The following is a 57,671-nucleotide window of genomic DNA, read 5'->3' as shown; positions in this document are numbered from 1 at the left end:
GCAGGGCCTTGCCCTCGTCCTTGGGCGACCCCACCGCGGGCCACTCGGCGAACCCCGTCACCGCCGGAACCCGCACACCGGCCGACCGCGCCATCGTCCCCGCTCCGGCCCGCCCGGCTTGCGCCGACCCCGGCTCGGCTCCCGTTCCCGTCGTCGCACCGACCTCGGTCACAGCGACCGCCTCCCCCGCACCCGTCCACGCACGAACATCAACTCGTGACGACGGTACAGCCGGTGGCCGAAACGCGTCAGACCCTGTGGACAACTCCGTGTCGCGCCTGTCCACGCCTGTGGAAAACCGGCGCCGCCCGCCTCTTCACTACTGTGCCGACCCCGCGCACGGCCAGTTCTGCGGCAGATGGACCAGGGCCCAGTCCTTGAGCTCCTTGAGCGCGGGTTCCAGCGCCGCCCCGGCCGCTGTCAGCCGGTAGGTGACACGCAGCGGCGGCCCTTCGTCGACCTCGCGCACCACCAGCCCCGCCGCGCCGAGCTCGCTGAGCCGGTCGGAGAGCATCCGTTCGCTGATCCCGGGGATCGCCCTGCGCAGATCGACGAAGTGCGCGGGATGCGGCATCAGCACGGCCACGATCGGCCCCGTCCACCGCTTGCCGAGCAGGGCGAACACCCGGGTGATGCCGTCGTCGACCTGTCGGCACGGCCCGGCGCCGTGGATGTCCCGCTGCTGCTCCGCCATGAGGCCAAGGGTACCGGCCCGTTCGTATGCGGATGAAAAAAAGTAAGTGACTGTGTTATCTGTAGTGGAGTACGAAAACGAAGCCACTTCTCTGGGAGTCACTCATGGCTACGCTGCTGCACCTCGACTCGTCCGTGTTCCCCGCCGCCGCCTCGACGTCGCGCGCGGTGACGGAGACCTTCCGCAAGGCCTGGGAAGAGCAGCATCCGGACGGCACGGTGATCTACCGCGACCTGCACGCCGATCCCGTCCCTCACCTGGGCGCCGACGCTCACACCGCCGGCTTCACCGACCCGGCCGCCCGCACCCCGGAACAGGCAGCGGCCTTCGCGGCGCGGGAGAAGCTCATCGTGGAGCTGGAGGAGGCGGACGCGATCCTCATCGGCGCACCCATGTACAACTTCTCGATCCCGTCCACCCTCAAGGCATGGCTGGACAACGTGCTCCTGATCGGCCGCACCGCCATGAACCCGGACTCGAGGACGAACGGAACCCCGGTCACGGTCGTCGCCAGCCGCGGCGGCTCCTACGCTCCCGGCACCCCGCGCGAGTCGATGGAGTACGTGCAGAACTACCTGACGGCTGTCCTCTCCGACACCCTCGGCCTGGACGTCGACTTCATCGTCCCGGAACTCACCATGGCCCCGCACAACCCCGCGATGAGCGAGCTGATCCCGCTCTCGGAGGCCTCCCGCGCCAAGGCTCTCGACGACGCGGTCGTCAAGGCCAAGAGCCTGGCCGACCGCCTCGCCGCCTAGGTATTCCCGGAGCACGCGAGGGCGGCCGCCCCGCCAGCGGAGCGGCCGCCCTTGCCGTCGAGCCTCCGGGTCCATCCGCGTCGCCCCACGCACATGGGGATCGCGTACGCGCCCGCCCGCGCCGTCAGGCCGCGTACGTGGCGTTCTGTGCCGTGGTCACCACCTTCTGGCCGTCGGCCTGGCTCAGCAGCCCGGCCGACACCCAGGAGCCGACGGTCGACTGCACCCGCGCCACCAACGCCGCCTTGTCGGCGAACGGCGCCCCGACCCAGATCTCGTCCAGCAGAGTCGTCCCGTCGGACTTAACCGGGTTGGCGACACCCGAGTCGGTGCCGCCGAGGACGACCTTCGGCTCGGAGCGCTTGACGTAGGCGTGGGTCGGATCCTCGCTCCCTTCGTGGAAGGGAGCGAATTCGGTGCCGTCCAGCGTGTAGTGCAGCGGCTTCCCGCTCACCGGCGCGAGGGAGGGCAGCAGATCACCGGAGAGTCCCGCGTTGCGGTACAGCCCGACCGACAGATAGCTCGTGGAACTGCTCCTGCCGACGAGGTTGACCGGTCCGTAGAACAGCGTCTGGAGCGACGGGTCGTCGAGCGCCTTCTCCACCCGCAGCCGGAACGGGATCGTCACCCGCACGACGTCCCCGGCGCGCCAGGTGCGCGAGGGGATCGTGAAGTAGCTCCCCGCGGCCGGCGTACCGCTCACCGCGTTGCCGTTGACGGTCACCCGGAATCCGGCGGTGGCCCAGGACGGCACCCGCAGCCGCAGTTCGAAGGCCGCGCTCCCGCCGCCGACGGTGATCGTGGAGCCCTGCTCCCGGGGGTAGTCGGTGCTCTGGGCGATCGTCACGCCCTTGGCGGACCAGTTCAGCGTGGCCGCGCTGTACAGGTTGACGTACAGCGCGCTGCCGTCGGCCTTGGCGAAGTACACCGAGTCCTGGTACTTGGTGGCGCTCTCCATGCCGGTGCCCTCGCAGCAGGTGGTGCCCTGCTTGGGGGTGTAGTCGCGCACATGGCCGGGCTTCAGGCCGATGAAGTACGTGACCAGCGGCTTCTCGGCGTCGGCCTTGTCCTGCTTGGAGCCGAGGACCTGGTTGAACAGGGCCCGCTCGTAGTAGTCCATGTACTTCGGGTCCTGCTCGTGGAAGAACAGGCTCCGGCTGAGCTTGAGCAGGTTGTACGCGCAGCAGGTCTCGGCGTTGGTGTCGCTGATCGTTCCCGAGATGACCCCGCGAGCCTTCCAGAACTCGGCCGTGCTGGTGCCGCCGATCCCGTACATGCGCTGCGGGATCACCATGCCCCAGAAGTTCTTCGCGGCGGTCAGGTAGCGCGTGTCGCCCGTCGCGTCGTACAGCCGGACGTAACCGGTCATGATCGGAATGTGCTGGTTGGCGTGGAGGCCGTCCAGGATGTCGGTGTCGGCGGCGCAGGCGTCGATGAGCCGGTCGAGGTCGAACAACTTGGCCAGGGCGAGGTGTTCGGCCTTGCCGGTGATCGTGTGCAGGTCGACGATCGCCTCGACGATGCCGCCGAACTCACCGCTGGAGAAGATGCCCCACATCCGCTGCAGCGTGGCGTCGGGCAACTTGGACAGCCGCGAGTACATCCAGTCGCACATGCCGGAGGCGAGGTCGAGCGCGCGGGCGTCGTCCGTGGCGAGGTAGGCGTCGAGCAGGCCCTTGAGGATCTTGTGTGCGGTGTAGTACGGCGCCCACACCTTGGTGTAGTCGGCGGTGGTCCGCGTCTCCAGGTCGATGAACTGCGTCTCCGGGTACGCCGCGAGGAAGCCGGGGTGGCTCGGCCCGCCCCAGGTGCGGCGCAGCGTGGCGGTCAGACCGCGTCCGGAGGCGTCGTCGAACGTGCCGCCGGAGGTCGCGAAGAAGTAGTACGACGCGAGGTTGCCGAGCCCCGCGGAGGACCTCTTGGCCTCGTTGGTCTGCAGCGAGGTGATCTCGGCCGTGGTCAGCGCCCTCGACCAGACGTTGAACTCGTCGAAGGCGCCCGCGAAGACCGGGTCGTCTGCGTAGTTCGAGCGGCCCAGCCAGTTGTTCGTCAGGGTGCCCAGGACGGACGGGTTGAGCGTCATCGAGGTGTTCTGGGCCACAGCGGTGCCGTTGACATACAGGGTGCCCGTGGTGCCGCTGATCGTGACGGCCAGGTGGCTCCACTGATGGAGCGGCAGGGCGGCGGTGCCGTTGAGGGCTTGCTCCCCGCCCGCACCGCTGTTGGTGATCGCGAAACGCGGCACCCCGCTGCCGTTGCGGGAGGCCAGGTACATGTACCGGGTCGTGTTGTTGCCGAAGTCGAAGATCCTCTGCCAGTTGGCGTTGTGGGTGGGCTTCACCCAGACCGACAGAGTGATCGACGAGGCACCGCCGAGGACTGCGGCCGGCAGGTCGACGTACTGGTACGAGCCCCGGACGTTCTCGTGCGCGCCACCCCATTTCCCGGTGACGGCGAGCATGCGGGGATCCTTGCGCAGCGCCTCACGCACCTCGGTGAGCGCATCGACCATGGTGCGGATCTTGTCGGCGTACACCTGCTCCCCGGTGCTCGCGTACGCCTGCGCCAGCATCGTCAGAAAATGCCCGGTGTAGTGGCCGCGGAGATTGCCGTTGGCCTCGCCGTCCAGGCCTTCCCAGCCGCCGGGGGCGACCGCGCCCTTGGTGGAGAGTCCCGCGTTGGCGCGGAAGACCTGCAACAGACGGTCGACGTCGTAGCCGCGGCCATGGTCGAGCATCAGCTGCCGTTTGGCGGCGAAAAGGCCCTGGCCGAGCCGCACGTCCTTGAGCTCGAAGGGCCGCACCGACCAGGCGGACGGCACCGGGATCGTGGCGGCGACCGCCCGGCTGCCTCCCGTCCCCAGGGAGACGCCGGGTACGGCCGCGGCGAGCATCGCGGACTGGAGGAGGAAACGTCTGGAGAGGGGCGGAGCCATGTGCGCCTCGTCTCTGGCAGGTGGGGTGGAGGACAAAGCGAGCATCATGTTCGAAATTGCGAACGTTGTGCGAATTCCCGACCAGAAGATAGGCAGGTGACAGGGGAGCGTCAACGGTACTGACGGGTTTCCTGAGGCCAACACCCCACACCGCGCGGACACTTGCATGCCCTCGGCACCGTTTCACGTGAAACATCATGCGTGCCCGCATCTACGACGATTCACGTGAGGCTGACTCCCCGGCATGCCCGACCGCGCACAGCGCGCGCGGCACGCCCCCATGCCGTCCCGCACCACCGGAAGCCGAAAGCCCTTACTGAATCTCCTGAGAGACTCCTCACACTCCAGAGCCCCGCACAGTCAGCCGACCTGCCCCTCCGCGCGCAGGTCCGACGACAAAAAGAAGCGGTCCCATCGTGATCACGATGGGACCGCTTCGCTGTGCGCGAGGGGGGAGTTGAACCCCCACGCCCTTGCGGGCACTGGAACCTGAATCCAGCGCGTCTGCCTATTCCGCCACCCGCGCATTGGGTGTGCCTTCAGGCCCCGTTCCTTGCGGTGTTGGCGCCTTCCGACATCGAGAAGATTAGCACGCTGGAGAGGGTGGCTTCACATCACTTGTCTCGCGGTCCGCCCCCTGCCGCACCGCCGGGACCGGCCGACCAGCACCGACCGAACACACGCCCCCTCCTGCCACGTATCAACGAGTGCTGGTTCACGTATCAACCTCGTACCGGTCCCGGCCATCTCCATGGGAGAGGGACGGGGCGCACAGTCCGGTGCGGGACACTGGTCTCGCGCCGCCTCTACGATCCTTGGCAGAGTTCGGCCGGGGGTAGTTCGAAGAGGAGCTCCGATGGGAATCCGGGAGAGGACCTCAGTGGGCGTCGAGGCCGGGTGACACCGGTCGACCGGGCCGACAGAGGGAACCAGCCGATTTCCCGGCGCGTGGATACGATCAGTAAGCAGTACCGATGCGGTACGCAGAGCGGTGACGACGGAGGAGGTGCCCCATGGGAGTCCTGAAGAAGTTCGAGCAACGTCTCGAAGGTCTGGTCAACGGCACCTTCGCCAAGGTGTTCAAGTCCGAGGTCCAGCCCGTGGAGATCGCGGGAGCACTCCAGCGGGAGTGCGACAACAACGCGACCATCTGGAACCGCGACCGTACGGTCGTCCCCAACGACTTCATCGTGGAACTGAGCACGCCCGACTTCGAGCGCCTCAGCCCCTACTCCGGCCAGCTCGGCGACGAGCTCGCCGGCATGGTGCGCGACTACGCCAAGCAGCAGCGCTACACCTTCATGGGACCCATCAAGGTCCATCTGGAGAAAGCCGACGACCTCGACACCGGTCTGTACCGGGTGCGCAGTCGGACGCTCGCCTCCTCCACCAACCAGCAGGCCCCCGCGGGCGCCCCGGCGAGCCCCGCCGCGGGCCGCCCCGGCGGTTACGGCTACCCGCCCGCCGCGGCACCCGCGGGCGCCCCGCCCATGCCGGCCACGCCGCCGCCCGGCGGCCGCCCCGCCCCGCTGGGCCAGCGGCCTCCCGCCGCGCCGGCGGGAGGGGGGCGCACGCGCTACTGGATCGAGATCAACGGCACCCGCCATCAGATCTCCCGCCCGACGCTGGTGCTGGGACGCAGCACCGAAGCCGACGTGCGGATCGACGACCCCGGCGTCTCCCGCCGGCACTGCGAGATCCGGACCGGAACGCCCTCGACGATCCAGGATCTCGGATCCACCAACGGCATCGTGGTGGACGGGCAGCACACCACCCGCGCTACGCTCCGCGACGGCTCGCGGATCGTCGTGGGCAGCAGCACCATCATTTACCGGCAAGCCGAAGGGTGAAGCGGGGGCAATGTCAGAGCTGACCCTCACGGTCATGCGGCTGGGTTTCCTGGCCGTACTGTGGCTGTTCGTGATCGTGGCCGTGCAGGTCATCCGCAGCGACCTGTTCGGTACGCGTGTCACCCAGCGGGGGTCGCGCCGGGAGAGCGCGCGGCCGCCTGCGGCCGCCCGCCAGGCCGCGCCCCCGCAGCAGCGCGGCCAGCAGCCCGCACCCCCCGCCGGCGGCGGGGGCGGCCGTCGTGGGCGCAACGCCCCGACCAAGCTCGTCGTGAGCGAGGGCACGCTCACGGGGACGACCGTGGCGCTCCAGGGTCAGACCATCACCCTGGGCCGCGCACACGATTCCACGATCGTGCTGGACGACGACTACGCCTCCAGCCGGCATGCCCGGATCTACCCGGACCGCGACGGCCAGTGGATCGTCGAGGACCTGGGGTCCACCAACGGCACGTATCTCGACCGGAACCGACTGACGACTCCCACGCCGATTCCGCTGGGCGCGCCGATCCGCATCGGCAAGACCGTCATCGAGCTGCGGAAGTAGTGCTACATCATGAATAGGCGCGAGCGGAGCGAGCACGCAGGGGCAGCCCCCACCAGGGCTCCCGGCGCGCTCCCGACCGGAGGGTGGGCACCGTGCGGATGTACCCGGAGCCGACGGGCGAGGTGCGCATGAGTCTGTCACTGCGCTTCGCCGCCGGATCGCACAAAGGCATGATCCGCGAGGGCAACGAGGACTCGGGCTACGCCGGTCCGCGGCTGCTCGCGATCGCCGACGGCATGGGCGGTCAGGCGGCCGGTGAGGTCGCCTCCTCCGAGGTGATCTCCACCCTCGTCACGCTCGACGACGACATCCCCGGCTCCGACATCCTCACCTCCCTCGGCACCGCCGTGCAGCGCGCCAACGACCAGCTGCGCTCGATGGTCGAGGAGGACCCCCAGCTGGAGGGCATGGGCACCACGCTCACCGCCCTGCTGTGGACCGGTCAGCGACTCGGCCTCGTCCACGTCGGCGACTCCCGCGCGTACCTCCTCAGGGACGGCGTCCTCACCCAGATCACCCAGGACCACACCTGGGTGCAGCGTCTGGTCGACGAGGGCCGCATCACGGAGGAGGAGGCCACCACCCACCCGCAGCGCTCCCTGCTGATGCGCGCGCTGGGCAGCGGCGACCACGTGGAGCCCGACCTCTCCATCCGCGAGGTCCGCGCCGGCGACCGGTACCTGATCTGCTCCGACGGTCTGTCCGGCGTGGTGTCCCACCAGACGATGGAGGACACCCTCGCCAGCTACCAGGGCCCGCAGGAGACCGTGCAGGAGCTGATCCAGCTCGCGCTGCGCGGTGGCGGCCCGGACAACATCACGGTCATCGTCGCCGACGTCCTCGACCTCGACACCGGAGACACCCTCGCCGGGCAGCTCTCCGACACCCCGGTCGTGGTCGGCGCGGTCGCCGAGAACCAGCTGCACCTCCAGGACAACGGCATCATGCAGACCCCCGCCGGCCGGGCCTCCGGTCTCGGCCGTCAGGGGCACGGACAGGGCGGCGGCGGTGAGTTCGGCCCGCCGGGCTCCGGCGACACCACCGGGTACATGCCCGCGGCGGGCAGCTTCGGCGACTACTCCGACGACGACTTCGTCAAGCCGCGCAAGAAGCGCAGGTGGCTGAAGAGATCCTTCTTCGGCATCCTCGCCCTCGCCGTGGTCGGCGGGGGCCTGTACGGCGGTTACCGCTGGACGCAGACGCAGTACTACGTCGGTTCCAAGGACGACCACGTGGCGCTGTACCGCGGCATCAGCCAGGACCTGGCCTGGATCTCGCTCTCGAAGGTCGAGAAGGACCACCCCGAGATCGAACTCAAGTACCTGCCGCCCTACCAGCAGAAGCTGGTCGAGGCCACGATCGCCGAGGGCGGTCTGAGCGACGCCCGGAAGAAGATCGAGGAGCTGTCCACCCAGGCGTCGGCGTGCAAGAAGAACGCCGAGCGCCGCGAGGCGGCGGACAGCAACGCCAAGACGGGTGAGGGCGAGGCCGGCGGCGTCACGGGAACCACGAAGACCTCCCTCACGTCCAAGGCCACACCGTCCCCGACGTCGTCACCGTCGACGTCCCCGACCCCGACCCAGACCCAGACCGCACCCACACCGTCGGCCGGCCCCACCCTCTCGGAGGAGGAGCAGGAGCTGGTCTCACGGTGCGGTGAGCAGTAGGCAAGCCGCGAGGGGCCCACGCACACCATGAGCAGTACTACCAACACGTCGACGCAGCACACGTCCACGATCGGCGCGATCGGCACACCGAGCCGACGCAACACCGAGCTGGCGCTGCTGGCGTTCGCGGTCGTCATCCCGGTGTTCGCCTACGCCAACGTGGGGCTCGCCCTGAACGACCAGGTGCCCGCCGGACTCGCCGCCTACGGCATCGGCCTCGGGGTGCTGGCCGGCATCGGCCATCTCGTCATCCGCAAGTTCGCGCCGTACGCCGACCCGCTGATGCTGCCGCTGGCCACGCTGCTGAACGGGTTGGGGCTGGTGGCGATCTGGCGACTGGACCAGTCGAAACTGCTCCAGCAGATCGGACAGGCCGGTGGCAAGGCGACCAACCAGCTGGTCTACACAGCGATGGGCATCGCGCTCCTCATCGCCGTCCTGATCTTCCTCAAGGACCACCGCACCCTCCAGCGCTACACCTACATCTCCATGGCCGGCGCGCTGGTCCTCCTGCTGCTCCCCCTGGTGCCGGGCCTCGGCGCGGAACTCACCTACGGCGCCAAGATCTGGATCCAGGTCGGCAGCTTCACCATCCAGCCCGGCGAGTTCGCCAAGATCGTGCTGGCGATCTTCTTCGCCGGCTACCTGATGGTGAAGCGCGACGCGCTCGCACTGGCCAGTCGCCGCTTCATGGGCCTGTACCTGCCGCGCGGCCGCGACCTCGGCCCGATCATCGTCGTCTGGGCGATCTCGATCCTCATCCTGGTCTTCGAGACCGACCTCGGTACCTCGCTGCTGTTCTTCGGCATGTTCGTGATCATGCTGTACGTCGCGACCGAGCGGACCAGCTGGATCGTCTTCGGTCTGCTGATGTCCGCGGCCGGAGCGGTCGGCGTGGCCTCGTTCGAGATCCACGTGCAGCAGCGTGTGCAGGCCTGGCTGGACCCCATGGGCGAGTGGGAGCTCTCCAAGACCGTGGTCGGCCACTCCGCGCAGTCCATGGAGGCCCTGTGGGCCTTCGGCTCCGGCGGCACCCTCGGCACCGGCTGGGGGCAGGGCCACTCCGAACTCATCCGCTTCGCCGCGAACTCCGACTTCATCCTCGCCACCTTCGGTGAGGAACTGGGACTGACCGGCGTGATGGCGATCCTGCTGATCTACGGTCTGATCGTGGAGCGCGGCATCCGCACGGCCCTCGCCGCCCGGGACCCGTTCGGCAAGCTGCTCGCCGTGGGTCTCTCCGGCGCCTTCGCCCTCCAGGTCTTCGTCGTCGCCGGCGGTGTGATGGGCCTCATCCCCCTGACCGGTATGACGATGCCGTTCATGGCCTACGGCGGTTCATCGGTCATCGCCAACTGGGCCCTCATCGGCATCCTGATCAGAATCAGCGACACCGCACGCCGGCCCGCGCCCGCGCCCGCACCGAACCCCGACGCCGAGATGACCCAGGTGGTCCGCCCGTCATGAACAAGCCCCTGCGCCGCATCGCGATCTTCTGCGGGCTCCTGGTCCTCGCCCTGCTCATCCGCAACAACTGGCTCCAGTACGTCCAGGCGGACGCTCTCGCCACCGACAAGTTCAACCGCCGCGTCGCCATCGAGCGCTACGCCACGCCGCGCGGGGACATCATCGTCGACGGCAAGGCCATCACGGGGTCCGTCGCCTCCGAGGGGCTCGACTACAAGTACAAGCGCACGTGGAAGAACGGCGAGATGTGGGCGCCGGTCACCGGCTACTCCTCCCAGATCATCGGCGCCACCCAACTGGAGAGCCTCGAGGACGGCATCCTCACCGGGAACGACGACCGGCTCTTCTTCCGGAACACGCTGGACATGCTCACCGGCAAGAAGAAGGAGGGCGGCAGCGTCGTCACCACCCTCAACGCCGCCGCGCAGAAGGCGGCCTTCGAGGGCCTCGGCAACAAGAAGGGCGCCGTCGCCGCGCTCGACCCCAAGACCGGCGCGATCCTCGCCCTGGCCTCCACGCCGTCCTACGACCCGTCCACGTTCGCCGGGATCAGCACCAAGGACAGCAAGACCTTCTCCAAGCTGGAGAAAGACCCCGACAAGCCGCTGCTGAACCGCGCGCTGCGCGAGACCTACCCGCCGGGCTCCACGTTCAAGGTGGTCACGGCCGCCGCGGCCCTGGAGAACGGCGTCGTCTCGGACATCGACGACAAGACGGATACTCCCGACCCGTACAAGCTGCCTGAGTCGTCCACCCCCCTCACCAACCAGCACGGCGTGTGCAAGAACGCCACCCTCCGCTACGCGCTCGAGCAGTCCTGCAACACGGTCTTCGGCAAGCTCTCCGACAGCGTCGGCAACGAGAAGATGCGGGAACAGGCCGAGAAGTTCGGCTTCGGTGAGGACAAGCTCGACGTACCGGTACGTGCCGCCGAGAGCGTGTACCCCGAGGACAACCGCCCGCAGAACGCGATGGCCGGCATCGGGCAGGCCTCCAACCGCGCCACCCCGCTGCAGATGGCCATGGTCGCCTCGGCCGTCGCCAACGACGGCGAGCTGATGATGCCGTACATGGTCGACCAGCTGCGTGCCTCCAACCTCGACGTCATCGAGACGCACGACCCCGAGACCCTGTCCCAGGCGGTCTCGCCGGAGAACGCCCAGAAGCTCCAGGACATGATGGAGAGTGTCGTCAAGACGGGTACCGGTCAGAACGCTCAGATCGACGGCGTCACCGTCGGTGGCAAGACCGGTACCGCCCAGCACGGCGTGAACAACAAGGAGAAGCCGTACGCCTGGTTCATCTCCTACGCCCAGCTCAGCGACGGCAGCTCGCCGGTCGCCGTGGCCGTGGTCGTCGAGGACGGTTCGGCCAACCGCGGTGAGATCTCCGGTGGCGGTCTGGCCGCCCCGATCGCGAAGAGCGTGATGCAGGCAGTGATCAACAGCAAGAAGTGACCCCGCTCACGTCGCCTTCACATCGGTGCACGTTGCGATACCGGTCCTGTATCGGGTGACGCGGTTGGCCAGGTCACGCAAGGCGAGCCGGGTACCGTATGCCCGGAGCACAGCCGCCGGACCACACATGGGTGCGGTCGGGACCGACGGAGAGGGCTGGTAGGAAGCTATGGAAGAGCCGCGTCGCCTCGGCGGCCGGTACGAGCTGGGCCAGGTGCTCGGCCGTGGTGGCATGGCGGAGGTCTACCTCGCGATGGACACCCGCCTCGGCCGCACCGTGGCGGTGAAGACGCTGCGAGCGGACCTCGCGCGCGACCCCACCTTCCAGGCCCGGTTCCGCCGGGAGGCCCAGTCGGCCGCCTCGCTCAACCACCCCGCGATCGTGGCGGTCTACGACACGGGCGAGGACTACATCGACGGGGTCTCGATCCCGTACATCGTCATGGAGTACGTCGAGGGCTCCACCCTCCGTGAGCTTCTCCACAGCGGCCGCAAGCTGCTGCCGGAGCGGGCGATGGAGATGACCATCGGCATCCTCCAGGGACTGGAGTACGCCCACCGCAACCAGATCGTCCACCGCGACATCAAGCCGGCCAACGTCATGCTGACGCGCAACGGCCAGGTCAAGGTCATGGACTTCGGTATCGCCCGCGCCATGGGCGACTCCGGTATGACGATGACGCAGACGTCCGCGGTCATCGGCACCGCCCAGTACCTCTCGCCGGAGCAGGCCAAGGGCGAGCAGGTGGACGCCCGGTCCGACCTGTACTCGACCGGCTGTCTGCTCTACGAGCTGCTGACGGTCCGCCCGCCGTTCGTGGGCGACTCCCCCGTGGCGGTCGCCTACCAGCACGTGCGGGAGGAGCCGCAGCCCCCGAGCGTCTTCGACCCGGAGATCACTCCGGAGATGGACGCCATCGTCCTGCGTGCCCTGGTCAAGGACCCGGACTACCGCTATCAGTCCGCCGACGAGATGCGTGCCGACATCGAGGCCTGCCTCGACGGCCAGCCCGTCGCGGCGACGGCGGCCATGGGCTCGGTCGGCTACGGCGGCTACCCGGACGACCAGCCGACCACCGCCCTGCGGGCCGACGCCGGAGCCACGACGATGCTTCCGCCCGTCGGCCCGGACGACGGTTACGGCTACGACGACCGCCAGGGCCGTCGCCGCCAGCAGCCGAAGAAGAACAACACCTCGACGATCCTCCTGGTCGTCGCGGGTGTACTGGTGCTGATCGGCGCGGTCCTCATCGGCCAGTGGATGTTCTCGGGCAACGGCACCGGCAACGACACCCTCAAGGCACCCAACTTCGTCGGGCAGAGCGAGGCGGAGGCGAAACAGGCGGCCACCAACGTCGACCTGAAGGTGACGACCACCAAGGCCGCGTGCGAGAACCAGAAGACCGGCAACGTCTGCAAACAGACCCCGCAGGCCGAGACCCAGGTGAAGAAGGGCGACACCATCGCCCTGGTCATCTCGACGGGCGCTCCGAAGGTCACGGTCCCCGACGTCCAGGGCATCCAGTTCGACGAAGCCGAGGCCGAGCTCGAGGACAAGGGCTTCAAGGTCGAGAAGAAGACCGAGGAGTCCGACCGCACGGCCGGCATCGTGATCGACCAGGACCCGGCCAGCGGCAAGCTCGAGAAGGGCTCCACGGTCACGCTGACGGTCGCCAAGGCTCCGGACAAGGAGACCGTGCCGGACGTGGCCGGGCAGGGCTGTGACGCCGCCAAGAACCAGATGGCGGCCAACAACCTCGTCGGCACCTGCACCGAGGTCGAGACCCAGGACCCCAACCTCGTCGGCAAGGTCGTCGCGACCAGCCCCGAGGCGGGTTCCGAGCTCAACAAGGGCGACACGGTCACCATCCAGATCGGTAAGGCGGCCGAGGAGGAGGAGCAGGAGGCCGAGGTCCCGAACGTCGTGGGAAGGACCGTGGGCCAGGCGAAGCAGATCCTCCAGGCGTCCGGCTTCACCAACATCCAGTTCGCCAACGGCAGCGACCAGAGCGACACCGCGTTCGTCGCCGACCAGGACCCGGACGGCGGCAATGAAGCCGACCCGGCCCAGACGACGATCACTCTCACCACGGTCGGCTTCGGCGGCAACAACGGCAACAACAACAACAACGGCGGCGGTTTCGGCGGCGGGGACTTCGGTTAGCGCCACCCGCCCACGGCAGAGGGACTGATGCGAGCCCGCTGTCCTGTACGACGAAGGAGCCCCGGCACCCTCTTCAGGGAGGATGCCGGGGCTCCTTCGTCGTCTCGATGTTTCACGTGAAACCGGATGTTTCACGTGAAACATCCCTACGGGGGAGCAAACCCGCCGCGCAGCTAGCGGAGTTCCTTCGGCAGCGTGCGCTCGGCGTTCACCCGCTCCACCCGCTCCAGCTCGCCCCACACGATGTACCGGTACCGGGACGTGTAGACGGGCGTGCAGGTGGTGAGGGTGATGTATTTGCCGGCCTTCTTCTTGCCGGACTCCTTGGGGATGTTCGAGAGGACCTTGACGTTGTACTTCGAGGTCTCGGTGAGGGTGTCGTAGACCTTGTAGACGTACCAGTTGTCGCGGGTCTCGAAGACGATCGAATCGCCCTTCTCGAGCTTGTCGATGTTGTGGAACTTCGCCCCGTGTCCGTCGCGGTGGGCGGCCAGGGTGAAGTTGCCGTCCTTGTCGGAGCTGGGGAGGGTCGCCTTGACCGGATCGGTGTAGTAGCCGGCGACACCACCGTTGAGGATCTTGGGGGAGGTGCCCTTCTTCACCAGGACCTCCCCGTTCTTCATGGCGGGGACGTGCAGGAAGCCGATGCCGTCCTTGGTGTCCAGGGCGCCCGGGCCGTCGTCCGAGGCCCAGGTGTCGCGGACCTTGTTCGCTTCCTTGTCCGCCTCGCGGTCGGCGAGCACGTTCGTCCACCACAGCGAGTAGACGACGAACAGACCGAGCACCAGGCCCGCCGTGATGAGGAGTTCACCGAAGACACTGACCGCCATGGCGATCCGGCTCATGCCGCGGCGCCTCGGCGTGGCCTCGGACGCGTCCGTCTTCTCTTCGGTGTCGTCAGTGGTCACTGCCACAGTTTCTTCCGCCCTTGATCGAGCCCCTACTGGACGAGCGCGTCGGGCTTCCCCTCGCTGCGCGGCCGTTCCTCCACCATCTTGCCCCACACGATCATGCGGTACTTGCTCGTGAACTCCGGCGTGCACGTGGTCAGCGTGATGTAGCGACCCGGCTGGGTGAAGCCGGAGCCCGGGGGCACGGGTTGGAGCACACTGACGTTCGACGGCGGGGTCACCGGCAGGATCGAGGCCATGTCGTAGACGTAGTACGTGTCCTGCGTCTCCACGACGATCGGGTCGCCCGGCTTGAGTCGGTTGATGTACCGGAACGGTTCACCATGGGTGTTGCGGTGGCCGGCGATACCGAAGTTGCCCGTCTTGTCCTCGGGCATCGCCGTCTTGATGCTGTTCTCGTCGTAGTGGCCGACCATGCCGCGGTCCAGGACCTTCGACTTGCTGATGCCCTCGGCGATCGGCACGACGACGTCCAGCTTCGGAATGTGCAGGATGGCGAAGCCCTGCCCGGGCTCGAAGGCGCCCGGCGCGCGCTTGCCGCTCTTCCACTCCTCCTGGAGGCTCGTCGCCTCCCGGCCCGCCTGCTGATGGGCGCGGATGTTGGACCACCAGAGCTGGTAGGTGACGAAGAGCAGCATCACCACGCCGGTGGTGATGAACACCTCTCCGATGACCCGGCTCGCGATCACTCCCGCGCTGGGCTTGCGTGCCCGCGCCGCCCGTCGCGCCTCGATCCTGGAGCGCGGCGACGGCCGCCCGTCCTCTCCTAAGCCCTCCTCGGGCCCCTGAGCGGCTCCGGAGCTCGCGTGGGCCCCCGGGGAGCCCCCGTGCCTCCCGTGCCGTCTCGCGGCCTTACGGCGGGCCGCACGGCCTCCGGAAGCCGGGGGCGCGGGTATCGGCTCGGCCGCGGCGGCTATCCGTCGCGCCTCCTCCACCCGGAGCGCCACGGTCTCCTCGTCGATCGGAGGGTGCTGCAGGGCGGTGTCGGTCGGGGTGCCCCCTTGGGTGCCCACCGGGCCGGCCGCGTCGTAGGTCTCGTACAGCCCCTCGGACGCGGGCTGGGGACGCGGCTCGTAGGTCTCGTACTGCTCGTACGGCTCGAACGAGGGCTCCGCGTACGGCTGCTGCTGCCCGAACCAGTCGCCCTGCCCGTACTGCGGGGTCGGTTGGACGGTCCACTGGTGAGGATCGGCCGTGTCACCGAACGGCGCCCCTGGCTGGAAGGCCTCCGCCTCGAACGACTCGGCGCCCCCGTACGCGGCCTCGCCGCCGTAGGGGGCACTCTCGCGCTCGGGGCGCAGTGCCGTCACGCCGTGGCCCTGCCCACCACGGGGGCGAGCCCCGTCGACCTGGCCACGGCCCCTTGGTCACCGCATTCGGCGAGCCAGTTGGCGAGCATGCGGTGGCCGTGCTCGGTGAGCACCGACTCGGGGTGGAACTGCACGCCCTCGACCGGCAGTTCCCGATGCCGGAGGCCCATGATGATCCCGTCGTGCGTGCGGGCCGTGATCTCCAGCTCGGCCGGCACGGTGGCCGGCTCCGCGGCCAGGGAGTGGTAGCGGGTGGCGGTGAAGGGGGTGGGCAGGCCCGCGAAGACCCCCTTGCCCTCGTGTTCCACCAGCGAGGTCTTCCCGTGCAGCAGTTCGGGCGCGCGGTCCACGACACCGCCGTAGGCCACCTGCATGGACTGCATGCCGAGGCAGACGCCGAACACGGGGACGCCGGTCGCCGCGCAGTGGCGGACCATGTCCACGCAGACGCCGGCCTCCTCCGGGGTGCCCGGACCGGGGGACAGGAGCACGCCGTCGAAGCCGTCCTGGGCGTGCGCGGTCGCCACCTCGTCGTTGCGCAGCACCTCGCACTCGGCGCCCAGCTGGTACAGGTACTGGACCAGGTTGAAGACGAAGCTGTCGTAGTTGTCGACGACGAGGACCCGGGCGGGTCGGGCGGCACTCACTGGTCGTTCACCGTCACATCGTTGAAGGGCAGCAGGGGCTCGGCCCAGGGAAAGACGTATTGGAAGAGGACATAGACGACGGCCAGGGTCAGCACGATGGAGATCAGCGCCTTCAGCCACGCGTTACCCGGCAGATGTCGCCAGATCCAGCCGTACATGCCGTCCCTTCCTTCACACCACGGCACCGGACTCACGCCGTACCGCCACCAGACTAACGGCGCAGTGCCTCCGGTTTCCCTGACTCCACAGGCTGTGTGGAATCCAGATGGCCCCAGACGATGAGCCGATGGCTGTGTCCCCACTCCGGGTCGCACGTCGTCAGCGTCAGATAGCGCCCCGCGCGCGTGTAGCCCGATTTCTCCGGCACGGGGTCGATGACCTGGACGTCCGTGGGCAATGTCCGATAGGGCCCCTTGTCGATGACGTACGTGAACCAGTCCGCGCCGTCGGTCAGGACGACCTCGTCACCGGGACGCAGCTTGGGAAAATCTTTGAAGGGATCGCCGTAGGTGCGGCGGTGGCCGGCGACCGCGAAGTTCCCCTTCTGTCCCAGCTGCGCGGTGTTCGCGTAGTGGCCGAGCCCTTTCTTGAGAGTGTCCGTCTTCGTGCCCTCCAGGACGGGCTTGTTCCACGTGAAACCGAGACGCGGGATGTACATGAGCGCGAAGGGCTCACCGCTCTCGTACGCGGCGGGCGGCTCCGGAGCCGCCGAGGGGCCCGGTCCGGACGTCGGCCCGACCGGCTGCCGTGCCCACCGGTCCCGGAGCAGGTCGACCTGGTGGTCCATCTCGGTGTCGGCCTTCACGCCGGTCCAGAAGAGCACGTAGACCACGAAGAGCACGATCAGGGTGCCGACGGTGATGCAGAGCTCGCTGGCCGTCCTCACGATCACGCGCACCGACACGGGCCCCCCGGCTGCCGTCACTCCACGGGCTTCGCGTACTTCAGATCCACTGTGCCCGAGTAGCCGGGCAGAGTCACCGGCCCGTCCTCGGTGACTTTCCAGCCCAGCCCGTACACGTTCACGTAGACCATGTAGTTCTGGATGGCCTCGCTGGCGGTGAGCGCCTTCTGCAGCTTCTCCGGGTCACCGACCGCCTGGATCTTGTACGGCGGTGAGTAGACGCGGCCCTGGAGGATCAGGGTGTTGCCGACGCAGCGGACGGCGCTGGTGGAGATCAGCCGCTGGTCCATGACCTTGATGCCCTGGGCGCCGCCCAGCCACAGGGCGTTCACCACGGCTTGCAGGTCCTGCTGGTGGATGACCAGGTAGTCGGGCTGCGGTTCGGGGTAGCCGGGGAGCTTGGCGGTGGCGTCCGGCGGGGCGTCGTTCAGGGTGACCGTGAGGGCCTGCCCCTTGAGCTTCTGGGTGCCGGCGTTCTTCTCCAGCGCCTTGAGCCGGGCGTCCTCGGCCTTGGTGCTGCCGTCGTCCCGCTCCGCGAGGGCCTCCACGTCGTCCCTGAGCACCGCGTTGGACTCGTCGAGCTGCCCGTTCTTGTGGCTCCGCTCCTGGATCAGGTCGGAGAGCTTCAGCAGGGAGGCGTCCGTGCGGATATTGGTGCCCTTGGCCGTGTCGAAGCTGGTGAAGAAGATCAGCCCGGCGAGGGCGAAGACCCCGACGGTGAGCACGCGCACGGGCCGGATACCACCTCGGGAGGAAGTGCCGGAACCCGCCTCGGGGGAGTCGGCTGAATTGCTCAACGTACCCTTATCTCCTTAGGCGCCGCGGAAGCACTACGCTAACGGACGCCCGGGGGAGCATTCAGTGTCCCCTTGTACGCTGCCCCGGAGCCCGCCACAGTTCCCTGCGCGGCCACGCAGCGCATCGACAGGAGAGACCCTCGTGCCGAAGTCACGTATCCGCAAGAAGGCCGACTACACGCCGCCGCCGTCCAAGCAGGCCACGAACATCAAGCTGAACAGCCGTGGCTGGGTGGCTCCGGTCATGCTGGCCATGTTCCTCATCGGGCTCGCCTGGATCGTCGTCTTCTATGTGACGGACGGCTCGCTGCCGATCGACTCGCTCGGCAACTGGAACATCGTGGTCGGCTTCGGCTTCATCGCCGCCGGATTCGGCGTCTCGACCCAGTGGAAGTAGCGGTCTCCGCACCGTGGAGGTAGCTCTCCCCAGAGCAATCCACGGAGTTATCCACAGGTGTTTTCCACAGTGGGGAAAAAGAACGACGATCTGTGGATAACTCACTGGGCGTTGACGCCGGTACGACTGACCTACCGGCACCCGCAAGCATGTTCGCCCCCTGCCTGACCTGCGAAAACGCAGGTGAGCGGCAGGGGGCACACCTGTTCCCGCACCCTATGCACAAGATCCGCCACGGTCTGTGGACAACAGTGCTGTAACGGTGCCGCCGGAGCGCCCGACCGGTGACGGTCCGGCATCACCTCAGGTCAGCTGCGTGGTCCTGAGCAGAGTCATGACGACCACGGCGGCCAGGACCAGCGCACACACGCCGTACTGGATCAGCGCCCGCCGCTCACGTGGTGCGTGCACCATCACGTAGCCGATCAGCACTCCGCCGACGAGGCCGCCTACGTGGGCTTCCCAGGCGATGTTGAACATCGGGCTGAAGGTGAAGATCAGGTTGATCACCAGGAGGATGATCAACGGGCGCATGTCGTACTTGAGGTGGCGCAGGAGGACGCCGGTCGCCCCGAAGAGCCCGAAGATGGCGCCGGAGGCACCGAGCGACGGTTGGGTGGGCTCGGCGATCAGGTAGGTGAGCGCGCTGCCCGCGAGACCCGAGACGAAGTACAGCGCCAGATAGCGGGCACGGCCGAGGGCCGCCTCCAGCGGGCCGCCGATCCACCACAGGCTCAGCATGTTGAACAGGATGTGTGTGACGCCTGCGTGCAAGAACATCGACGTGACCAGTCGGTACCACTGGCCTTCGGCTACACCCTGGAGCGAGGTGCCCAGCTCCGGTACCCAGGCGCGACCGATGAGGTCGAACCGGTCGGTGAAGGCGTCGCCGACGGACGTCTTCACCAGGAACAGCAGCAGGTTCGCACCGATCAGGATCTTGGTGAGAAGCCGCGGATCGGCGGTGACCGTGCCACCCGCGAGGGTGCGTGGGGCCGAGGCCGAAGGCGCGTGGCCCGTGCCGGAGCCGTTGCGGACGCACTCGGGGCACTGGAAGCCGACGGAGGCGCTCACCATGCACTCGGGACAGATGGGGCGCTCGCAGCGGGTGCAGCGGATACCCGTCTCGCGGTCCGGATGCCGGTAGCAGGTGGGCAGGCTCTGCGCGTCCTGCGGGCTGCTCGGCGCCTGATCCATCGGGCCCCTCCGTCTCCTGGGTGGAACGCATCGCCCCGCTCATCCTTACGGATGGGCGGGGCGATTGGTTCCCTTCGGGACCTTGTGAACCTTTCGGGGTCCGGTCCCGGTGGAGAACCGTTGATGCTCGACCGAGCGCTGGCCCCTGGGGCTCAGCCCTGGCGCGTCTCGACGACGACCGACTCGATGACGACGTCGTTGACCGGACGGTCGGTGCGCGGGTTGGTCTGGGCGCCGGCGATGGCGTCCACGACCTTCTGGCTGGCCGCGTCGACGACCTCACCGAAGATGGTGTGCTTGCGGTTCAGCCATGCCGTCGGGGAGACGGTGATGAAGAACTGCGAGCCGTTGGTGCCCGGTCCGGCGTTGGCCATGGCCAGCAGGTAGGGCTTGTCGAAGGCGAGGTCCGGGTGGAACTCGTCCGCGAACTGGTAGCCGGGACCGCCGGTGCCGTTGCCCAGCGGGTCACCGCCCTGGATCATGAATCCACTGATCACCCGGTGGAAGACCGTGCCGTCGTAAAGCTTGTCCGTGGACTTCTGGCCGGTGGCCGGGTTGGTCCACTCACGCTCGCCCTGGGCGAGCTCGACGAAGTTACGGACCGTCTTGGGCGCGTGGTTCGGCAGCAGCCGCACCTCGATGTCGCCATGGTTGGTCTTCAGGGTGGCGTACAGCTGCTCTGCCACGATCTGCCTTCCGTTGTCCTTTGTGACTCCCCCGATCCTCGCACGGACGACGCCGTCCGTCCCCCGACGCCCACGCTCTTGTACGGCGGTCGCACGGAAAACCGGCCGAGTACCCCCGGTACCGGCGCGCTTCGCGTCGATCCGTGGCATTGTCGGCCCTGTCGTGGACAAGTTCCCGTTGTCCCGCATTCATCCTCTATTGCACGTGACCGGATTCATGAGCGGCTCCTGTCGATGATCGGCGGGGGGCGAGTACATGACCCGGATGCCCGCCCGCACATGCCCCGGAGCGCTCCGAGAGGCATGATCCCCAAAAGGGTGGAAAGTCGAATTACGTACGCCACCGAGGAGGAGGATCCCGTGACCCGCATCGACAGCGTGCGCGCCGCGACCGGCTCGGCGAAGGACAGCGTGCTGCACGCCGCGGAAGTGGTGGCGCCCTACGCCGACACGGCCAAGGACAAGGCCTCGCACTACGCGCAGGAGGCACGTGTACGACTCGCGCCGAAAGTGTCGCAGGCCGCGGAACAGGCACGCGTCCAGTACGGCGCCCATGTCGTCCCGCGCTTGGAGCAGGCTCGCACGCATGTGCCGCCGAAGGTCGACCACGCGGCCCACGAAGCCGCCGCACGCACCCGCAAGGCGGCCCGCCAGGCCGCCGACTACTCCCGTCCCCGTATCGAACAGGCCGTGGCCGCAGCCGGCCCGGTTCGCGAGGAGGCCACCGCCCGCAGTGTCGCGGCACTGGCCGCACTGCGTGGGCAGGTCTCGCCGAAGCAGATCCAGCGGCTGGTGCGCAAGCAGCAGCGCCGGGCGAGGCTCGGCCGTGCCGCCAAGGGCGTGGCCCTCCTGGGCGTCCTGGCCGGCGGTGCCTTCGCTGCCTGGAAGTGGTGGGACAAGCAGGCCAACCCCGACTGGCTGGTCGAGCCCCCCGCCGCCACCGAGGTCTCCGACTCCGGTCGCCTGACCTCCGTGGACGGCAGCGGTCAGTCCGTCCTCGACCCCGAGGTCCAGGCCAAGCAGGCCGAGGACGAGGCCGCCGACCCGGACAACCGCCACTGACAACCGACTGAGCACCAGCTGAGCAGGGCAGCCGAGGGCGTTTTTCCCACGGCTGTCCGGGCGGAGGATGCGTGCCTTCCCGATCGGCCGTGCCCGAGGGTGCGTTCGGTGAGAAATTTTTCAACAGCCCTGTGGGGCAGAAGACTTGCGGGTCTTCTGCCCCACAGGGCTGTTTCACGTGAAACAGCAGCGCCCCTCAAAGGCCCATCACCCCACAAGCCGGAATGTATTGATCCGGTTGCGAAGGGTGACGCACACATTCGGCCGCCCACCCCTGTGACCCAGAACACTGGTTTCGCAAATGCGCACGTCGACACGTGCCATCATCCGTTGCCCCGTTCCAGCGGCGTCCTCGCGACCGAGTGCACAGATAGCGATCGCGACGAACCCCTCCCGGGGACACCACCGCCGACGTGGTTCCGGAGACAGAAAAAAGACCGGGCCGGATGTCCTACGACATCCGGCCCGGTCGATCCGCTGTGGAGCCTAGGGGAGTCGAACCCCTGACATCTGCCATGCAAAGACAGCGCTCTACCAACTGAGCTAAGGCCCCGGAAGGGAAGCGTGCGCCCGGAGAGAAGGACCACCGGGAGGCTTCGCAGACCAGAGTACCGGGTCACCCCCGGGATCTCGCAAAAAGATTGGGGGTCCCCGTGAACGACCACTCTCCGTAAGATGCTCGTCGTGGTTCGCTACAGCGAACCACGGTATTTGGGGAAGCGATGGGGAGACGCAATGGACGCCGCACAGCAGGAAGCGACCGCAAGAGCCCGGGAGCTGCAGCGGAACTGGTACGGAGAGCCGTTGGGGGCGCTCTTCCGTAGGCTCATCGAGGACCTGGGTCTCAACCAGGCCCGGCTCGCGGGGGTGCTGGGCCTGTCCGCACCGATGCTGTCGCAGCTGATGAGCGGTCAGCGTGCCAAGATCGGCAACCCGGCTGTGGTCCAGCGGGTGCAGTTGCTGCAGGACCTGGCCGGTCAGGTCGCGGACGGCAGCGTGAGCGCCGCCGAGGCGACCGAGCGCATGGACGAGATCAAGAAGTCACAGGGGGGATCGGTGCTCAGCAACACCACGCAGTCGACGACGAGTTCGGGGGCGCCCACGGTCAAGCGGGTCGTCCGCGAGATCCAGTCGCTGCTTCGCTCGGTGGCCGCCGCGGGCGACATCATCGAGGCGGCTGACACCCTCGCCCCGACCCACCCTGAGCTGGCAGAGTTCCTCCGGGTGTACGGCGCGGGCCGCACCTCGGACGCGGTGGCGCACTACCAGTCCCACCAGAACTGAGCCCAAGGCCCGGTCCCCGAAAGGGGGTTCGGCGACCGGGCCGAGGCCGAAGAGGGGGACGAGGGGTCTGTAGGCCCCTCGTGAGCACGGCTTCGTGCACGTAGGCTCCGCGCAGGAACCGGAATCAGGAACAGCGACAGAGCGGCAGGGGGACAGAAGCGGGTACAAGCTCCGAGGGAAGCCGGGCACGTGCGAGCCGGCTCCGCGGAGGCCGGCGCGAGCGCCGTGCCCTCCGCCGACGGGCAGCCAAGAGGGGAGCCGAAGGGGGAACGACGCACAGCCATGGGTGAGGTCTTCGCCGGCCGGTACGAACTGGTCGACCCGATCGGGCGCGGGGGAGTCGGCGCGGTCTGGCGCACCTGGGACCACCGCCGCCGCCGCTATGTGGCCGCCAAGGTTCTGCAACAGCGTGACGCGCACGCCCTGCTGCGCTTCGTCCGTGAGCAGGCCGTACGGATCGACCATCCGCATGTGCTCGCCCCCGCCAGCTGGGCCGCCGACGACGACAAGGTCCTGTTCACGATGGATCTGGTGGCCGGAGGATCACTGGTCAACCTCGTCAACGACTACGGTCCCCTTCCGCCCTCCTACGTCTGTGGCCTGCTCGACCAGTTGCTGTCCGGCCTCGCCGCCGTGCACGCCGAGGGCGTCATCCACCGCGACATCAAGCCCGCCAACGTGCTGCTGGAGGCCACGGGCACTGCCCGTCCCCGCCTGCGCCTGTCCGACTTCGGCATCGCCATGCGTCTGGGCGAGCCCCGCCTGACCGAGACCAACTACGTGGTGGGGACGCCGGGTTACTTCGCTCCCGAGCAGATGCTGGGCGCAGATCCGGACTTCCCGGCCGACCTCTTCGCGGTGGGCCTCGTCGCCCTGTACCTCCTGGAGGGCGCCAAGCCCGACGCCAAGGCCCTCATCGAACACTTCGCCGCCCATGGCACTCCGAAGGCGCCGAGGGGCATCCCCGAGCCGCTGTGGCAGGTCATCGCCACGCTGCTCCAGCCGGACCCCAACTCCCGCTTCCGCACCGCCACCGGCGCCCGCAAGGCCCTTGCCGCCGCCGTCGAACTGCTGCCTGAGCCGGGACCGGACGACGAGCTGGTGGAGGTCTTCGACCAACTCGGCCCGCTGCCCACGGGGTTCGCCCCCGAGGGCCCCCTGCACAGGGCATCGGGGCTGGACACGACGGGCACGAGCACCGGAACGGGGTCCGGCACGGACGGGACACCACCGCCGCCTCACCACCCGCCGACCTACGGCCCACCGCCCATGGGCCCACCGTCCCAGCCCGGGAAGGGCCCCGCGGTACCGGTACCGGTACCGCTCCCCGGAGCCGCCCCTCAGCCCCCGTACACGGCCACGGGCTCTATATCCCCGCCCCCCATGCCCACCACTGCACCGCCCCAGACCGACTTCTCAGGCTCCGGCAACACACCAGACAACGGCTCGGGCCATAACTCCGGCTTCAGCACCGGGCCCACGGACGCCGACCCTCGCACTGGTTCAGGCGCCGGCACTGAGCCAGGAACCGGTCACTGGCCCCAAGGCCCCGGCCCCGCGTCTTCGGCGTCTTCGACCCACTCCGGTCACCTGCCGCCGGAGCCGCCCGGCACCGCCGTACCACCGCGCCCCGAACGCGCCCCTGCACCCCTGCGGCCCTCCACGATGTCGGACACCGGCAGCTTCCATCTGCCTCCGCCCCAGGTGCTCACCGCCGACGCGCCGTCGCCCCAGGTCGAGCAGCACGCCCCCGGTCCTGGTCACCCACAACAACAGCCCGAGCAGCAGGCCGGTACCCGTACTCCGGCCGGGGCGGCTCCCGTCCGAACCGCTCCAGCGCAACATCCCGAACCCGCGCATGTGCCCTCCCCCCAGGCGCACCCGCCGCTGGGCCCCTCTCCGGCCCTGGCCTCGGCGGTGCAACAGCACGCGTACGCCTCTACTGGTTCATACACCGCTCGGCCCTCGCAGGTTCCACGTCGTTCCAGGGCGCTTCCCCGGCGCCGTCCCGGCCCGCCCGTCAAGGTCGTCGTCCCGGTCCTGCTGGTCGCCCTGGCCTGCTTCGCGGTGGGGTTCTGGGCACTGAGCCGACTCTGATCCCCGGGGAAGCCTGCCGATCCCGCTGCCGCCGCAGACTTGCCGACCCACAGACCCCACAGACTTGCCGACCCACAGTTCCCACAGGCTGGGCAGCGTACGGACCACTGGCCCGGTCACCCCCGGGACGACGCCCCATGCCGCCCCCGCGCGGCCGTACCGTGCCTCGGCCCTTCGGGCTCGGTGGCGGCAAACGCCCGCCTGCGGGCCACGATCGTCCACACCAGCAGCCCGAGAACCAGCAGACTCCCCGTGCCGATGCCGCCCGCCGCGACGACGGTCATGGCCAGGCGCTGGTCTTCGCTGCCCGAGGAGTTCCCGGAGCCCTCCCCCTCGCCGGAACTTCCCGTGTCCCCCTCGTCACCACCGCCCCCCGCGCCACCCTCCAGCGTCTCCCCCGTGGTGCCGTCCTCGGCGGCCTCCCGGTCCCCCTCGGTGACCTCGAATACCCCACGCGGTTCGGAGGCTCCCAGGTATCCCGGCCCGGCTCCTGCAACACCCTCGAGCCGCACCCGCAGCGTCAGCCCGATCGGCTCGTCACCGAACCGGGCGGCGACCGGCGCCCCGAGATGCAGTGCCAGGTAGTACCAGCCCGCGAACCGCATCCCGCCCACTTCCTCCCCAGGGGCGAAACGGTTCTCGTACGCGACGGGCGGAAGCGGGTCCAGGGCGACGGACTGTTGGTCGCCCCTGTAGATGGCTGTCCTGTCGTCCACGAGGCCGCGTACGGGGTTGTAGAGCGACATGACGAACGCGTTCCCCACATAGCCGTCGCCCTCGGTCGTGCTGCCCAGCTCGGCCGTGGCGTGCAGCTGCTGTCCCCAGCCGACGGGCACCTTGTAGAAGAGCGTCTCCCCGGCTCTGATGCCGACCTCGTCCTGCCAGACGCCCTGCGCGAGGGGACTTGCCGTGGCGAAGCCGCTCCCGCCCCGCCGGGGCTCAGGGTCACCGGACACGGCATCGGGCGAGGCGGAGTTCCAGCTCTGAGGGGCGGTCGTCGGACCGCCCTTGGTTATGGCGGGCTCCGAGACGAAGCCGAGCTCCAGCCCCCACTCCTCCGACGCGTCTTTCGAAGGCGACCCCACCCCCGAGTCCGAAGCCGAACCGGAACCCGCGCCCGAGCCCGAGCCCGAAGCCGATCCCGTACTACCCCCCGGACCGGCCCCGGTCACCGAACCGACCCGCTCGACGACGACGTAGTACACCCCGGCCCCCTGGCACATGTACTCGTCGCGGCCGACCTCCCGCGAGGCCCAGGCGGTGACGGGGTGCCCGCTGCGGGTCGGTCCGAAGCGGGCGGTCTCGTAGGAGCAGCGATGTGCGTCGGCGTCCTGCAGGGACACCCTGACCCCGTCCGCAGAGCCGACCGCCGCTCCCGCCTCGGGGACGGCCGTGGCCGAGACGTACGCGTTGGCGGCGGCGCCGAGATCGAGGCGGAAGTACAGCTTGTCGCCCGGTCCGATGGAGCTCCGGTAGGTCTTGCCGGCCGCCAGCCGCACGGCTCCCGTGCTGTCGGAGGCGCCCTCGACCGTGCTCGCGTCCTCGGCGTAGGAGTACGGGGTGGGCGCGTCGGCCGCTGCGGCGGGCCCGGGCTGCGCCGTCGTCACGCACAGGGCGGCTCCCACGGCCGCCCCAGCTCGCCACCAGACCGTGCGCCGCCCCATCAAGCGCCACCCCCCGTCGTAGACCGTGATTCCGGGGCCCCACCAGCGTGAGCGCGGCCCCGAACGCGCCCATCCTGCCGGGCCGTGCGCGCCGATGCGCGTGTTCCTGGGCAGAGGCGGCTGAAAACGGCTGCTACCGGGACCGATGCCTTGCTCCTGCAAGCACATCGTTCACGAAGGCGAATCAAAGCCTGCCGGAATGTCGGCAAATGTGCCGGAAGAGCAGAGAGGAACCCCCGAGCGACACAAAACCCCGACCGCAAGGCGGCCGGGGTCTGCTCTGAGACTGATGTCGATGTTCACGAACCCGTGGGCACGGAGTCAGTCGCCTCCGTCCACAGATCCTGCTCGGCGCGATCCGCCTGGATCTGGCGGTACACGAGGAGCCCGCCGATGGCGGCCAGTGCGACCAGGAGAAGCTTCTTCACCGCGCGACCTCGTCTTTCCTTGACGTAGGGGACCTCTGGCGCCCGACTATACACACCGACCGATACCGATCGGTGACCTGCGTCGGGACCCCAACTCCCGCAGGGAAGGCCGCAGTAGAACCGGACGCCACTGTTCCGATCGCAGGCTCATCACACAGATCCATCACATCTCGCACACCTCGGCGGATCCCATGGATCTCGGCCTGCCGCAACTCCTCAGACCTCCTTGCACCCATCCGAGTGGTGTTCATCCGAAGATCGACGCGCCATGGACGTCGGTCCAGGATTTCGGAGCCCACATACACATCATGAGGAAAGTACGCAAATCGCCCAACCCGAAAGTGAGGGGCCATGGCCCAGAACAAGGTCATGAAGCTGTGGACCGCCATCGTCACCGCCTTCCTCGCGCTGTGCACGGCGCTCGGACTCGTCACGACCACGGCCTCGGCCGCGGTACAGCAGACCGAGACCACCCGCAACTGCGCGGCACTCGCGACGACCCCGGCGATGCCCCTCCCGGTCCGGCCCCACGATCGCGCCCTGCCCCCCACGATGAAACAGCGCATCCGCGCCGAGGCCCACGGCTCCTCCCCCTCCTGCCGCCACCGCACGGCCCTGGACACGGCCACGGACACCGCCACGAACGTCACAGGCCGGGTTGCCGCCCCGGAAGCACCTCTCCCGCAGGCCGAGCATCCAGGCGCACCGCTCCAGCGCTGATCCCCTGCAGGAAAACATCCACCCAGCGGCGATCTTGCGTACGACGCCCGGTAGAAGAGCCTAAACAACGAAGACCCTCAGCCAGAGGCGGCTGAGGGTCTTTCGGTGCGTGGAACGCGTCGAGCACGGTCCTTGAGATGTCCCGGGACCACCAGCCCACGGGATGCGGAGATCACCAGCCCACAGGATGCAGGGACCACCGGCCCCGCAGGATGTACCGGGACCACCGGTCAAGAGAGCAAGTCGTCTGTTCCGACACCTTGTTGGTGAGACTCCCTACGTACCACCCGACGACAGCAAAGACCCCCAACCGCTACCGGTTGGGGGTCTTCTGTCTGGTGGGGCTAACAGGATTTGAACCTGTGGCCTCATCCTTATCAGGGATGCGCTCTAACCAACTGAGCTATAGCCCCGCCGCGCTCTGCGGTGTGTGTCCCGCGCGCTGACTCCTGAAGATTAGCGCACGACGTGGGCAGTCCCAAAATCGATACCCGCGGGGCCACCGCGACGCGGTGAGCCTCGCTTACTCGTCCTCGGCGAGCGTCAGCTCGATGCCGCCCACGAAGCCCGCAGAGAGGTTGTAGATGAAGGCGCCGAGGGTGGCCAGGGCGGTGGCGAGGACGACGTCGATGACGGCGATGATCGTGGTGAAGATCAGCACGTTGGGCAGCGACAGGAACGCCTGCAGATCGAATCCGTTGGACTCGTTCGAACCGGTCGCCTCGGAGATGGTGGCGCCGACCGTCGAGAACACACCCATCGCGTTCATGACCATCCACAGCACCGCGGCCGCGACGACCGTGCAGATACCGAGGGCGATGGAGAGCAGGAAGCTGACCTTCATCACGGACCACGGGTCCGCCTTGGACACCCGCAGCCGCGCCTTGCGCGTGCGAGGGGTCGTGCGCGCCCCCGTCCGGGGCTTGCGGGAAGCCTCCGGGGCCGGCGCGTAGGCCTGCGGCGGGTGGTAGGGGCCCGCCTGCTGCTGCGACTGCCGCTCACCCGGCAGCGCGGAGGCAGCGGCCTGGGCCGGGGCCTGAGGCTGCGGCTGGGGCTGCGCCTGTGCCGGAGCCTGACGGCCGGATCCGCCCTGAGCCGCGGCCGGACTGCCGGACGCGGGCTTCGGGGTCTGCGGACCACGGGTGTCCGTCACGGTTCCCCCCTGGGGTCCGGGCTTCTCCGACGCGGGCGCGGCCGCATCCTTCGCGTCCGACTTGATGGCCTTCAGTTGGGTCGTGTGCGTGTCCATCGCACGCGCGGCGGAGCCACGGCCGCCGCCGTCCGCCTCCGACCCGGTCGAAGTGCCGGCCGAAGTACCGGACGATCCCGCGCCCGTGGCTCCGCTCACGCTGACTCACTCCTCGTGCTACTCGGACGAGGGCGCCTCACCCTCGTCCGTACCGGTCGTCACGGCGTCCTCGGCGGACTCGTCCACGGCAACGTCGCCGTCGACCTCCTCCGCCTCCCGCCCCGCCTCGGCGTTCCGAGCGATGCCGACGACGGCATCGCGCTTGCCCAGGTTGATCAGTTGGACGCCCATGGTGTCACGGCCGGTTTCCCTGATCTCGTTGACTCGCGTACGAATCACACCGCCCGACAGCGTGATGGCGAGGATCTCGTCGGTCTCCTCGACCACCAGCGCGCCGACGAGCGATCCGCGGTCCTCGACGATCTTGGCGGCCTTGATGCCGAGGCCGCCGCGACCCTGGACGCGGTACTCGTCGACGGCGGTCCGCTTCGCGTACCCGCCGTCTGTGGCAGTGAACACGAACGTACCGGGTCGAACAACATTCATCGAGAGCAGCTCGTCTCCCTCACGGAAACTCATGCCCTTGACACCCGAGGTGGCACGGCCCATGGGCCGCAGCGCCTCGTCCGTCGCCGTGAAGCGGATCGACTGTGCCTTCTTGCTGATCAGAAGGATGTCATCCTCTGCCGATACGAGTTCGGCTCCGATCAGTTCGTCATCGGAACCGTCCTCCTTCTCACGGAGGTTGATCGCGATGACGCCGCCGGAACGGGGCGAATCGTAATCCTTCAGAGGCGTCTTCTTCACAAGTCCGCCCTTGGTGGCGAGCACCAGATAGGGCGCGGCCTCGTAGTCGCGGATCGCGAGGATCTCAGCAATGGCCTCGTCCGGCTGGAAGGCCAGCAGGTTGGCGACGTGCTGTCCACGCGCGTCACGCCCGGCGTCCGGCAGTTCGTAGGCCTTGGCCCGGTACACGCGGCCCTTGTTGGTGAAGAACAGCAGCCAGTGGTGGGTCGTGGACACGAAGAAGTGGTCGACGATGTCGTCTTCCTTGAGCTTCGTGCCGCGTACGCCCTTGCCGCCGCGCTTCTGCGCCCGGTAGTCGACCGTCTTGGTGCGCTTGACGTAGCCGCCGCGCGAGACGGTGACGACGATGTCCTCCTCGGCGATGAGGTCCTCGATGGACATGTCGCCGTCGTAGGGGACCAGCATCGTCTTGCGGTCGTCGCCGTACTTCTCGACGATCGCGGCGAGTTCCGCGCTGACGATCCCGCGCTGGCGCACGGGGGAGGCGAGGATCTCGTTGTACTCGCGGATCTTGGCCTGGAGTTCGTCGTGCTCCTGGATGATCTTCTGGCGTTCCAGGGCGGCCAGGCGGCGCAGCTGCATCTCGAGGATGGCGTTGGCCTGGATCTCGTCGATCTCCAGGAGGTCCATCAGGCCCGTGCGCGCGATGTCGACGGTGTCGCTGCGCCGGATCAGCGCGATGACCTCGTCGATGGCGTCCAGGGCCTTCAGCAGGCCGCGCAGGATGTGTGCCCGCTCCTCGGCCTTGCGCAGCCGGAACTTCGTACGGCGGACGATGACCTCGATCTGGTGCGTCACCCAGTGGCGGATGAACGCGTCCAGGGACAGGGTGCGCGGCACGCCGTCGACCAGGGCCAGCATGTTGGCGCCGAAGTTGGTCTGCAGGTCGGTGTGCTTGTACAGGTTGTTCAGCACGACCTTGGCGACCGCGTCGCGCTTCAGGACGATGACCAGGCGCTGGCCCGTACGGGACGACGTCTCGTCGCGGACGTCCGCGATGCCGCCGATCTTGCCGTCCTTCACGAGGTCGGCGATCTTCTGCGCGAGGTTGTCCGGGTTGACCTGGTACGGCAGCTCCGTGACCACCAGGCACTGCCTGTTCTGAATCTCCTCGACCTCGACGACCGCGCGCATCGTGATGGAGCCGCGGCCCGTGCGGTACGCCTCCTCGATGCCCTTGCGGCCGACGACCAGGGCGCCGGTCGGGAAGTCGGGGCCCTTGATGCGCTCGATCAGCGCGTCCAGGAGGTCCTCGTGGGAGGCCTCGGGGTTCTCCAGGTACCACTGGGCGCCTGCCGCGACCTCGCGGAGGTTGTGCGGCGGGATGTTGGTCGCCATACCGACCGCGATGCCCGCCGAGCCGTTGATCAGCAGGTTCGGGAAGCGGGCCGGCAGGACGGTCGGCTCTTGGGAGCGTCCGTCGTAGTTGTCCGTGAAGTCGACGGTCTCCTCGTCGATGTCACGGACCATCTCCATCGACAGCGGCGCCATCTTGCACTCGGTGTAGCGCATGGCCGCCGCCGGGTCGTTGCCCGGCGAGCCGAAGTTGCCGTTGGAGTCCACCAGCGGCATCCGCATCGACCACGGCTGCGCGAGGCGGACCAGCGCGTCGTAGATCGAGGAGTCACCGTGCGGGTGGTAGTTGCCCATGACGTCACCGACGACGCGGGCGCACTTGTAGAAGCCCTTCTCGGGCCGGTAGCCGCCGTCGTACATGGCGTACAGGACGCGGCGATGGACGGGCTTGAGACCGTCGCGTACGTCGGGCAGCGCGCGGGACACGATGACGGACATCGCGTAGTCCAGGTACGAGCGCTGCATCTCCGTCTCGAGCCCGACGGGCTCGATGCGCACGGTCGTCTCGCCGGCGTCGTCAGGCGTGACGGGGGGGTTCTCGTCGGCCATTGCTGGTGGGGATCCTTCCTGGTGCGGTCAGCTGAGACCGACTCAGATGTCGAGGAAGCGGACGTCCTTGGCGTTGCGCTGGATGAACTGGCGCCGGGCCTCGACGTCTTCACCCATGAGCACCGAGAACAGCTCGTCGGCCTGGGCGGCGTCGTCCAGCGTGACCTGCCCGAGGACGCGGTGGTCCTGGTCCATGGTCGTGATGCGCAGTTCCTCGGCGTTCATCTCGCCGAGACCCTTGAAGCGCTGGATCGAGTCCTCCCGGACGCGCTTGCCGTTCTGCCGGCCGAGTTCGATCAGGGCGTCGCGCTCACGGTCCGAGTACGCGTACTCGAAGTCGTCCCGGCCCCACTTGATCTTGTAGAGCGGGGGACGCGACAGGAACACGTGCCCGGCCTCGACCAGCGGCCGCATGAAGCGGAACAGGAAGGTCAGCAGCAGCGTGTTGATGTGCTGGCCGTCGACGTCGGCGTCCGCCATGAGAATGATCTTGTGATAGCGGAGCTTCTCGATGTCGAAGTCCTCGTGGACCCCGGTGCCGAACGCGGAGATCAGCGCCTGGATCTCCTGGTTCTGCAGGATCTTGTCGATCCGCGCCTTCTCGACGTTGAGGATCTTGCCGCGGATCGGGAGGATCGCCTGGTACTGCGGGTTGCGGCCGGACTTGGCCGAGCCGCCGGCGGAGTCACCCTCGACGATGAAGATCTCGCACTTGGTGGGGTCGTTCGACTGGCAGTCGCTCAGCTTGCCCGGCAGGGACGCCGTCTCCAGCAGGCCCTTGCGGCGGGTCAGGTCACGCGCCTTGCGGGCCGCCACGCGCGCGGTGGCCGCCTGGATGGACTTGCGGATGATGTCCGCGGCCTCGACCGGGTTGCGGTCGAGCCAGTCCGTCAGGTGCTCGTGGACGACCTTCTGCACGAAGGTCTTGGCCTCCGTGTTGCCCAGCTTGGTCTTGGTCTGGCCCTCGAACTGCGGCTCGCTCAGCTTGATCGAGATGATCGCGGTCAGACCCTCGCGGATGTCGTCACCCGTGAGGTTGTCGTCCTTCTCGCGGAGCAGCTTCTTGTCGCGCGCGTAGCGGTTGATCAGACCGGTCATCGCGGCACGGAAGCCCTCTTCGTGCGTACCGCCCTCGTGCGTGTGGATGATGTTGGCGAAGGAGTACACACCCTCGCTGTAACCGCTGTTCCACTGCATCGCGACCTCGACGGACAGGGCCTTGTCCTTGTCCTCGGCCTCGAAGTCGATGACGGACGGGTGCACCACGTCCCCCTTGCGGGAGTTGAGGTGCTTCACGAAGTCGACGATGCCGCCCTCGTAGTGGTACGAGACCGTCTTGACCTCGTGCTTCTCGTCCTCACCGGCCTCGTCCGCCCCGGCGGTGGCCTTAGCGGACTCACGCTCGTCGGTGAGGTTGATCCGCAGGCCCTTGTTGAGGAACGCCATCTCCTGGAAGCGCCGCGACAGCGTCTCGAAGGAGTAGTGGGTGGTCTCGAAGATGTCCGGGTCGGCCCAGAAGGTGACCGAGGTGCCGTGCTCCTCGGTGGCCTCGTGCTGGGCGAGCGGGGCGGTCGGGACGCCCAGCTTGTAGTCCTGCGTCCAGCGGTAGCCGTCGGTCTTGACCTCGACGGCGACCTTCGTCGACAGGGCGTTCACCACGGAGACGCCGACGCCGTGCAGACCGCCGGAGACCGCGTAACCGCCGCCGCCGAACTTGCCGCCCGCGTGCAGGACGGTCAGCACGACCTCGACGGCCGGCTTGCCCTCGGAGGGCACGATGCCCACCGGGATGCCGCGGCCGTTGTCGACGACCCGGACACCGCCGTCGGGAAGGATCGTCACGTCGATGGTGTCCGCGTGGCCGGCCAGCGCCTCGTCGACGGAGTTGTCCACGACCTCTTGCACGAGGTGGTGCAGGCCGCGCTCACCGGTCGAGCCGATGTACATGCCGGGCCGCTTGCGGACCGCGTCCAGCCCTTCGAGGACGGTGATGGCACTGGCGTCGTACGCCGAGGGCGAGGCCTCGGCCGTTCCGGCCAGGGCCTCGGTGGACGGGATGTTCTCGTTGGGGTTGCCGGAATCGGCCACGAAGCGCCCTTTCTGGCACAGCACAAGCCAGGCTCTTGGCGGGTTTGCCGGAGCGGCTGCGGCATGTTGCGGTGGAAGCCTTTGTCAGCGTTGCACAGTGTTTCCGAAGCGGTCCCCACGAATGGGGCGGGATTAGCTTCCAGTCTACCGGTAGCGCCGACAGTGATGGGGGTTTGCCGGTACCTGAGTCCGCATGTGCCGCCCTGAACCGGTCTCTCCCGACTCCCCATATGCGGAGCGGGGCTCCAAGAGGCTCACAGCGGCACTCAGCGCTTCCGGGTGTCAACCCTTTGCTACTCCCGGGTCAGGTCGATGTTCGCATCCGCATGCGAACGTCCGCGCCGGAGCGCGAGACGTCGACGCCCGGTACCGGAAGGCTCCCTCACGGGGCTTTTGGGTGTGACTACGGTCACTCGTAGAAGTCGCCGGACCCGCTGCTTCTAGGCGCCCGCAACGGGCCGTAGCGGCGCGGAGCACCGCCGGGCATCTGCACCTTGATCTGCCGGACCGTGCCGTGTCCCAGATCCTCGTTGAGCCGGGCGACCAGGTTCGGCGCGAGCCGGCGCACCTCGGTCGCCCACACCGGGGACTCGCACTGCACGATCAGGACACGCTCGTCCTCGTCGTACTTGAGCGGTACGCACTGAGCGGCGAGCTTCTCGCCGACGATCTGCGGCCAGCGCCCCATCACACCGCCCACCGCGGCGGGCGCCTCCCAGCCGCGCTCGGTGATCAGCCGGTTGATGGCAGGGCCGAGCGGCATGGGGTCGCGGCCGTCGGCCCGCGCGCCCGAGCGCAGCCCGCCGCCCCGCCGTGCCTGCTTCTGCTGCTGGGTGGCTTCGCCACGCGCGCGTGCGGCCTCCTTCGCGGCGCGCAGCGCCACGCGCGCGAGGTCCACACCGGAGGGCTCGGGCGGCTCGGGTGTTCCCTCGGATCCGCTCATACGCGCTCCACCGTCCCGCCGGACACGGCGTACCGCGTCCCCGTCAGTACGTCCGGTACGTCGTCGTCGACCGCGGCGGTCACCAGGACCTGCTCGCCCGGCGCGACCAGCTCCGCCAGGCGCTCCCGCCGACGCGTGTCCAACTCGGCGAAGACGTCGTCGAGGACCAGCACCGGCTCGTTGCCCTCGGCCCTCAGCAGGTCGTAGGAGGCGAGCCGCAGCGCCAGGGCGTACGACCAGGACTCGCCGTGGGAGGCGTAGCCCTTGGCCGGCAGCTGACCGAGCTTGAGGGTCACATCGTCCCGATGCGGTCCCACGAGCGTGACGCCCCGCTCGATCTCCTGCTTCCGGCTCTCGGTGAGGGCCTCCGTCAGCTGCTCGTACAGCTCCTCGCGCGCGTGACCGACGAGGCCGGGCGAGGAGGGTTTGTACTCCAGCGCGACCGGGCCGCCGCCGGGTGCCAGCTGCTCGTACGCCTTGTCGGCGAGCGGCTGGATCGCGGCGACCAGATCGAGGCGCTGGGCGAGCAGCTCGGCGCCCACGCGCGCGAGGTGCTGGTCCCAGACGTCGAGCGTGGACAGGTCCATGGAACGGCCGCCGTGCCGGCGGGCCAGCGCGGCCGTCTTGAGGAGGGTGTTGCGCTGCTTGAGGACCCGCTCGTAGTCGGAGCGCACCCCCGCCATGCGCGGGGCCCGCGCGGTGATCAGTTCGTCGAGGAAGCGGCGCCGCTCGCCGGGGTCGCCCTTGACCAGCGCGAGGTCCTCCGGCGCGAACAGCACCGTGCGTACGATGCCGAGCACATCGCGCGGCCTGACCTGCGAGGACCGGTTGACGCGGGCCCGGTTGGCCTTGCCGGGGTTCAGCTCCAGTTCGACCAGCTGCTGCCGTTCGCCCTGCCGCACCTGGGCCCGGATCACCGCGCGGTCGGCGCCCATGCGGACCAGGGGCGCGTCCGACGAGACCCGGTGGCTGCCCAGGGTCGCGAGATAGCCGACGGCCTCGACCAGGTTCGTCTTGCCCTGCCCGTTGGGGCCCACGAACGCGGTGACGCCCGGGTCGAGCGGGACCTCGACCCGGGCGTACGAGCGGAAGTCGGCCAGCGACAGGTGCGTGACGTGCATGGTCGGGTGCCGACCTCCCCCAGGGTTGTGGACCACCGTGCGGTCCTGTGGACGACTTCTCGTCGACCGTAGTGTGGTCGCTCTCGTCTTCTGTGCCGTGCGTTGCTTCGTGCCGTGGACTACTTCTTCTCGACCGCGTGGCCGCCGAACTGGTTCCGCAGCGCCGCGATCATCTTCATCTGCGGCGAGTCCTCCTGGCGCGACGCGAACCGCGCGAAGAGCGATGCCGTGATCGCGGGCAGCGGCACGGCGTGGTCGATGGCAGCCTCCACGGTCCACCGGCCCTCGCCGGAGTCCTGCGCGAAGCCCTTCAGCCCGTCCAGGTGCTCGTCCTCGTCGAGGGCGTTCACCGCCAGGTCGAGGAGCCAGGAGCGGATGACCGTGCCCTCCTGCCACGAACGGAACACCTCGCGGACGTCCGTCACCGAGTCGACCTTCTCCAGGAGCTCCCAGCCCTCGGCGTAGGCCTGCATCATCGCGTACTCGATGCCGTTGTGGACCATCTTCGCGAAGTGGCCGGCGCCGACCTTGCCGGCGTGCACCGCGCCGAGGTCGCCCTCGGGCTTCAGCGCGTCGAAGACCGGTCGTACCTTGGCGACGTTCTCCGCGTCACCGCCGTACATCAGCGCGTAGCCGTTCTCCAGGCCCCAGACGCCGCCGGAGACACCGCAGTCGACGAAGCCGATGCCCTTGGCCGCCAGCTCCTCGGCGTGCTTCTCGTCGTCGGTCCAGCGGGAGTTCCCGCCGTCCACGACGACGTCGCCGGGCTCCAACAGCTCGGCCAGCTCGTCGATGGTTGACTGGGTGGCGGCCCCGGCCGGGACCATCACCCACACGACCCGCGGGCCCTGGAGCTTGCCCACAAGCTCTTCGAGGCTGTGGATATCGGCGAGGTCCGGGTTCCGGTCGTATCCGATGACGGTGTGGCCGGCGCGGCGTATCCGCTCGCGCATGTTGCCGCCCATCTTGCCGAGGCCGACGAGACCGAGCTCCATCAGTTGTTCCTTAGGTTGCGACGTGGCAGGAGGGCACCTGAACTGCGTACCCACGCACGAGCCTAAACCCGGACGCTCACGCACACCTGTGGGCATACCCGCTCATAAGTACACCCCCACCTGCGGCTTCGTGCCGAGGGCCCGGTGATCCACCGGGCCCCACAGCGCTGTGGACAACCGCTGCCGCTCGGCCGCGGCGGAGTCCGGCCGGTCAGCCGCTGAGCCGCACCGGCATGATCAGGTACTTGTAGGCCTCGTCCGCCTCGGCGTCCACGGCCGGCTTGCCGCTGAGCAGCGCGGGCTTGGTGGACGTCGTGAACGACAGCTGGGCCACCGGGGAGTCGATGGCGCTCAGGCCGTCCAGCAGGAACGTGGGGTTGAAGGCGATCGAGATGTCGTCGCCGTCCAGCTGGGCGTCGACCCTCTCCACAGCCTGTGCGTCGTCGCTGGAGCCGGCCTCCAGGATCAGCACACCCTGCTCGAAGCTCAGGCGCACCGGGGTGTTCCGCTCGGCGACCAGGGCGACACGCTTGACGGCCTCCACGAAGGGGGCGGTCTCGATGACGGCCACGCTGTTGAACTCCGTCGGGAACAGCGTGCGGTACTTCGGGAGGTCGCCCTCCAGCAGGCGCGTGGTGGTACGACGGCCCGCGCCCTCGAAACCGATCAGGCCCTCGCCGGAGCCCGAGCCGGAGAGCGCCAGGATGACGCTGTCGCCGCTCGTGAGGGCCTTGGCGGTGTCCAGGAGCGTCTTGGCGGGCACCAGGGCGACCGCGGACGCTTCGGGGTTCTCCGGCTTCCACAGGAACTCGCGGACCGCGAAGCGGTAGCGGTCGGTGGAGGCCAGCGTGACCGTGTCGCCCTCGATCTCGATGCGCACGCCGGTGAGGACGGGCAGCGTGTCGTCGCGGCCGGCGGCGATGGCCACCTGGGCGGCGGCGGAGGCGAAGACCTCGCCCGGGACGGTGCCCGTGGCGTTCGGCATCTGCGGCAGCGCCGGGTATTCCTCCACAGGCAGTGTGTGGAGCGTGAACCGCGAGGAGCCGCAGACCACCGTCGCCCGTACACCGTCTGTGGAGATCTCCACAGGGCGGTTGGGGAGGGCGCGGCAGATGTCGGCGAGGAGGCGACCGGAGACGAGCACCGTGCCCTCCTCGTCGACCTCGGTCTCCACGGACACCCGTGCGGAGACCTCGTAGTCGAAGCTGGAGAGGCTCAGCTGGCCTTCCTCGGCCTTCAGAAGGAGGCCGGCGAGGACCGGCGCCGGCGGACGGGCCGGGAGGCTGCGCGCCGCCCAGGCAACTGCCTCCGCGAGTACGTCGCGTTCCACCCGGATCTTCACTGTTGCCGCCTCCTGCTGTTGCCGGCGTTCTCGCCCTGCCTGGCTTCGTCGTCTGTCTCGGTGTCGCTGGCTCCTGTGACGGGAAGGACACCGGGGACCAGTCTGACGCACACCACTGACACTCGGAGCCTCTCGGGGTCAAGTCGTGACGAGGCGCGGTCAGGCAGCCGAGAGCGAGTTGTGCACAGGACCCACTTCGAAACGGATTCCCAGCTCTCTCTAGTTGGGAGTAGTAGTAGGGCCTGTGGAAACCGTGGATAACCCCGTTTTCGCAGCTCAGGCGGCAAATTTTGTCCACCGTGCCTGTGGGCGGAGGCGGTGGACAACCGGGGGTGTCTGTGGAGAACGGAAAGTTCTGCACACACCGTGCACAGCCCCGGGGCACTTCTCCCCAACGGCGTCCCCAGGTTTACCCGTCTTTCCCACAGCCCAACCGGGCAACTTCGTGTGACGCCTTTCACTCGACACGGTGAGGAGGCGCGTGGGCTTGCCGAACAGTGGACAGCCATGTGGAGAAGCCGACGATCACTGGGGACAACCGGCCACAGCCTGTGGGCCGTCGGTGGACAACTCCGTCCACAGTCTGTGGATTCCCGCTTCGTCCACAGTCTGTGGAGATCTTTCGTCCACGGATCCACAGGGGGTTGACCTGGCCCGATGATCTCTCAACAGCCCGTCCTGTGGACACGATCTGCATAACTTCCCGGTCCCCAGGGTGTGGACGGCAGAAAGTCCCCGAATCTGTGGAGGAAGGCCGTAACGCCGCAGGTAATCGAACACGTGATGACGGGACGGCGACGGACTCGACCACTCCGAAGCCGCCCCGGAGCCGACCCCGAGCCGCCCCGGAGCCGGCCGAAGCCGTCGAGAAGGCGCGTGGGAGCGGCCCCGGGACGTGTGGAAGGGGGCCCGTGAGCCGGATCGAAGTGGTCCAGCAGGCTGGTCGAGGCCGCCCGGGAACGCCGAAGGCGCCCTCGGGAACTCGTCCCGGGGCGCCCTCAGCGAGGTGCGACGGCGTTCTGCGGCCGACGTCCGGCGGCCTCGGGCCGTCAGCCGTTCTTGATGCGGTTCGTCAGCTCCGTCACCTGGTTGTAGATGGACCGTCGCTCGGCCATGAGCGCGCGGATCTTGCGGTCGGCGTGCATGACGGTGGTGTGGTCGCGGTTGCCGAACTGCGCGCCGATCTTGGGCAGCGACAGGTCGGTCAGCTCACGGCACAGATACATCGCGATCTGGCGGGCCGTGACGAGGGCGCGGCCGCGCGAGGTGCCGCACAGGTCCTCGACCGTGAGCCCGAAGTAGTCGGCCGTCGCGGCCATGATCGCGGTGGCGGTGATCTCCGGGGACGCGTTCTCGCCGCCCGGGATCAGGTCCTTGAGGACGATCTCGGTCAGCCCGAGATCCACCGGCTGCCGGTTGAGCGACGCGAACGCCGTCACCCGGATCAGCGCGCCCTCCAGCTCGCGGATGTTGCGCGAGATGCGGGACGCGATGAACTCCAGTACCTCCGGCGGGGCGTTGAGCTGTTCCTGCACCGCCTTCTTGCGCAGGATCGCGATCCGCGTCTCCAGTTCGGGCGGCTGGACGTCGGTGATCAGACCCCACTCGAAACGGTTCCGCAGCCGGTCCTCCAGGGTCACCAGCTGCTTGGGCGGCCGGTCGCTGGAGAGCACGATCTGCTTGTTCGCGTTGTGGAGCGTGTTGAAGGTGTGGAAGAACTCCTCCTGCGTCGACTCCTTGTCCGCCAGGAACTGGATGTCGTCCACGAGCAGGATGTCCATCTCCCGGTACCGCTTGCGGAAGCTGTCGCCCTTGCCGTCGCGGATGGAGTTGATGAACTCGTTGGTGAACTCCTCCGAACTCACGTACCGCACCCGCGTGCCCGGGTAGAGGCTGCGCGCGTAGTGCCCGATCGCGTGCAGCAGGTGCGTCTTGCCGAGGCCCGACTCCCCATAGATGAACAGGGGGTTGTACGCCTTGGCCGGCGCCTCGGCGACTGCCACCGCGGCCGCGTGCGCGAAGCGGTTCGAGGCGCCGATGACGAAGGTGTCGAAGAGGTACTTCGGGTTCAGGCGCGCGGTCGGCTCACCCGGGCCCGGGGCCGGCGCGGGCTGCGCCGCCAGCGGGCCGGGCGCGCTGCTGGCCGGCCCGCCCCGGTGCACGTGCCCCGAGCCGGGCGGTGGGTCGGGCAGTTCACGCCGGTCCGGTCGCGGGTAGTCGGAGTCGGCACCGGGCCGGTCGTAGTCGCCGCGTGGCTGGTCGTAGTCGGAGCGTCCGGAGCCGTACTCGGAGCGCTGGTCGTACGGCGGCCGGTCCATCGACTGCGAGCGGTAGTCCGACGACGGCGAGGCGTAGGGGTCCCGTTCGGGGAATCCGAGTCTCTGTTGCTGCCAGCCGTAGTCGTCCTGCGACGGCCGCGGCCAGGCGCCCGGCTCGGGCCGCTGGTACTCGGACGGATACGCGGGACGCGCGGTCGGAAGCTGGTCCGAGCGGCCGGTGGGGCTCTGGTCCGAGCGCGGGGGCGGCAACAGGTCGCCCGGCCCGCCGCTCCCCTGTTCGCCGCGTCCCGGGCCACGGTCGTCGGCCCGGTGGCGCCCGTACCCCTCATAGGAGGGGCGCCCCTGGCTGTCGTATCCGTTCGGGCTCTCGTACGGGTTCTGCTTCTCGTATCCGCCGCGCGCCTCGCGCCCCTGGCTGTCGTACGTGTCCCTGCTGTCGTAGGACTCACGGTTCTGGGCCGGGACGGAGGGGAGCTCGGGCTCCTCGAAGCGGTGCTGGACCGGCGGGGGCGGGGGCTCGCCGACGGAGCTGTCGACGGTGATCGCGATACGGATCGGGCGGCCGCACTCCCGGCTCAGGGTCTCGCTGACGATCGGTGCGAGACGACCCTCGAGTACGCCCTTCGCGAACTCGTTCGGGACGGCGAGAAGCGCCGTGTCCGCGACCAGGGCGAGCGGCTGGCAGCGCTTGATCCAGCGCTCGTCCTTCACCTCGACACCCTGGCCCTGGCCCTCACCCAGGAGCTTTTCCAGTACGCGTGGCCACACTGCGGCAAGATCGGCAGGTACGTCAGCCACAGGGCACGCTCTCTCACAGGTCCCACGAACGTGTGGTTCTGGGACAGGTCGGTTTGGAACTCGGGTGGGGCGCTCGGAATGAGGCGCTGGTGGGCGGGTCGGGTCCCAACAGCCAAAGGAAAGGGAACGAATCGGAGTTCAGTCACGGTAGTCACGGCGACGGCTACGGTTCAAGTTGTTGTCCCCAGCCTGTGGACAGTGTCTCTCCGTGACCTCTGGTTTGACCGGATGGCGTAGCCGCGCGTACCGTAACCAGGTCGAGTTGTCGATGGCTGCTGCCGCCTGCCTCCGATGGGCACAGATCGCGTCAGGTGATCGGACAGCGGTGCACTCGGGCGTTTATACGAGCTACTCGTGGGCGCACGGTGACAGCCAGGACGGCACCCGCAAACACCGATTTCTTTCTGGAGCCCCCGAGTGAGCAAGCGCACCTTCCAGCCGAACAACCGTCGTCGCGCGAAGACCCACGGCTTCCGCCTGCGGATGCGTACCCGTGCCGGTCGCGCGATTCTCGCGAACCGCCGCAGCAAGGGTCGCGCCAGCCTGTCCGCCTGATCCCGATCAGGTCATGACGTCGTGCTGCCTACCGAGCATCGGCTGAGGCGGCGCGAGGACTTCGCGACCGCGGTACGACGAGGACGCCGGGCCGGACGCCCTCTCCTCGTCGTTCACCTACGTAGCGGTGCCACGGACCCGCACGCGCCTGGGGAGAGCGCTCCCCCGACGCGTGCGGGTTTCGTCGTGAGCAAGGCCGTCGGTGGCTCGGTGGTGCGCAACAAGGTGAAGCGCAGGCTTCGCCATCTGATGCGCGATCGAGTCGCCCTGTTCCCCCCCGGTAGCCTGGTAGTCGTACGAGCGCTGCCCGGAGCGGGTGACGCCGACCACGTACAACTGGCCCAAGACCTGGATGCCGCCATAGGGCGGCTGCTGGGAGGGGGCGCACGATGAAGTACCCGCTGCTGGCGCTGATCAAGCTGTACCAGTGGACGATCAGTCCACTGCTCGGGCCGGTGTGCAAGTACTACCCGTCGTGCTCCCACTACGGCTATACGGCCATCGACCGGCACGGTGCGATCAAGGGAACGGCACTCACCGCCTGGCGCATCCTGCGGTGCAATCCGTGGTCGCTCGGCGGTGTGGACCACGTCCCGCCGCGCAAGCGGCCACGGTGGCACGAGATGTTGCGTGGCGCCTGGCGTGCACGCAAGGGCGGGACCTCCGCCGCCGAACCGGCCACCGAGGGGAATGTCTCCTCGGGCCCGGCCGCAGAGACCCCGTCCCATGCCCAAGGAGCATGATTAGTGGACACGATTGCCAGCCTCTTCAGCTTCATCACGACACCTGTCTCCTGGGTCATCGTCCAGTTCCACACGGTGTACGGCGCTCTGTTCGGCGCTGACACCGGGTGGGCCTGGGGCCTGTCCATCGTGTCCTTGGTGATCCTGATCCGTATCTGCCTGATCCCGCTCTTCGTAAAGCAGATCAAGGCGACCCGGGCGATGCAGACGCTGCAGCCCGAGATGAAGAAGATCCAGGAGCGCTACAAGAACGACAAACAGCGTCAGTCCGAAGAGATGATGAAGCTGTACAAGGAGACGGGCACCAACCCGCTCTCCTCGTGCCTTCCCATCCTGGCGCAGTCACCGTTCTTCTTCGCCCTGTACCACGTGCTCAACAGCATCGCGAACAACGACACCATCGGTGTCATCAACGAGAGCCTGCTGCAGAGCGCGCAGAAGGCGCACATCTTCGGTGCCCCGCTGGCCGCGACCTTCACGGACTCCGCCGCCGAGGCCCAGGCGCTCGACGCTTCGATCACCACGGTCCGGATCGTCACGGCCATCATGATCGTCCTGATGTCGGCGTCGCAGTTCTACACGCAGCGCCAGCTGATGACGAAGAACGTCGACACCACGGTGAAGACGCCGTTCATGCAGCAGCAGAAGATGCTGATGTACATCTTCCCGATCATGTTCGCGGTCTTCGGCATCAACTTCCCGGTCGGTGTCCTCGTCTACTGGCTGACCACCAACGTGTGGACCATGGGCCAGCAGATGTACGTCATCCACAACAACCCGACCCCGGGATCCAAGGCCCAGGCCGCCTACCTGGAGCGTCTCCACAAGCACGTCACGCACCACGGCAAGACCCGCGGCCGCGGGGAGCGCGCCATCGTCAAGGCGATCGTCGCCAAGGGCCGTGACCGCAACGAGTACGAGCGCAAGTTCATCACCGGTCTGAGCAAGGAGGGCCTCGCGGCCCAGGCCGACGGCACCGTCGTCAAGAGCGAGGCCTCGGCCGTCGCCACGGCCGAGGACGGTACGCCGACGACCCCCAGGCGCCAGCAGCCCAAGCGCCAGACCAAGGCCCAGCGCCAGTCCGGTGGGACGAAGTCCGCCGACGACGCCGAGCCGAAGGACGAGCCCACGTCCCTGACCAAGTCCGACGGGCCGGAGGACGCCAAGCCGGCGGCCTCGGCCAAGAAGACCGCGCCCAAGCCCGGCACCGGTGGTCGCAGCAAGGCTCAGTCCGGTCAGCGCAAGGGTCAGCAGCGCCCCAAGTCCCCGTCCAAGAAGTAAGAAGGAGCCCATCCCGTGACGGAAGGCACCACCTCCGCCGCCTCCGAGGGTGGCGACACCCTGACCCGCCTGGAGCAGGAGGGTGAGATCGCGGCGGACTACCTGGAAGGTCTGCTGGACATCGCCGACCTCGACGGCGACATCGACATGGACGTCGAGGCCGACCGTGCCTCTGTCTCGATCATCAGCGACTCCGGTAGCCGCGATCTGAGCAAGCTCGTCGGCCGCGAGGGCGAGGTGCTCGAGGCGCTCCAGGAGCTCACCCGCCTGGCCGTGCACCGCGAGACCGGCGACCGCAGCCGACTGATGCTGGACATCGCCGGCTACCGGGCCAAGAAGCGCGCCGAACTCTCCGAGCTCGGTGCCAAGGCGGCGGCCGAGGCCAAGAGCACGGGCGAAGCTGTGAAGCTGCAGCCGATGACGCCCTTCGAGCGCAAGGTCGTGCACGACGCGGTCAAGTCCGCCGGTCTGCGCAGCGAGTCCGAGGGCGAGGAGCCGCAGCGCTTCGTCGTCGTCCTGCCTGCCTGATTCGGTACGAACGCTTCTCCGGCCCCGTCTGCCTGCAGGCGGGGCCGAACTTTGTCAGCCTGTTGTTCTGGTGTCAGCGCCCAGTGCGCTCTTGCGGTACGGAAGGACGGTCCCCGTGACGGAGGCAGCGGAGCTCCCCCCTGCGCCCGAGCAGGCGCGCGACGTATTCGGTGATCGCTACGCGGACGCGGTCCGATACGCCGAGCTCCTGGCTGAGGCGGGAGTACAGCGCGGGCTCATCGGCCCGCGGGAGGTACCCCGTCTGTGGGAGAGGCATCTGCTGAACTGCGCGGTGCTCTCCGAGGTCGTGCCCGAGGGGGTGACGGTGTGCGACGTCGGCTCCGGTGCCGGACTGCCCGGTATCCCGCTGGCCCTGGTCCGGGACGATCTGAAGATCACGCTGCTGGAGCCCCTGCTGCGGCGCACGAACTTCCTGACCGAGGTGGTCGAACTCCTGGGTCTCGACCATGTGACGGTCGTCCGTGGCCGTGCCGAAGAGGTCCTCGGGACGCTGCAGCCGGTCCATGTGGTGACGGCGCGAGCGGTGGCCCCTCTGGACCGACTGGCCGGCTGGGGCATTCCGCTGCTGCGCCCGTACGGAGAGATGCTGGCGCTGAAGGGCGACACGGCGGAAGAGGAGCTGAAGAGCGCAGCCACCGCCCTGAGCAAGCTCGGGGCCGTGGAGACCTCCATCCACCATGTGGGCGAGGGCGTCGTCGATCCGTTGTCCACAGTTGTCCGTGTGGAGGTCGGGGAGAGCCCGGGTGGCGTGCGCTTCGCGGCGAAACGGGCGAAGGCGGCTCGGACCGGACGGGCACGGCGTCGCCGCTAGGCGTTGCTCTGGACCTCCGCTGATCCGTCCTGACGACGAGTCGTACTCCACACAAGCTTCCCAACCTACGCATCTCGGAGTGTCGCGCGAGCGCGGCCTGTGCCGCTGGGCATCGTGTTTCACGTGAAACGTCGCTCACTGCTGCACGGCATCATCAGTCGTGGCCGCGCCGCGGCCGAACCGCGCGACCGGAAGCCTCTCGGGTCACTCGGAGAGGTAACGGAGTTTTCCACAGAGGTGGAATTCTCCACAGAACACCAGGCCTCACTGGTTCACGACCCCGAAGGCATGGGAGGCTCTGTTCATTGCGAGCCTGAAGTCGAGGAGAGTGAATCCTTGCGGTCCGACGCCAACATCGCGGGACCGATGACCGATCCGGTCCCCGGTCCCCGTACCGAGTCGATGGGGGAGGATGTTTCACGTGAAACACCGCCCCCGATGGACGACACTCCCATCGGTCGTGCTGCCCAGCTGGCGGTAGAGGCACTGGGCCGTGCCGGTGAGGGACTGCCTCGGCCCGAGCAGACCCGAGTCATGGTCGTCGCCAACCAGAAGGGTGGCGTCGGAAAGACCACGACGACAGTCAACCTCGCCGCTTCGCTGGCTCTGCACGGCGCCCGTGTCCTCGTGGTCGATCTCGACCCGCAGGGCAATGCGTCCACCGCGCTGGGGATCGACCATCACGCCGAGGTGCCGTCCATCTACGACGTGCTGATCGACAGCAAGCCGCTGTCGGAGGTCGTCCAGCCCGTTCCCGATGTAGAGGGTCTCTTCTGCGCCCCCGCCACGATCGATCTCGCCGGTGCGGAGATCGAGCTGGTGTCGCTGGTGGCACGAGAGAGTCGACTGCAGCGAGCCATCCAGGCCTACGAGCAGCCGCTGGACTACATCCTCATCGACTGCCCGCCCTCGCTCGGCCTCCTGACCGTGAACGCGTTGGTCGCCGGCCAGGAAGTCCTCATCCCGATCCAGTGCGAGTACTACGCGCTGGAGGGCCTCGGCCAACTGCTCCGCAATGTCGACCTGGTACGGGGGCACCTCAACCCCGTCCTCCATGTGTCGACCATCCTGCTCACCATGTATGACGGCCGGACGCGCCTGGCGTCCCAGGTCGCCGACGAGGTGCGCACCCACTTCGGCGAGGAGGTGCTGCGGACGAGCATTCCCCGCTCCGTCCGTATCTCCGAGGCGCCTAGCTATGGGCAGACGGTGCTGACTTACGATCCAGGATCGAGCGGTGCCCTCTCCTACCTTGAGGCGGCACGAGAAATCGCACTGAAGGGCGTAGGCGTCGGGTACGACCCGACGCACGCCCACATCGGTGCTCAGAACAATCCGAGTGTGGTGGAGGGGATCCAGTGAGCGATCGACGGAGGGGGTTGGGCCGTGGTCTCGCCGCACTGATCCCAGCGGCCGCGACGGGCGAGAAGGAGGCTCCGGCAGCCGGTGCACCCGCCGCTACCCCACCAGCGGCATCTGTCTTCACTCCCGAACGTGGGGTGGCAGCTTCGAAGCTGGCCACGCTCCCCTCTGTTTCACGTGAAACAGAGGAGCAGCCACCGAACGCCGCAGCAGAACTGCCTGCGGCACCTGTCGGCGCCTACTTCGCCGAGCTGCCTCTCGACTCCATCACTCCGAACCCGCGCCAGCCCCGAGAGGTCTTCGACGAGGACCTTCTCCAGGAACTCGTCACCTCCATCAAGGAGGTCGGCCTTCTCCAGCCCATCGTCGTACGGCAGGTGGGCCCGGCCCGCTACGAGCTGATCATGGGTGAGCGGCGCTGGCGAGCCTGCCATGAGGCCGAGCTCGACGCGATTCCGGCGATCGTACGGGCGACCGACGACGAGAAGCTGCTGCTCGACGCGCTCCTCGAGAACCTGCACCGCGCCCAGCTGAACCCGTTGGAAGAAGCCTTCGCGTACGACCAGTTGCTCAAGGACTTCAACTGCACGCATGACCAGCTGGCGGACCGTATCGGTCGCTCGCGCCCGCAGGTCTCCAACACCCTGCGTCTGCTGAAGCTGTCGGCGGCGGTCCAGCGCCGGGTGGCAGCCGGTGTTCTCTCCGCTGGGCACGCACGGGCGTTGCTCTCCGTCGAGGACTCGGAGGAGCAGGACAAGCTGGCGCACCGGATCGTGGCCGAGGGGCTCTCGGTGCGAGCGGTCGAAGAGATCGTCACCCTCATGGGGTCGCGTCCGAAGAGCACCGCACGGTCCAAGGGCCCTCGGGCCGGCTCGGTGCCTTCCCCGGCTCTCGGCGAGCTCGCGACCCGACTCTCGGATCGCTTCGAAACGCGAGTGAAGATCGACCTGGGGCAGAAGAAGGGCAAGATCACCGTGGAGTTCGCCTCCACGGAGGACCTGGAGCGGATCCTGAGCACCCTCGCCCCCGGCGAGAAGCTCGCTCTCCAGAGGAGCCTCCTGGACGACGCTTCGGAGGAGCCGGAGGCCTGACCCTCCGATCCGCAGGACGTCCCTCGGCCCGTCGACCGCTTGAGCGGGCTGTGTCCGATGTATACCGGACACAGCCCGCTCTTTGCTTTGAGGCAGTATCTAGGCAATCGCATCGTGGATACGATGCGTTCGGGTATGGCGCATCGACCTGGCGGATCTTTGTGGAGAGGCGGGCCATGCGAACCGTGAGCCGTTCCGGACTGATGACCGCAGGCCTGGGACTGGGAGCCGTCGGTGGATTCGTCGGCAGTCTGCTCAGGGAGCGGAGTGCTCTGACAGCCGCTCGCGACGCTGCGGGCGAAGGAAGCGAGGAACAGCCTTCATGGGGCGTCGGCTCGTACCGCTCACGCTGGACAACCTTCAGGACCTTCCCAAGCGCTGTCGCTCGTGCGTCTTCTGGGAGTTGGACCCAGTCAGCGGCGAAGCCGCGGTAAAGGCCGGCACTCCCGCCCTCGAGAAGGAAGCGTGGATCTCAGCTGTCCTGCTGGACTGGGGGTCGTGCGGTCGGGTCGTCTACGTGGACGAGGTACCGGTGGGCTTCGTGCTGTATGCGCCTCCGGCCTATGTGCCCCGGTCCACGGCGTTTCCCACGAGTCCGGTCTCCCCTGACGCCGTCCAGCTGATGACCGCTTTCATCATGCAGGGTTACCAGGGCCAAGGGCTGGGCCGTGTGATGGTCCAGACGGTTGCCAAAGATCTGCTGAGACGGGGCTTCAAGGCGATCGAGGCTTTCGGCGACGCCCGCTGGAAGGAACCGGCGTGTCTGCTTCCCGCCGACCATCTGACGGCCGTGGGCTTCAAGACGGTGCGGCCCCACCCCGCTCATCCCCGGCTGCGGCTGGAACTGCGGACGACGCTCTCCTGGAAGGAAGACGTCGAGCTGGCGCTGGACCGGCTTCTGGGAGCCGTGCAGAAGGAACCGGCGCTGCGACCGCTCTGAATCACCGGCACTGCGGCCGCTCTCAACACGAAGGGGCCGACCCTTCCGGGTCGGCCCCTTCGTGTTTCACGTGAAACATCACTCGCCGATGAAATCTCCGAGGTCCCGCACGATCGCGGCCTTCGGCTTGGCACCGACGATGGTCTTGGCGACCTCGCCGCCCTGGTAGACGTTCAGCGTCGGGATGGACATGACGCCGTACTTGGCAGCCGTGGCCGGGTTTTCGTCGATGTTGAGCTTGACGATCTCGATCTTGTCGCCGTACTCCTGGGCGATCGCTTCGAGGGACGGCGCGATCTGGCGGCACGGACCGCACCAGGCGGCCCAGAAGTCCACCAGGACGGGCTTGTCGTTCTTGAGGACGTCCTGCTCGAAGGAGTCGTCGGTCACGTTCTTCAGAGTGCCGGCCACTGAGGGCTCCTAACTGGTTGGTGCGGTGGGGCGGACGGGGGTCAGACGGTGGTCTTCTCGGGCTCGGCGACCTGGTCGCCGTCGGCGAGGGCGGCGAGGAAGCGCTCGGCGTCGAGGGCGGCGGAGCAGCCGGTGCCGGCGGCGGTGATCGCCTGGCGGTACGTGTGGTCGACGACGTCGCCGGCGCCGAAGACACCGGCCAGGTTCGTCCGGGTGGACGGGGAAGCCACCTTCAGATAGCCCTCGTCGTCCAGGTCGAGCTGGCCCTTGAAGAGTTCCGTGCGCGGGTCGTGTCCGATCGCGATGAACAGGCCCGTCACCGGCAGCTCGGACGTCTCGCCCGTCTTGAGGTTGCGCAGCTTCAGACCGGCGAGCTTCTGGTCGCCCTGGATCTCGGCGACCTCGCTGTCCCAGACGAACGAGATCTTCGGGTCGGCGAACGCACGCTCCTGCATCGCCTTCGAGGCGCGCAGGGTGTCCCGGCGGTGGACGATGGTCACGGACTTGGCGAACCTCGAAAGGAAGGTGGCCTCCTCCATGGCGGTGTCGCCGCCGCCGATCACGGCGATGTCCTGGTCCTTGAAGAAGAACCCGTCACAGGTGGCGCACCAGGAGACGCCGCGTCCGGAGAGGGCGTCCTCGTTGGGGAGCCCGAGCTTGCGGTGCTGGGAGCCCGTGGTGACGATGACGGCCCTGGCGCGGTGCACCGTGCCGGCAGTGTCCGTGACGGTCTTGATCTCGCCGCTCAGGTCGACGTCGACGATGTCGTCCGGGACGAGCTCGGCACCGAAGCGCTCGGCCTGGGCACGCATGTTGTCCATGAGGTCGGGGCCCATGATGCCGTCCCGGAAGCCGGGGAAGTTCTCCACCTCGGTGGTGTTCATCAGCGCGCCGCCTGCGGTGACGGCGCCCTCGAACACCAGCGGCTTCAGCGACGCGCGCGCGGTGTAGAGCGCCGCCGTGTAGCCGGCGGGCCCGGAGCCGATGATGATCACGTTACGGACGTCGCTCACGGCTTGATTCCTCGTCTCTGGAGACTGCTGCGTACTGCCGGTGGGAGCTGCTCTCGAAACTCTCACCCCACCCAACGGATCCTAAGGGGCGCGCATTCCCGGTGTGTCCGGGCACACGGAAGCGCGACCCCGCTACGGGATGGCCGGAGGTGGCACAGCGCCGGAGACAGTCCTCAGGGACGGGCGTAGGTATGTTGCACGAGAACGTCGCCGGCAGGCTCCGAAGCCTTCTTCAGGCATGATGCGTCGACGACGTAGGCGGTGACGCGTGAGTCGTCGGAGCGGTCGGGCAGCAGCACAAGATATGCGTCGGTTCCCCGGTAGGTACCCGGCTCGGAAGCGATCGCACCGGTGGTGTCTCCGATGCCCTTCGCGATGCAGTCGGGCACATCGGCGGTGAGGAACGTCTTCGTGCCCTCGGTCGGGGACGCCGCAGTCCCGAAGGAATCGCGCTCGCGTGGGCTTCCGCTCTCGGTCTTGCCCAGGAGGTCTTCGACTCGCTTTTCCAGCTTGACGCCGGAGAAGGTGTCGGAAGCTGAGGCCGGGGGGCTGTCGTCCTCACCGATCGACTGGACGAGAACGGCACCGAAGCCCAGTGCCGCGATCGCGAAGACGGCACCGATAGCCGTCCTACGACGGTTGCGCCGCTTCTGACCCGTCCGGCCCGGGCCGGTGGACGCGCGTGGATGACCGGCAGGGCGATCCACGGCAGGCGATGTTTCACGTGAAACATGCGCGCCGTTCTCGCTCCCAGTGGTCCGTGGGGCCGCGGTGAGCTCTTCGGTCGTCCCGCTCTCGGGCCCCCTGGCGTTCAGCAGGGCCTCGGCGGCCAGAGCGGCGTCGATCCTCCCCGCGACGTCGTCGGGCATGCGAGGAGGCCCTGGCAAGGTACCGAGGAGATCGCGGATCTCCTCCAGCGACGCGTAGACGTCGGAGCAGAGAACGCACTCGTCCAGGTGCCGACGTACATCCGTAGTGCGGGCAGGAGGAAGAAGCCCCTCACTGAGGTCGGAGATCTCCGTGACCTCCGGGTGCCCGGCCGTATCGGTCGTGGATGTCACGCTCGCCCACCTCCGCCCTTCACAGCAGCTGAATCGCTTGGCCCTGCATCATGTGCTCCCGCTGCGGGTGGGACGGATGTCCCCTGCGCCCGGTTCCTTCCACGCCCCGACTTTCTGCCGCCCTCCCCGTCGCCATCCGCTCTGAGATGGGTCAGGAGCGGCAGCAGTCTGGCTCTGCCACGGGCGCAGCGGCTCTTCACCGTGCCGGTCGGCACATCGAGGATGCGAGCGGCCTCCGCCACCGGGTAGCCCTGCATGTCCACCAGGACGAGAGCCGCCCGCTGGTCCTTCGGCAGAGTGCCCAGAGCTTCCAGCAGCTGGCGGTGCAGATCATTGCGCTCGGCCGGAGCGGACGCCGATTCGTGCGGCTCCAGGAGCTGCTCCAGGCGCTCGGTGTCGTCGACCGGCGAGGTCTTGCGGGACGCGGCCTTGCGGGCGCGGTCCAGGCAGGCGTTCACCGTGATGCGGTGCAGCCAGGTCGTGACGGCCGACTGGCCACGAAAGGTGTGGGCGGCCCGGTAGGCGGACACCAGGGCGTCCTGGACGGCGTCGGCAGCCTCCTCGCGGTCTCCCAGGGTCCGCAGCGCCACCGCCCAGAGCCGGTCCCGGTGCCGCCGTACGAGTTCGCTGAAGGCGTCGGAGTCACCCTCCACGTGCCGGGCCAGGAGATCCTGATCGCTCGCCCCGCTGTGATCAGCGCTGTGCGCCATCGGACCCCCTCCCGTCGGTGAACTCTCAGCCCATGAACTTCACGTCGGTGATCGCCTGCTTGTAGCCAGGGTCGCTGTACTGGTCACCATTCGCCTTGGGCACATCCGTGAGCCAGATGAGAACGTACCGGGTCTTCACCGACTTCTTGGCGGAGATCTTGAGTTCCGTCCCGGTCGTCTGGTTGGTGGCGATCTTCGTCATGGAACTGAGCGGAGCGGACGACGACAGGGAGTCGGCCGCGTAGAGCGTGGCCGTCGTGTGGTCGCCGGAGTAGTACAGCCCTATCGAGGCCGCCGACACCTCTTGGGCCGAGCCGAGGTCGTACACGATGCCGACGCCCTGCTTGTACGGAGCCAGCGTGGGCCCGCCCTTGAAGGAGTAGGTCCGCCAATACGTCGACCCGCTGCTGTCGTACGTCAGGCCCACATCGCCGGGGTGCTGGGCCTTCCCGTCCGGGAAGTACTCCGCCGCGCCCTTGATGCCGAGCGTCGTGACGGGCTTGGCCTTGTCGGTGCCCTTGTCGTTGCCGCCGGCCGTCTGGCTCGTGTCCGGCTCGCTGGACTGGCCGCTCCGGCCCATCAGCGCGTCGGCCAACTGCCAGCTGCCGAGGCCGAGGGCGGCGATCAGCAGAGCCGAGACGGCCCATTTGAGGGCCTTGCCCGTCCGGCTCTGCAGCGGGGCGGGCGGAGTCTGCAGGGGCTGTGTGATACCCGCGTGGGGGGCCGGGCGGCCGTACGTGCCCTGCTGATACGTCGTGTGCTGGTACTCGGGCGGCGCGGTGAACGCGGGCTCCGGCGGGCGGATGCGGGGCATCTCACCGATCGCCTTCACCAGTTCCTCCGGCGTCGTGCACGGGGACTCGTGGCGGGACGCGGTGGCACCGTCGTTGACGAGCGCCCGCATGGACAGTTCCGACAGCCCTCGGTGGACACCCGCACGGACCTGGTCGGGCGCGATGAGACCGACGCCCTTGGGGAGTCCAGAGAGGCCGTGTGCGTCGTTCTCGTACGGCCAGCGCTGGGTGAGCGCCGAATACAGCAGTGCCCCGATCGCCTCGGTGTCCGTGCGCTGCGGGGTGTCCGAGCTGATGCCGCGCAGCGCGGCGTTCACCGCGAGGCCGCGGATGCGCCACTGGCCGGCGGCGGAGCGCAGCACCGCACTGGGGTTGAGCCGCAGATGCGACAGGCCCTCACGGTGCGCGGCGGCCATGGCGTGGGAGATCTGCGTGACCATCTGGTACGCGTCATGCGGTTCCAGTGGACCGGAGGCCAGCAGAGTCGTCAGTTCCGTGGCGTCGGGCAGCCATTCGTGCACCACGTACACGAGGTCGTTCTCCTCGACCGCGTCCAGCACCTGGACGAAACGGGGATCACCCAGCAACGCCGAGGAACGGGCCGCCGCCAGCACGGAACGAGCGCGTGCGTGGTCGGCGGGGAGTACATGCACCCCGACCGCGCGACGCAGTTTCTCGTCGACGGCACGCCAACTGCTGAAACCGTCCAGACGGGTGACGCACTCTTCGAGGCGGTAGCGCCTGGCGAGCTTGTGGCCGCTGTGGAGTTCGGGCGGTGTCGTCTTGGAAGGGCCCTCGATACCGCCGCTCCCCTGTGCCTCTTCGCTCGCCGAGCTTTCCGTGTCCCGCTCCCGGTTCTGGGCCTCCCCGTCGGCCGTGGACTGGTCCGCTTGTGCGGTCAGCGGCTCGTCGCCGCTGTTGTCTGCCACGTCGACGGCAGCCGTGCTCCGTTCCGCCACCGTCGTCCCTGCCTCCCCATCCGTTGAGCGTTCCAAGACGCCAAAGCCAATTGTGCCCACAGTCCGCCGCTATGAGCGACACGCGTCGACGGACGATGGTTGTGCGCGTACCCCAGCCTCAGCGCCCCAGCCGTCCGCGGACCATACCGACCATCGAGTTGAGCTCTTCGATGCGCATACGTCGCGCGGCGACGTAGAAGACGCCGAGCAGAACGATTCCTCCCCCGACGAGTGCGAGCATCGAGCCGCCCACACCCTGGCCCAGGGCCCGGCTGATGCCGTAGCAGGCCGCGCCACTGAGCAGCGCCGCGGGCAGCGAGGCGATGGACAGTCGCGCGTACGTGCGCATGACCCGGGAGCCGTCCAGGTCCCCGCCCAGCCGCTTCTTGAGGCGCCGCCAGGCCACGCCGACGCCGATCATGTAGGCCAGTCCGTACGAGGCCGCCATGCCGACCACGGCCCAGCGGGCCGGGATCACGAAGAAGCAGACCGCCGAGGCGCTCGCGTTGACGGCCGCCACGATGACCGTGTTGTAGAAGGGCGTCCGAGTGTCCTCGTACGCGTAGAAGGCGCGGAGGACGACGTACTGCACGGAGTACGGGATGAGGCCGAGCCCGAAGGCCATCAGCATGAAGCCCATGTTCGTCGCCGCGCCGGTGCCGGACGAACCGAAGATCAGCGTGCACATCGGGATGCCCAGCGAGACGAAGCCGAAGGCGATCGGCACGATGGCGACCGCCGTGGTGCGCAGGCCCTGTGAGATGTCGTCACGCACGGCTCCGGCGTCGTCCTCGGCCGCCGAGCGTGAGATGCGAGGCAGCAGGGCGGCCATGAGCGAGACGGTGATGATGGCCTGCGGCAGGCCCCAGATGAGCTGGGCGTTGGCGTAGGCGCTGAAACCGGTACCGGCGATCTTCGTCTCCGTGACCGCTGCGGTTGCCAGCTGAGTCACGACGAGGGCACCCGCTTGGTTGGCGAGTACGAACAGGATCGTCCACTTGGCGAGCATCGCGGCCTTGCCGAGACCGTGCCCTTTCCAGTCAAAGCGCAGCCGCAGCCTGAAGCCGGTTTCCCTCAGGTACGGGATCATCGCCAGGGCCTGAACCACGAGACCCAGGAGAATGCCGATGCCGAGGAGGCGCTCCCCCTCCGGGGGAATGTTCTCGACCGTCATGTGGGAGTTGGCGGCGCTCCCGTAAACCCAGAGAAATGCCCCGAGAGTGACGATGATGACGATGTTGTTGAGGACGGGAGTCCACATCATCGCGCCGAAGCGCCCACGGGCGTTGAGGATCTGTCCCATCACCACGTGAATGCCCATGAAGAAGATCGAGGGCAGGAAGTACCGAGTGAAGGTGACGGCGACGTCGTTGGCTTCGGCGTTTGTGGCTAGTGGGGTCGACAAGGCCCGGACGAGTAGTGGCGCAGCGAACATGGCCAGCGCGGTGAGGAGACCGAGGATCACCATGACCAGGGTCAGCAGCCTGTTGGCGTAGGCCTCTCCGCCGTCATCGTCCTCTTTCATGGCCCGTACGAGCTGGGGCACGAACACGGAGTTGAGACCCCCGCCGACGGTGAGGATGTAGATCATCGTCGGCAGTTGGTAGGCGACTTGAAAGGACTCACCGAGAAGGCTGAGGCCGAGCGCCGAAACGATCATCGCCGAGCGGATGAAGCCCGTGAGCCGCGAGACCATGGTGCCCGCCGCCATCACGGCGCTCGACTTCAGCAGGCCCGAGGCCCGCCCGCCCTTCTTCGCGGCCGGCGCGGCAACGGGGGCGGGCTCCTCGCGGACCGCCCACTCGGGGCCCGGGCCCGGGGGCGGGGTCGGACCGGGAACGGACGGTTGCCCCACAGGGGAGCCGCCCTGCTGCTGGTCGCGGAAGAGATGGGCGAAGGCGTCCGGCTCGTGGCGCTCCTCACCGGCCTGCGTCACCAGGTCGTCCACGCCGACGAACTGGGTGGTCCGGGCGTCGTCGCCGTACGGCAGATGCCGGGTCGGCCCCTCGGGTTCGGGCGCCGGAGTCTGAGCCCACACACGAGGGTCGGGCGCGTACTGAGGCGCCGACGGCTGCGCGTAGAGCGGCTGCTGAGGCTGGTAGTTGCCCGGGGCCGGCGGCGGGTGGGCGGCTCGGTCGTAGAGCGCCTCGGCCACCGGGTCCTGCGCGGTGAGGTCCTGGGCCCGGAAGGGATCCTGGTCGTAGGCGTCCTGGAGGTACATGTCCGCGGGAGGCTGCGGCGGCACCTGGCCCGGCCCGGGCAGCGGGCCGTCGGGATACCCCGAGTCGGCCGCGCCCTGGCCGCGGTCACCGTCGTACGGCGCGTTCATGCTTACCCCACCTCATCGTCCCCGGGCCAACCGGCCACGACAATCGCTCAACGGTCCACTCTCTCACCCGTGCCGGACGGGTCGGTGCTTTCCGGAGCGGTGTCCGGTGCCGGGTCACTCGGGTGCTCCGGCTCGTCCGTCCCGGATTTCACCGGGGGCTTCTCCTCGGCAGTGTGTACGACTGGGGCCGCCTCGGTGTTCGCGTCGTCGGGCTTCTGAGTCTTCTCCGACGCCTCGTCGTCCGTCGAGGTTCCCTCAGCCTCCAGTCGGCCGGCGGCCCGCTTGCGCTGGGTGTACATCCGGAAGCCGGCGAGGACGAGGAGCAGGACGCCACCGGCGATGACCAGCATCACCGTGGGGGTGATCTCGGTGACGTTCACCGTGAACGTGACCTCGTCACCATACTTCTCGCCGTCCACGGTGTAGAGCTGGGCGACGACGGTGACCGGTCCGTTGGCCTTGGCGTTGGTGGTGAACTTCACCGACTCGCTGTGCCCCCCGGAGATGTCGACGGACTGCTCGGCGGCGGCCTTGTCACCGATCATCAGGCGTTTCGGCGCGTTGGACGAGAGGCGCAGGGTCAGGTTGTCGACACCCTGCACGAGGTTGTTCTGCACGGTCACGGGGATCGTCGCGCTGCGGCCCGAGAGCTTCGTCTCGGACTTCTTGATCAACCGCACCTGCTCGGTGAGTGAGTTGAGATGCGTCTGGACGTTGTTGCGGTAGACCGCCGCGTCCATCGAACGGCCCCGCCAGGAGGTGGACATCTCCCGGTCCATGGTCCTGCCGAACGGTGTGACCACGCGGGACTGGTCGGAGAGGATCACTTTGAAGCGATCGAGGTCGGTCTGGGTGGTCTGGATCTCCTCGAAAGCGGACTTCGACAGCGCCTGCTTCCGCAGCGACGAGGGGTAGGCCGAAGCCGACGGGATCCTGGTGCTGGCGCTCGGATCGGGCTTCGCGGCGGCGGCGGCCGAGAGTTCCTGAGGCTGCGACCAGTTTCCGCCCTGGAGCGCGGTGAGAGCCTGCGCCATCGTCTGTGCCTGGCTAGCCGACGGCATGCGCTGCGGAGCGATCACGATGCTGCGCTGCTTGCTGTTCTGGAGGTCCGTGGTCAGGCTCTGGGCGAGGAACCGCTGCACTGCCAGAGTGGAGCTCTCGGCCTTCGTCATGTCGCCCTGGAACGCCGTCGACAACCGGGCGTCCGCCACCACAGCCGTGGTGCCGCCGCCGATGGGCCGGGCCGCGTTGGGTGTGTACGACAGGCTGCTGTTCTCCTGCAGGCTGTCGCTCCGGGCGATCACCTTGTCGGCGCCCGCCGAGATGGCGACCTTGACGATCGACGGGTCGACGGCACCGTTCACGGGCCAGGCGAAGTCCGTCTCCGGCTGCACCCGGAGGATGTTCTGGACCGTGTCGGAAGCCACGTCGGTGGCGTCCTTCAGCCGGCTGAGAGAGCCGGTGATCGTCTTGCCGTTGTGGGCCAGCGCCGCGAGGTCGGGGTCGGCGAAGGGGAGGGCGATCACCTCCTCGCCCTGTACGGCTGTCTCCAGCTCTGCCAGCCACTCCTTGGCGACGGCCTGATTCTTGCCGGCGACAGGGGTGCCCCCGCTACGGACCTGGTAGCCGCCCGTCATCGCGACGACCGACGCCAGCAGGTCCGGATCGATCACCCAGGTGACGTCCAGGTCCTTGCCCAGCGTCAGCATCTGCTCCAGGCGTCCGCCCGCGGAGATCTCCTTGGCCAGGTCGTCGTTGAGGAACACGGGCGTCTGCTGCTCGCCGGGCCCGGTCTCGGCCGTCAGATGGGTGTCGGAGATCAGTGGCCAGAGGTAGGTCGTCTTCGTCTTGGCGCCCGCATCGTCGGGCTGCCACGGCAGGAACGTGCGCTGGAT

The 57,671-nt window shown here is 68.3% G+C and carries 49 protein-coding genes and 3 tRNA genes (2 of these 52 running past the window's edge); 21 read left to right on the top strand and 31 right to left on the bottom strand.

Features of this window, described 5'->3' with window-relative positions:
* Together L3078_RS23180 and L3078_RS23175 are read right to left on the bottom strand one after the other, a co-directional pair.
* On the bottom strand, nucleotides 1-172 hold the beginning of the coding sequence (locus L3078_RS23180; RefSeq protein ID WP_420864091.1) for a DUF2252 domain-containing protein. 1,307 nt of this gene lie to the left of the window's left edge; only the first 172 of its 1,479 coding nucleotides appear in the window; it begins with the start codon at nucleotides 170-172; its stop codon lies off the left edge, out of view.
* Nucleotides 173-319: 147 nt separating this feature from the next.
* Nucleotides 320-694, bottom strand: coding sequence for a winged helix-turn-helix transcriptional regulator (locus L3078_RS23175; protein ID WP_239755876.1), 375 nt, complete (start codon nucleotides 692-694; stop codon nucleotides 320-322).
* Between the two features lie 104 nt (nucleotides 695-798).
* Between L3078_RS23175 and L3078_RS23170 the strand changes: the two genes are divergently transcribed.
* The gene (locus L3078_RS23170) at nucleotides 799-1,452 is read left to right on the top strand and encodes an FMN-dependent NADH-azoreductase (protein ID WP_239755875.1); all 654 of its coding nucleotides are present in this window, start codon (nucleotides 799-801) and stop codon (nucleotides 1,450-1,452) included.
* 124 nt (nucleotides 1,453-1,576) lie between these two features.
* Here the strand turns inward: L3078_RS23170 and L3078_RS23165 are convergent, their stop codons facing one another.
* On the bottom strand, nucleotides 1,577-4,387 hold the full coding sequence (locus L3078_RS23165) for a beta-L-arabinofuranosidase domain-containing protein (protein WP_239755874.1): 2,811 nt from the start codon (nucleotides 4,385-4,387) through the stop codon (nucleotides 1,577-1,579).
* 442 nt (nucleotides 4,388-4,829) lie between these two features.
* Nucleotides 4,830-4,913 (bottom strand) — tRNA-Leu (locus tag L3078_RS23160).
* A 487-nt stretch (nucleotides 4,914-5,400) separates the two neighbouring features.
* On the opposite strand from L3078_RS23160, the gene L3078_RS23155 reads away from it, so the two are divergent.
* The 6 genes from L3078_RS23155 (at nucleotide 5,401) to pknB (ending at nucleotide 13,536) form a co-directional block, all read left to right on the top strand.
* Complete coding sequence (locus L3078_RS23155) at nucleotides 5,401-6,237, top strand: FhaA domain-containing protein (RefSeq protein ID WP_239755873.1); 837 nt, start codon at nucleotides 5,401-5,403, stop codon at nucleotides 6,235-6,237.
* 10 nt (nucleotides 6,238-6,247) lie between these two features.
* Nucleotides 6,248-6,781 (top strand): FHA domain-containing protein FhaB/FipA, encoded by a 534-nt coding sequence (locus L3078_RS23150; RefSeq protein ID WP_239755872.1) that lies wholly within the window; start codon nucleotides 6,248-6,250, stop codon nucleotides 6,779-6,781.
* A 128-nt stretch (nucleotides 6,782-6,909) separates the two neighbouring features.
* Nucleotides 6,910-8,448 (top strand): Stp1/IreP family PP2C-type Ser/Thr phosphatase, encoded by a 1,539-nt coding sequence (locus L3078_RS23145; RefSeq protein WP_239755871.1) that lies wholly within the window; start codon nucleotides 6,910-6,912, stop codon nucleotides 8,446-8,448.
* A gap of 27 nt (nucleotides 8,449-8,475) precedes the next feature.
* The gene (locus L3078_RS23140) at nucleotides 8,476-9,915 is read left to right on the top strand and encodes an FtsW/RodA/SpoVE family cell cycle protein (protein WP_239755870.1); all 1,440 of its coding nucleotides are present in this window, start codon (nucleotides 8,476-8,478) and stop codon (nucleotides 9,913-9,915) included.
* Nucleotides 9,912-11,372 (top strand): peptidoglycan D,D-transpeptidase FtsI family protein, encoded by a 1,461-nt coding sequence (locus L3078_RS23135; protein ID WP_239755869.1) that lies wholly within the window; start codon nucleotides 9,912-9,914, stop codon nucleotides 11,370-11,372. The genes L3078_RS23140 and L3078_RS23135 overlap by 4 nt, the downstream gene beginning before the upstream one ends.
* 169 nt (nucleotides 11,373-11,541) lie before the next feature.
* Nucleotides 11,542-13,536, top strand: coding sequence for a Stk1 family PASTA domain-containing Ser/Thr kinase (gene pknB, locus L3078_RS23130; RefSeq protein ID WP_239755868.1), 1,995 nt, complete (start codon nucleotides 11,542-11,544; stop codon nucleotides 13,534-13,536).
* Between the two features lie 173 nt (nucleotides 13,537-13,709).
* Here the strand turns inward: pknB and L3078_RS23125 are convergent, their stop codons facing one another.
* Genes L3078_RS23125 through L3078_RS23100 form a run of 6 tightly spaced genes read right to left on the bottom strand, consistent with a single transcriptional unit; the run spans nucleotide 13,710 to nucleotide 18,105 of the window.
* Nucleotides 13,710-14,450 (bottom strand): class E sortase, encoded by a 741-nt coding sequence (locus L3078_RS23125; protein WP_239755867.1) that lies wholly within the window; start codon nucleotides 14,448-14,450, stop codon nucleotides 13,710-13,712.
* A 26-nt stretch (nucleotides 14,451-14,476) separates the two neighbouring features.
* Entirely contained in the window at nucleotides 14,477-15,757 is a 1,281-nt protein-coding gene (locus tag L3078_RS23120; RefSeq protein ID WP_239755866.1) for a class E sortase, read from the bottom strand.
* The gene (locus tag L3078_RS23115; protein ID WP_239755865.1) at nucleotides 15,754-16,404 is read right to left on the bottom strand and encodes an aminodeoxychorismate/anthranilate synthase component II; all 651 of its coding nucleotides are present in this window, start codon (nucleotides 16,402-16,404) and stop codon (nucleotides 15,754-15,756) included. The genes L3078_RS23120 and L3078_RS23115 overlap by 4 nt, the downstream gene beginning before the upstream one ends.
* Nucleotides 16,401-16,562, bottom strand: a complete 162-nt coding sequence (locus tag L3078_RS23110) for a hypothetical protein (protein ID WP_033530583.1) — start codon at nucleotides 16,560-16,562, stop codon at nucleotides 16,401-16,403. The genes L3078_RS23115 and L3078_RS23110 overlap by 4 nt, the downstream gene beginning before the upstream one ends.
* A 53-nt stretch (nucleotides 16,563-16,615) precedes the next feature.
* The gene (locus tag L3078_RS23105; RefSeq protein ID WP_239760431.1) at nucleotides 16,616-17,308 is read right to left on the bottom strand and encodes a class E sortase; all 693 of its coding nucleotides are present in this window, start codon (nucleotides 17,306-17,308) and stop codon (nucleotides 16,616-16,618) included.
* Between the two features lie 17 nt (nucleotides 17,309-17,325).
* Complete coding sequence (locus L3078_RS23100; RefSeq protein ID WP_239755864.1) at nucleotides 17,326-18,105, bottom strand: DUF881 domain-containing protein; 780 nt, start codon at nucleotides 18,103-18,105, stop codon at nucleotides 17,326-17,328.
* Between the two features lie 142 nt (nucleotides 18,106-18,247).
* Between L3078_RS23100 and crgA the strand changes: the two genes are divergently transcribed.
* Entirely contained in the window at nucleotides 18,248-18,502 is a 255-nt protein-coding gene (crgA, locus tag L3078_RS23095; protein WP_045558527.1) for a cell division protein CrgA, read from the top strand.
* 303 nt (nucleotides 18,503-18,805) lie between these two features.
* On the opposite strand, the gene L3078_RS23090 is transcribed toward crgA, so the two are convergent.
* Together L3078_RS23090 and L3078_RS23085 are read right to left on the bottom strand one after the other, a co-directional pair.
* Entirely contained in the window at nucleotides 18,806-19,699 is an 894-nt protein-coding gene (locus tag L3078_RS23090) for a rhomboid family intramembrane serine protease (RefSeq protein ID WP_239755863.1), read from the bottom strand.
* 152 nt (nucleotides 19,700-19,851) lie between these two features.
* On the bottom strand, nucleotides 19,852-20,385 hold the full coding sequence (locus L3078_RS23085) for a peptidylprolyl isomerase (RefSeq protein ID WP_220647674.1): 534 nt from the start codon (nucleotides 20,383-20,385) through the stop codon (nucleotides 19,852-19,854).
* Between the two features lie 360 nt (nucleotides 20,386-20,745).
* On the opposite strand from L3078_RS23085, the gene L3078_RS23080 reads away from it, so the two are divergent.
* The gene (locus L3078_RS23080) at nucleotides 20,746-21,447 is read left to right on the top strand and encodes a DUF5324 family protein (protein WP_239755862.1); all 702 of its coding nucleotides are present in this window, start codon (nucleotides 20,746-20,748) and stop codon (nucleotides 21,445-21,447) included.
* Between the two features lie 480 nt (nucleotides 21,448-21,927).
* Here L3078_RS23080 and L3078_RS23075 read toward each other — a convergent pair.
* Nucleotides 21,928-22,000 (bottom strand) — tRNA-Ala (locus L3078_RS23075).
* A gap of 182 nt (nucleotides 22,001-22,182) precedes the next feature.
* Between L3078_RS23075 and L3078_RS23070 the strand changes: the two genes are divergently transcribed.
* On the top strand, nucleotides 22,183-22,731 hold the full coding sequence (locus L3078_RS23070) for a helix-turn-helix domain-containing protein (protein ID WP_033530590.1): 549 nt from the start codon (nucleotides 22,183-22,185) through the stop codon (nucleotides 22,729-22,731).
* Between the two features lie 282 nt (nucleotides 22,732-23,013).
* On the top strand, nucleotides 23,014-24,828 hold the full coding sequence (locus L3078_RS23065; RefSeq protein ID WP_239755861.1) for a serine/threonine-protein kinase: 1,815 nt from the start codon (nucleotides 23,014-23,016) through the stop codon (nucleotides 24,826-24,828).
* Nucleotides 24,829-24,944: 116 nt separating this feature from the next.
* Here L3078_RS23065 and L3078_RS23060 read toward each other — a convergent pair whose 3' ends face one another.
* Both L3078_RS23060 and L3078_RS23055 read right to left on the bottom strand, forming a co-directional pair.
* Entirely contained in the window at nucleotides 24,945-26,492 is a 1,548-nt protein-coding gene (locus L3078_RS23060; protein ID WP_239755860.1) for a hypothetical protein, read from the bottom strand.
* A 299-nt stretch (nucleotides 26,493-26,791) separates the two neighbouring features.
* Nucleotides 26,792-26,920, bottom strand: coding sequence for a DLW-39 family protein (locus L3078_RS23055; protein ID WP_003999697.1), 129 nt, complete (start codon nucleotides 26,918-26,920; stop codon nucleotides 26,792-26,794).
* A 351-nt stretch (nucleotides 26,921-27,271) separates the two neighbouring features.
* Here L3078_RS23055 and L3078_RS23050 point away from each other — a divergent pair, with 351 nt between their 5' ends.
* Complete coding sequence (locus L3078_RS23050; RefSeq protein ID WP_239755859.1) at nucleotides 27,272-27,640, top strand: DUF6344 domain-containing protein; 369 nt, start codon at nucleotides 27,272-27,274, stop codon at nucleotides 27,638-27,640.
* A gap of 336 nt (nucleotides 27,641-27,976) precedes the next feature.
* Here the strand turns inward: L3078_RS23050 and L3078_RS23045 are convergent.
* The 9 genes from L3078_RS23045 to dnaA all read right to left on the bottom strand — a co-directional run bounded on the left by L3078_RS23045 (nucleotide 27,977) and on the right by dnaA (nucleotide 41,167).
* Nucleotides 27,977-28,053, bottom strand: a tRNA-Ile gene (locus tag L3078_RS23045).
* Between the two features lie 110 nt (nucleotides 28,054-28,163).
* On the bottom strand, nucleotides 28,164-28,988 hold the full coding sequence (locus L3078_RS23040) for a DUF3566 domain-containing protein (RefSeq protein ID WP_239755858.1): 825 nt from the start codon (nucleotides 28,986-28,988) through the stop codon (nucleotides 28,164-28,166).
* Between the two features lie 18 nt (nucleotides 28,989-29,006).
* Nucleotides 29,007-31,601 (bottom strand): DNA gyrase subunit A, encoded by a 2,595-nt coding sequence (gene gyrA / locus L3078_RS23035; protein ID WP_239755857.1) that lies wholly within the window; start codon nucleotides 31,599-31,601, stop codon nucleotides 29,007-29,009.
* 42 nt (nucleotides 31,602-31,643) lie between these two features.
* Nucleotides 31,644-33,713: a DNA topoisomerase (ATP-hydrolyzing) subunit B gene (gene gyrB, locus L3078_RS23030; protein ID WP_275593163.1), complete on the bottom strand. Its 2,070-nt coding sequence runs from the start codon at nucleotides 33,711-33,713 to the stop codon at nucleotides 31,644-31,646.
* A gap of 385 nt (nucleotides 33,714-34,098) precedes the next feature.
* On the bottom strand, nucleotides 34,099-34,632 hold the full coding sequence (locus L3078_RS23025; RefSeq protein ID WP_086797717.1) for a DciA family protein: 534 nt from the start codon (nucleotides 34,630-34,632) through the stop codon (nucleotides 34,099-34,101).
* Nucleotides 34,629-35,753 (bottom strand): DNA replication/repair protein RecF, encoded by a 1,125-nt coding sequence (recF, locus tag L3078_RS23020; RefSeq protein WP_239755856.1) that lies wholly within the window; start codon nucleotides 35,751-35,753, stop codon nucleotides 34,629-34,631. Before recF ends, L3078_RS23025 begins: the two co-directional genes overlap by 4 nt.
* 119 nt (nucleotides 35,754-35,872) lie before the next feature.
* Nucleotides 35,873-36,748, bottom strand: coding sequence for a phosphogluconate dehydrogenase (NAD(+)-dependent, decarboxylating) (gene gnd / locus L3078_RS23015; RefSeq protein WP_239755855.1), 876 nt, complete (start codon nucleotides 36,746-36,748; stop codon nucleotides 35,873-35,875).
* A 211-nt stretch (nucleotides 36,749-36,959) separates the two neighbouring features.
* A complete protein-coding gene (gene dnaN, locus L3078_RS23010) occupies nucleotides 36,960-38,090 on the bottom strand; it encodes a DNA polymerase III subunit beta (RefSeq protein ID WP_239755854.1) in 1,131 nt (376 codons plus the stop codon).
* Nucleotides 38,091-39,139: 1,049 nt separating this feature from the next.
* Entirely contained in the window at nucleotides 39,140-41,167 is a 2,028-nt protein-coding gene (gene dnaA, locus L3078_RS23005) for a chromosomal replication initiator protein DnaA (protein ID WP_275593162.1), read from the bottom strand.
* A gap of 417 nt (nucleotides 41,168-41,584) precedes the next feature.
* On the opposite strand from dnaA, the gene rpmH reads away from it, so the two are divergent.
* From rpmH to L3078_RS22960, 9 genes are all read left to right on the top strand, one after another.
* Nucleotides 41,585-41,722, top strand: a complete 138-nt coding sequence (gene rpmH / locus L3078_RS23000) for a 50S ribosomal protein L34 (protein ID WP_005482975.1) — start codon at nucleotides 41,585-41,587, stop codon at nucleotides 41,720-41,722.
* A gap of 21 nt (nucleotides 41,723-41,743) precedes the next feature.
* A complete protein-coding gene (gene rnpA / locus L3078_RS22995) occupies nucleotides 41,744-42,115 on the top strand; it encodes a ribonuclease P protein component (RefSeq protein WP_078853524.1) in 372 nt (123 codons plus the stop codon).
* On the top strand, nucleotides 42,112-42,465 hold the full coding sequence (yidD, locus tag L3078_RS22990) for a membrane protein insertion efficiency factor YidD (RefSeq protein ID WP_215456966.1): 354 nt from the start codon (nucleotides 42,112-42,114) through the stop codon (nucleotides 42,463-42,465). Before rnpA ends, yidD begins: the two co-directional genes overlap by 4 nt.
* 3 nt (nucleotides 42,466-42,468) lie before the next feature.
* Nucleotides 42,469-43,746 (top strand): membrane protein insertase YidC, encoded by a 1,278-nt coding sequence (yidC, locus tag L3078_RS22985; RefSeq protein ID WP_239755853.1) that lies wholly within the window; start codon nucleotides 42,469-42,471, stop codon nucleotides 43,744-43,746.
* Nucleotides 43,747-43,761: 15 nt separating this feature from the next.
* Nucleotides 43,762-44,274, top strand: coding sequence for a Jag family protein (locus L3078_RS22980; RefSeq protein ID WP_239755852.1), 513 nt, complete (start codon nucleotides 43,762-43,764; stop codon nucleotides 44,272-44,274).
* A gap of 115 nt (nucleotides 44,275-44,389) precedes the next feature.
* A complete protein-coding gene (rsmG, locus tag L3078_RS22975) occupies nucleotides 44,390-45,106 on the top strand; it encodes a 16S rRNA (guanine(527)-N(7))-methyltransferase RsmG (protein WP_239755851.1) in 717 nt (238 codons plus the stop codon).
* Between the two features lie 288 nt (nucleotides 45,107-45,394).
* The gene (locus tag L3078_RS22970) at nucleotides 45,395-46,468 is read left to right on the top strand and encodes a ParA family protein (RefSeq protein ID WP_078853556.1); all 1,074 of its coding nucleotides are present in this window, start codon (nucleotides 45,395-45,397) and stop codon (nucleotides 46,466-46,468) included.
* On the top strand, nucleotides 46,465-47,559 hold the full coding sequence (locus tag L3078_RS22965; protein WP_239755850.1) for a ParB/RepB/Spo0J family partition protein: 1,095 nt from the start codon (nucleotides 46,465-46,467) through the stop codon (nucleotides 47,557-47,559). The genes L3078_RS22970 and L3078_RS22965 overlap by 4 nt, the downstream gene beginning before the upstream one ends.
* A gap of 322 nt (nucleotides 47,560-47,881) precedes the next feature.
* Nucleotides 47,882-48,499 carry a GNAT family N-acetyltransferase gene (locus tag L3078_RS22960; protein WP_239755849.1) on the top strand — a complete coding sequence of 206 codons (618 nt, stop codon included), beginning with the start codon at nucleotides 47,882-47,884 and terminating at the stop codon, nucleotides 48,497-48,499.
* 78 nt (nucleotides 48,500-48,577) lie between these two features.
* On the opposite strand, the gene trxA is transcribed toward L3078_RS22960, so the two are convergent.
* From trxA to L3078_RS22925, 7 genes are all read right to left on the bottom strand, one after another.
* Nucleotides 48,578-48,910: a thioredoxin gene (gene trxA, locus L3078_RS22955; RefSeq protein ID WP_239755848.1), complete on the bottom strand. Its 333-nt coding sequence runs from the start codon at nucleotides 48,908-48,910 to the stop codon at nucleotides 48,578-48,580.
* Nucleotides 48,911-48,951: 41 nt separating this feature from the next.
* Nucleotides 48,952-49,923 carry a thioredoxin-disulfide reductase gene (trxB, locus tag L3078_RS22950; RefSeq protein ID WP_239755847.1) on the bottom strand — a complete coding sequence of 324 codons (972 nt, stop codon included), beginning with the start codon at nucleotides 49,921-49,923 and terminating at the stop codon, nucleotides 48,952-48,954.
* A gap of 173 nt (nucleotides 49,924-50,096) precedes the next feature.
* A complete protein-coding gene (locus tag L3078_RS22945; RefSeq protein WP_239755846.1) occupies nucleotides 50,097-50,984 on the bottom strand; it encodes an anti-sigma factor in 888 nt (295 codons plus the stop codon).
* Complete coding sequence (gene sigM, locus L3078_RS22940; protein ID WP_239755845.1) at nucleotides 50,981-51,694, bottom strand: RNA polymerase sigma factor SigM; 714 nt, start codon at nucleotides 51,692-51,694, stop codon at nucleotides 50,981-50,983. The genes L3078_RS22945 and sigM overlap by 4 nt, the downstream gene beginning before the upstream one ends.
* A gap of 25 nt (nucleotides 51,695-51,719) precedes the next feature.
* Nucleotides 51,720-53,447: a protein kinase family protein gene (locus tag L3078_RS22935; RefSeq protein ID WP_239755844.1), complete on the bottom strand. Its 1,728-nt coding sequence runs from the start codon at nucleotides 53,445-53,447 to the stop codon at nucleotides 51,720-51,722.
* A 118-nt stretch (nucleotides 53,448-53,565) separates the two neighbouring features.
* The gene (gene murJ / locus L3078_RS22930) at nucleotides 53,566-55,776 is read right to left on the bottom strand and encodes a murein biosynthesis integral membrane protein MurJ (protein WP_239755843.1); all 2,211 of its coding nucleotides are present in this window, start codon (nucleotides 55,774-55,776) and stop codon (nucleotides 53,566-53,568) included.
* A gap of 47 nt (nucleotides 55,777-55,823) precedes the next feature.
* A protein-coding gene (locus L3078_RS22925; protein ID WP_239755842.1) for a DUF6049 family protein crosses the window boundary here: on the bottom strand, nucleotides 55,824-57,671 show its 3' portion. The gene runs 561 nt beyond the window's last position; 1,848 of the gene's 2,409 nt are visible here — the last part of the coding sequence; its start codon lies off the right edge, out of view; it ends in the stop codon at nucleotides 55,824-55,826.

It is taken from the genome of Streptomyces deccanensis, from assembly GCF_022385335.1.
Lineage (GTDB): Bacteria > Actinomycetota > Actinomycetes > Streptomycetales > Streptomycetaceae > Streptomyces > Streptomyces deccanensis.
Note: the sequence above shows the minus strand (reverse complement) of the source record. Positions and strands in the feature narration are given on the sequence as shown.

Coding starts and splice junctions, on each gene's coding strand:
- L3078_RS23175 (WP_239755876.1), bottom strand. CDS start 694: ATGGCGGAGCAGCAGCGGGACATCCACGGCGCCGGGCCGTGCCGACAG.
- L3078_RS23170 (WP_239755875.1), top strand. CDS start 799: ATGGCTACGCTGCTGCACCTCGACTCGTCCGTGTTCCCCGCCGCCGCC.
- L3078_RS23165 (WP_239755874.1), bottom strand. CDS start 4,387: ATGGCTCCGCCCCTCTCCAGACGTTTCCTCCTCCAGTCCGCGATGCTC.
- L3078_RS23155 (WP_239755873.1), top strand. CDS start 5,401: ATGGGAGTCCTGAAGAAGTTCGAGCAACGTCTCGAAGGTCTGGTCAAC.
- L3078_RS23150 (WP_239755872.1), top strand. CDS start 6,248: ATGTCAGAGCTGACCCTCACGGTCATGCGGCTGGGTTTCCTGGCCGTA.
- L3078_RS23145 (WP_239755871.1), top strand. CDS start 6,910: ATGAGTCTGTCACTGCGCTTCGCCGCCGGATCGCACAAAGGCATGATC.
- L3078_RS23140 (WP_239755870.1), top strand. CDS start 8,476: ATGAGCAGTACTACCAACACGTCGACGCAGCACACGTCCACGATCGGC.
- L3078_RS23135 (WP_239755869.1), top strand. CDS start 9,912: ATGAACAAGCCCCTGCGCCGCATCGCGATCTTCTGCGGGCTCCTGGTC.
- pknB (WP_239755868.1), top strand. CDS start 11,542: ATGGAAGAGCCGCGTCGCCTCGGCGGCCGGTACGAGCTGGGCCAGGTG.
- L3078_RS23110 (WP_033530583.1), bottom strand. CDS start 16,562: ATGTACGGCTGGATCTGGCGACATCTGCCGGGTAACGCGTGGCTGAAG.
- L3078_RS23090 (WP_239755863.1), bottom strand. CDS start 19,699: ATGGATCAGGCGCCGAGCAGCCCGCAGGACGCGCAGAGCCTGCCCACC.
- L3078_RS23070 (WP_033530590.1), top strand. CDS start 22,183: ATGGACGCCGCACAGCAGGAAGCGACCGCAAGAGCCCGGGAGCTGCAG.
- L3078_RS23065 (WP_239755861.1), top strand. CDS start 23,014: ATGGGTGAGGTCTTCGCCGGCCGGTACGAACTGGTCGACCCGATCGGG.
- L3078_RS23060 (WP_239755860.1), bottom strand. CDS start 26,492: ATGGGGCGGCGCACGGTCTGGTGGCGAGCTGGGGCGGCCGTGGGAGCC.
- L3078_RS23050 (WP_239755859.1), top strand. CDS start 27,272: ATGGCCCAGAACAAGGTCATGAAGCTGTGGACCGCCATCGTCACCGCC.
- gyrA (WP_239755857.1), bottom strand. CDS start 31,601: ATGGCCGACGAGAACCCCCCCGTCACGCCTGACGACGCCGGCGAGACG.
- L3078_RS23025 (WP_086797717.1), bottom strand. CDS start 34,632: ATGAGCGGATCCGAGGGAACACCCGAGCCGCCCGAGCCCTCCGGTGTG.
- recF (WP_239755856.1), bottom strand. CDS start 35,753: ATGCACGTCACGCACCTGTCGCTGGCCGACTTCCGCTCGTACGCCCGG.
- gnd (WP_239755855.1), bottom strand. CDS start 36,748: ATGGAGCTCGGTCTCGTCGGCCTCGGCAAGATGGGCGGCAACATGCGC.
- yidD (WP_215456966.1), top strand. CDS start 42,112: ATGAAGTACCCGCTGCTGGCGCTGATCAAGCTGTACCAGTGGACGATC.
- L3078_RS22970 (WP_078853556.1), top strand. CDS start 45,395: ATGGGAGGCTCTGTTCATTGCGAGCCTGAAGTCGAGGAGAGTGAATCC.
- L3078_RS22960 (WP_239755849.1), top strand. CDS start 47,882: ATGGGGCGTCGGCTCGTACCGCTCACGCTGGACAACCTTCAGGACCTT.
- sigM (WP_239755845.1), bottom strand. CDS start 51,694: ATGGCGCACAGCGCTGATCACAGCGGGGCGAGCGATCAGGATCTCCTG.
- murJ (WP_239755843.1), bottom strand. CDS start 55,776: ATGAACGCGCCGTACGACGGTGACCGCGGCCAGGGCGCGGCCGACTCG.